Source organism: Nocardioides sp. SRI_004, assembly GCF_057586415.1.
The window spans coordinates 1-50,672 of the sequence record NZ_JBYCZV010000025.1 but is presented as its reverse complement, the minus strand read 5'-3'; the positions used below and the strand labels follow the sequence as shown (position 1 = coordinate 50,672).

The following is a 50,672-nucleotide window of genomic DNA, read 5'->3' as shown; positions in this document are numbered from 1 at the left end:
ATCAGCCCTGGAGGGCTGCGATCGCCTCGTGGATCGCGAGCGTGCGCTCGGCGGACTCCACGTGCAGGCTCTCGACCATCTTGCCGTTGTAGGTGACGACGCCGGAGCCCTTGCCGTCCTCCCAGGCCTGGATCAGGCCGCGGGCGTCCTCGACGGCCTGCTCGCTCGGGGCGAACCCGGTGTTGGCGCCCTCGACCTGGCCGGGGTGGATGAGGGTCTTGCCGTCGAAGCCCATCTGGCGGCCCTGCTCGACCTCGGCGAGGAAGCCGTCGATGTTCTTCACGTCGTTGTAGACGCCGTCGATGATCACGATGCCGGCGGCGCGGGCCGCGAGCAGGGCGAGGCCCAGGCCGGTGATCACGGGCTGCCGGCCGGGCACGTGCTCGGCGTACAGCTCCTTGACCAGGTCGTTGGTGCCCATCACGAAGCCGGTGAGGCGCTCGGAGGCGGTCGCGATCGACAGCGCGTTGAGCATGCCGATCGGGGTCTCGACCATCGCCCAGAGCTTGGTCTTCTCCGGCGCGCCGGCGGCGGCGAGCGCGTCGACGAGCTGGAGGACCTCCTCGGCGGAGTTCACCTTGGGCACGAGTACGACGTCCGGGCCCGCCTTGGCGGCCACCCGGATGTCCTCGTCGTGCCACTCGGTGCCGATGCCGTTGACCCGGATGATCAGGTGGCGGCGGCCGTACTCGCCGGAGGCGACGGCCGCGGCGGCGGCCTCGCGGGCGCCGGGCTTCGCGTCGGGGGCGACGGCGTCCTCGAGGTCGAAGATGATGGCGTCGGCGGGCAGCGTCTTCGCCTTCTCCAGCGCCCGCTCGTTGGAGCTGGGCATGTAGAGGACGGAGCGCAGCGGCTTGAACTCGGTCATGGGTCAGGCCTCCGGGGTCTCGATGGCGTCGTAGGTGGCCTTGAGGTCGGGGTCGATCTCGGCCAGCTTCTCGGCGAGCTCGACGAGGACCAGGCACTGCTTGAGGGAGGCGTCGTCCTCCATCTTGCCGTCGATCATGACCGCGCCGGTGCCGTCGCCCATGGCGGCGACGACGCGGCGGGCGTGCGCGATGTCCTCGACGCTCGGGGAGAAGACGCGGTTGGCGATCTTGATCTGGACCGGGTGCAGCGACCAGGTGCCGACGCAGCCGAGCAGGAACGCGTTGCGGAACTGGTCCTCGCACGCGACGGTGTCCTTGATGTCGCCGAACGGCCCGTAGTACGGGTAGATCCCGTGCGTCGCGCAGGCGTCGACCATCTTGGCGATCGTGTAGTGCCACAGGTCCTGCTGGAAGATCGCACGCTTCGCGTCGAGGTCCGGCAGGCCGTCCTCGCCGCGCGGGGCGTCCTCGCGCACGAGGTAGCCGGGGTGGCCGCCGCCGACGCGGGTGGTCTTCATCTTGCGGTCGGCCGCGAGGTCGGCCGGGCCGAGGGAGAGGCCCTGCATGCGCGGGGAGGCGCCGCAGATCTCCTCGACGTTGGCGACGCCGCGGGCGGTCTCAAGGATCGCGTGGATGAGGATCGGGCGGGTGATGCCGGCCTTGGCCTCGAGCTGGGCGAGGATCCGGTCGACGTAGTGGATGTCCTCGGCGCCCTGCACCTTCGGGACCATGATCACGTCGAGCTTGTCGCCGATCGCCGGCACCAGCGTGGTCAGGTCGTCGAGCACCCAGGGGCTGTCGAGCGCGTTGATGCGCGTCCACAGCTGGGTCGGACCGAAGTCGGTCGCCTGGGCGATCCGCACCAGGCCCTCGCGGGCGGCGACCTTGTTGTCGGCCTTGACGGCGTCCTCGAGGTTGCCGAGCAGCACGTCGACGGTGCCGACCATGTCGGGGATCTTCGCGGCCATCTTCTCGTTCGACGGGTCGAAGAAGTGGATGGCGCGGCTGGGCCGGGCGGGGATCTCGCGCAGCGGGGCCGGGGCACCCACGGCGAGCGGTCGGAAGAAGTCCTTGGCGCTCTTGTGACTCACGTTTGCTGAACCTACCCGTGAGTCACCCCGTCCGGGTATGACGGATGTCTCGCCGAGACGGTCCGGTCGTCGTACCGTGGCGCGATGACGCCGGAGGAGGTCGACGCGTTCGCCCGCTCGCTGCCCGGCTGCAAGCGCAAGGGCACCCCTCAGCACCCCGCCTGGTACGTCGACGACCGGCTCGTCGCTCGTCTCGTCGACCCGGGCGAGCTGGTGGTCCGCGCGGGATTCGAGGAGCGGGAGCGGATGGTCGCCGAGCACCCGGAGACCTTCGGCGTCCCGCCCCGCTACGAGCGCCACCTGAAGGTGCAGGCGCTGCTCAGCGGCGACGCCGCCGCGCTCCGCGCAGCCATCCGCGGCGCCTGGGAGCTGCAGCGTCGGTGACGGCGGCGAGGGCGGCGCGCTCGGCGCGCCGGGCGGTCTGGCGCTCGCGCCAGGCCTCGATCGTCGCCTCCACGTCACGGGGCATGGTGATCAGGGGCGGGCCGTCGACGGGGGTGTACCGGGCCCGGATGACCCGGGCGTTGAAGTCCTCGACGAACGCCCGCGCCTCGCGCTCCGAGCCGAGGGTGTCGAGGTGCGCGTCGAGCTCCGCGTCGTCCTTGCGCAGCTGCAGGGCCGGGGGCAGGACGGTGATCCGCTCGCGCTCGACGAGCCGCTTCACCCACCAGTCGGGGTCGTGGCTGGTGCCGAGGTCGGGGATCGGCTTGCCCGCGCCGGCGAGGTTGTCGAAGTCCCCGCGCTCCATCGCCTGCCGCACCTGCAGGTCGACCCAGGTCTGCTGCTGCTCGATCCGGGCGCGGGCGGCGGCCCTCTCCGCGCGCGGGTCCGCGGGCTGGTCGCGGTCCGGCTCCTCCTCCATGCACTCCAGCGTAGGCACGGCCGGCCACCCACCCTTGTGCCTGCGGCCGGAGCGGGCGCATGGTGGAGTCATGCACGCCAACGTGGGTGACCGGCTCGTCGTGGAGAGCCACTCCGACGCGCAGCACCGGCGCGAGGCCGAGGTGCTCGAGGTCCGCGGGAGCGACGGCGGGCCGCCGTACCTCGTGCGGTGGGACGACGGCCACGAATCGCTCGCCTTCCCCGGCCCGGACGCGCACGTCGTACCGGCCGGCTTCTGATCAGCCCTCCGGCCGCAAGAACCCCGCGATCAGCGGCGCCAGGGTGTCCGCGCTGGTGACCAGCCCGAGGTGGCCGTCCGGGTAGACGTGCAGGGTCGCGTGCGGCAGCAGCCGGGTCATGATCCGGGCGTTGACGAGCGGGATGATCGGGTCGTCGTCGCCGGCGAGCACCAGCGTGGGCTGCCGGATGAAGGGCAGCCCGGGCAGGCTCGACCAGCCCGCCCCCGCGAGCAGCTGGAGCAGGTAGCCGCGCCGCGAGCCGACGCGCGAGTGCGCGTGCATGAGGCGTCGTACGTCGTCGGGTCGGTCGCGCATCTGCCCGCCGTAGAGCTCGGCGGCGACCTGCACGGCGTAGTCGGCGTCGCGGTAACGCTGCGGGGTGACCATCTTGCGCAGCACGCTCGGCGGCGCGGGCACCATCAGCGACCCGGTGGCAGTGCTGACGAGCACGAGGCGCCGGACGCGGCGGGGCTGCTGGAAGGCCAGCTGCTGGGCGAGCCCGCCGCCCCACGAGATCCCGAGGACGTCGTACCGGTCGAAGCCGAGCTGGCTCATCATCTTCGCGACGCCCACGCCGAGCAGCGCGAAGTTGTAGGGCACCTTGGGGTCGGGCGACCCGCCCACGCCGGGCACGTCGAAGCGCACGACACCGATCCGGGGGTCGAGCGCGTCGACGAAGGGCTGCAGCAGGTCGAGGCTGGCACCGATCCCGTTGCAGAGCAGCAGCGGGGGACCGGGCTCGGTGCCGGGACGCACCGCGGCGCGGATCTCGTGCCCGAGCACGGTGAGCTGGCGCAGCTCGAGGGGGCGGTCCAACGCGGGAGACCTCACTTGTCGAAGACGTAGGTGCCGGGGGCGTCCGCGAGCGGCCTGAGGCGGGTCGAGCCCATCTCCTTGGGAGCGGGCTTGAGCTCGCCGGTGCGCTCGTCGAGCCACTGCGCGACATCGTTCCACCACGAGCCCTGGTGGGTCTCCGCGCCCTTGAGCCAGGTCGTGGCGTCGGCGCCGTGGTCGTCGTTGGTGTGGAAGGACGCCTTCGGGTTGTCCGGCGGGTTGACCAGGGCGGCGATGTGGCCGCTGGTCGACAGGATGAACCGGGTCGCGCCCCCGAGCAGCTGGGTGGTCCGGTAGCAGTTCTCCCAGGGCGTGATGTGGTCGGCGATGCCGGCGACGATGTAGCTGTCGACGGTGACCTTGCCGAGGTCGATCGGGACGCCGAGGACGCTCAGCGCGCCCGCTCGGATCAGCTGGTTCTCGACCGCCATGTCGACGAAGTCGGCGTGCAGGCCGGCTGACATCCGCGTGGTGTCGGCGTTCCAGAACAGGATGTCGAAGGCAGGCGGCTTCTTGCCGAGCAGGTAGTTGTTGACCCAGTAGTTCCAGATCAGGTCGCTGGGCCGCAGCCACGCGAACACCTCGGCGAGCGAGCGGCCGTCGAGGAAGCCCTTCTGGGCGGAGCGCGCCTTCGCGAGCGCGGCCATCCGTGGGTCGGTGAGCGCCGAGACGGTGCCCGAGTCGTGGTTGTCGATGACCGTGACGGCGAGCACGAGGCCGGCGAGCCGGTCCTGCCGGCCGATGCCCGCGAGGTACGCCGCCGTGATGCTCGCGAGGATCCCTCCCGAGCAGATCCCGGCCAGCATCGTCTGCGCGCTGCCGGTGATCTCCTCGACGGCGTCGAGCGCCTCGAGGATCGAGCCGACGTAGGTGTCGAAGTCCCAGTCCTTGTGGCGGGCGTCAGGGTTGCGCCACGAGATGACGAACATCTGCCGGTCGTTGCGGGTGCTGAACTCCACGAGGCTGCGCCCGGGGGAGAGGTCGACCGCGTAGAACTTGTTGATCGTCGGCGGGACGATCATCACCGGCACCTCGCGCACCTCGTCGCTCTGCGGGACGTACTGGATCAGCTCGAGCACGTCGTTGCGGAACACCACCGAGCCGGGCGTGGCCGCGATGTTGTCGCCGAGGGTGAAGCCCGAGGTGTCGACCATGTCGGGGATCCGCGGGGCCGAGGCGAGGTCCTTCACGAGCTGGGTGCCGCCGCGGACCAGGCTGAGGCCGGCGGTGTCGATGACGGCCTTCGCCGAGGCCGGGTTGACCAGCGGCACGTTGCTCGGCGACATCGCCTCGACGACATTCTCCACCAGGAAGCGCACCCGCTTGCGGTCCCGCGGGTCGAGGTCGGCCTCGTCGACCAGCTGGTCGACCGTGCGGCCGCCCGCGAGGTAGAGCTGCACGAGGCGGCGCAGCAACGGGTTCTCGGTCCAGCCGGCGTCGGTGAAGCGGCGGTCGCCACGCTTCGGCGTGACCTCGGACGTCCCGAGCACCACCTTGCCGGCCTCGGCGGCGAGTCCGCCCAGGCGCCGCGCGGTCAGCCGCGGCCGGCGCGCCATCGAGACCGCCCACCGCGCCGTCGACATGTCGGGCAGGAAGCGGCGGACCGGACCGAGCGCGGCGTCGACGAGCAGTACGTCGAGCGGGGCGGCGGTGTCGGCCAGGGTGGCGGGGTTCGTGCTCATCGGTGCTCCTCGGGGTCTCCGGGTTGACTGCACAAGCGTCCCGTCGCCGAGGGGTCGACCGCTTCGGCTGTGCGCACCGACTTTCCCGGTGATCATGTGTGCACCTGCACAACGCGGGCCCTACGCTCGGAACCGTGGATGGACCGGACGTGAACGCCGAGGTGCGCAAGCTCAGCGCCCGCCTGCTCCCCGAGTCGGACCAGCTCGGAGCGGCGATGGCCGAGCGGATCCGCGCCGAGATCCCCGTGTACGACGCCGGCGACACCGTGTCCCACGACGAGCTCGTCGCCTCGTGCGTGGTCAACACCCGCTACATCCTCGGCAACCTCGCCGGTGACGTCACCGCCACCGAGACGCCCACCGAGACCGGCACCGTCCGCGCCGAGCAGGGCGTGCCCTACGCGGTGGTCCTCCAGGCCTTCCGGGTCGGGTCCCGGTTCATCTGGGAGGTGCTCGTCGAGCGGGCCGACCCGGAGGACCGCGACCTCCTGCTCCTCGCCGCCGCCGACATCTGGGCGGTCAGCGACCAGCTCGCCGCCGACGTCACCGACGCCTACCGCCGCTCCATGGCCGACCGTGCCCGCCGCGACGGGCAGATGCGCGCCGTGCTCGTCGGCTCGCTCCTCGACGGCGACGCCGACGCGACCGCCTATGTCGGCGAGACCGCCGGCATGCTCGACCTCGGCCGCGCGAGTGAGTACGTCGTCGTGTCCGCCGAGTCGCCGGCGCCCGGCGCGGAGGGCCTGGCCGACGTCGAACGCGTCCTCCGTCGTACCAATGTCCGCTCGGCGTGGCGCCTCGACCACGACCACCAGGAGGGCGTCGTCGCGCTCCGCCTCGGCTTCGGCGTCGAGCACCTCGTCGAGTTGCTGCGCGGCCTGGCCCGCGCACGGGTCGGCGTCAGCGACGTCGTCTCCCGCCTCGACGAGGTCCAGGAGGCGCGGCGCCAGGCGAGGGTGGCCTGCGCGGCGGTCTCACCGGGCACGGTCGACGTCGGCCGGTTCGGCAGCGACCCGCTCGCCGTCCTCCTCGCCAGCAGCCCCGACCAGGCCCGCGCGCTGGTCGACGCCGTCCTCGCCCCGGTGCTGGCCCTGCCGCCCGACGACCGCGCCGTCGTCATCGACACGGCCCGCGCCTGGCTCGCTGCCGGCGGCTCCACCTCGACGGCGGCCCGCGAGCTCCACGTGCACCGCAACACCGTCCGCTACCGGGTGCGCCGCCTCGAGGAGGTCACCGGCCGCGACCTGGCCCGTCCCGTCGACGCCGCCGAGCTCTACGTCGCGCTGGAGTGCGTACGGATCCTCGGGCTGGCCTGAACCGCGGACAGCGGCGTCAGGCCAGCACGAAGTAGCGCAGGTAGACGTAGAGCCACGCCACGACGAGGGTCATCACGGTGGTCACGACGCCGTACCTCGTGAACTGCCAGAAGCTGATCGGCTCCCCGGACTTCGCCGCGATGCCGAGGACGACGACATTGGCACCGGCGGCGACGGCCGTGGCGTTGCCGCCGAGGTCGGCGCCGAAGACGAACGCCCACCACAGCGGACTGTCCGCGCCCGAGGACCCGGTCGCCGCGACCATGTCCTCGACGATCGGGACGGTCGCCGTCGTGTAGGGGATGTTGTCGACGAACGCGCCCACCACGCCGGAGCCGAAGAGCAGGGCGGTGGCGGCGAGCAGCTCGCGATCGCCCATCGCGTCGGCGGCGAGCTCGCCGATCCGCCCGATCACCCCCACCTGGACGAGCGAGCCGACGAGCACGAAGAGCGCCATGAAGAAGGCGAGCGTCCCCCACTCGACCTCCTCGAGGAACTCCTCGGGCTCGGTCCGCGACACCAGCACGGTCGCACCGGCACCCATCATCGCGACCATCGAGGGGTCGAGGTGGAGCACCGTGTGCAGGCTGAAGGCCACCATCACCAGCGCCAGCACGGCCAGGCACCGCACCAGCATCCGCATGTTGGTGATCGCGTCCCGCGGCTCCAGGTCGGCGAGGACGTGAGCGACGTCGACCGGCTCCCCGAACGACTTCCGGAACAGCCACCGGGCCATCACCACGAACAGGACCAGCAGGACCACCGTCAGCGGCAGCGAGTGGACGAGGAAGTCGTCGAAGGTCAGGCCGGCCCGGCTGCCGATGATGATGTTGGGCGGGTCGCCGATCAGCGTGGCCGTGCCGCCGATGTTGGAGGCGAGGATCAACGAGATGAGGTACGGCGCCGACGGCAGCCCGAGCTGACGGCAGACCGCGATCGTCACCGGTGCGACCAGCAGGACGCAGGTGACGTTGTCGAGGATCGGGGCGACCGTGGCGCTGATCAGCACCAGAAGCACGAGCAGTCGGTAGGGCCGGCCGCCGGACTTGCGCGCAGCCCACAGCGCGAGGAACTCGAAGAGGCCCGTCTGCTTGAGGACGCCGACGATGACCATCATCCCGAAGAGCAGGAAGATGACGTTCCAGTCGATCCCGGTCTCGTGGTGGAAGAAGGCCGAGTTGGCGTCGACCAGGCCGATCGCCGCCATCGCGGCCACCCCGCCGAGCGCGGCCGCGACGCGGTGGACCCGCTCGGTGGCGATGAGGGCGTAGGCGACGATGAAGATCGAGAGGGCGGCCGACGTGAGGATCACGCCGCGCCCCGTCGTACCGGCTCGAGCGTCTCGTACCAGCCGGCCAGCCGGCCGTGGCGACTGACCGCGCGCAGGCGTTCCTCGACCTCGGCCACCTGGCCCAGGGCGGCGACGGCGAGGACCTGGTCGCCGCGGCGCAGGACCGTCCGGTCGCCGGGCACGAGTACGGCGTCGCCGCGCGTGACCAGCGCGACGGCCGATCCCACCGGGAGCCTGAGCTCGCCGACCTCGACGCCGGCGAGCCGCGACTCCTCCTCGACCTCGAAGCGCAGCAGGACGGCGTCCATCCGGTCGAGGGTGGCGAACCCGATCGAGACCTTGTGCACGAAGCTGCCCTTCTCCGCCCACCGCGGCTGGCGGCCGCGGCCGATCGCGAGCCCCACCGCGAAGCCCACGGCGGCGCAGAGCATCCCGACGGAGACCGCCAGCTCGGCGGCTGCCGTCATCGCGGGACCCCCGTCCCATCGGCGCCGGAGGGGGAGGCCAGGAGGTGTTCGACCGACACGACGTCGAGGCGCAGGAGGCGCAGGTCCAGGTCGTCGAACACCTCGCCGACGGCGTGCTCCAGGGCGTCCCGGGCGTGGGGCAGGCCCTCGGGCAGGTCCGGCAGGTCGTGGGCGGCCAGCCATCGCCGTGCCGCGGCGAGCAGGAGCGCGCGCGTCACCCGCACCGGGTCGGCCGGCGCCGCCGGGCCCGCGGCGACCATCGCCTCCACGAGCAGCCGTACGTCGGCGCCGTCCGCGGTGGGACCGCGCACCGTCAGCGGCAGCGCGTGCTGGGTGCCGCCGCCCTCGCCCCGGGGGCGGGATCCGTCGTACCCGACGGCGAGCGAACGGCCGAGGGTGCGTCGGAGACGGGCGAGGGGCGGCGGCATGGCTCCAGCGAACCGCCGGAGCCGTCGCGGCGGTATGGGGTCCGCCCCCCATTTGCTCAGCCCCGTCCTTCGGGGAGGGTGGAGGCGTGCGGCCCGTCAACTCGTCCCTGTACTGGAAGGTGTGCCTGATCAACGGCGCGGTGCTGTGTGCGGCGGTGTCGGTCCTGCTGCTCTCGCCGGCCCGGGTCTCGCGGCAGGTCGTGGTCTCGGAGGCGTTGGTCCTCGTCGCCGGCCTCGGCCTGGTCCTGCTGGTGACGGCGGTCCTGCTGCGCAGTGCGCTGGCGCCGGTCGACAAGGTGATCCGGGAGATGGCGACCGTCCAGCTGGGCGGGGTGGGGCGCCGCCTGACCGCCGAGGGCGACGGTCCGGGCGCGCAGCTGGTCCGCAGCTACCACGCGATGCTGGAGCGCCTCGAGGGGGAGCGACGATCCAGCTCCGCCCGGGCGCTCGCCGCGCAGGAGGCGGAGCGCCACCGGATCGCGCGCGAGCTGCACGACCAGGTCGGCCAGAGCCTCACGGTGGTGCTGCTGGGGCTCAAGCAGGTGGAGGACCGCGCCCCGCACGACCTGCGCGCCGAGCTGGCGCTCCTGCGCGAGAGCGCCCGGTCCGGTCTGGACGACGTACGACGGGTGGCGCGCGAGCTGCGCCCCGGTGTGCTCGACGACCTCGGCCTGCAGGCCGCGCTCGCGGCGCTGGCCACCGATGTCGCCGCGCACGGCGGGCCGGCCGTCCGTCGTACCTTCGGACCCGGCCTGCCGGAGCTGGGCCACGATGCCGAGGTCGTGGTCTACCGCGTCGCCCAGGAGGCGCTCACCAACGTGGTCCGCCATGCCAGGGCCACGCGGGTCGAGCTGTCGCTGCTGCGCTTCGGCACGGGCGTCGCCCTGGAGGTCGCCGACGACGGCTGCGGGCTCGCCGCCGGGACGCCCGACGGCACCGGGCTGGCCGGGATGCGCGACCGCGCGGCACTGGTCGGCGGGACCCTCGAGGTGCGCTCGCGCGGTGCGGGTACGACGGTCCGGCTGCTCGTCCCGACCGGAGGTGTCGCGTGACGCCGATCCGGGTCCTCCTGGCCGACGACCACGCCCTCGTCCGTCGGGGGGTGCGCCTCATCCTCGAGCAGCAGCTCGACATCGAGGTCGTCGCCGAGGCGGCCGACGGGGCGGAGGCGGTGGCGCTGCTGCGGCAGACCGAGGTCGACCTGGTCGTCCTCGACATCGCGATGCCGACCATGACGGGGCTGCAGGCGGCGCGTGAGATCGCCCGGCGGCCCGACCCGCCGCGGGTGCTGATGCTGTCGATGCACGACAACGAGCAGTACTTCTTCTCGGCGCTGCGCCTGGGCGCCAGCGGCTACGTGCTGAAGTCCGTCGTCGACGAGGACCTCGTCGAGGCGTGCCGGGCGGCGATGCGCGGCGAGGCCTTCGTCTACCCGGGCGCCATGGGCGCGATCGTCCGCGACTACTTCGATCGGGTCGCCCGCGGCGAGCGGGTCCCCACCACCGTGCTCACGCCGCGCGAGGACGAGGTGCTCAAGCTGGTCGCGGAGGGACGAACGACACGCGAGATCGCGCGGATCCTCACGATCAGCGAGAAGACGGTCGACAAGCACCGCACCAACATCCTCGCCCGGCTGGGGATGAACGACCGCACCCAGCTGACCCGCTACGCGATCCGGGCGGGACTCGTGGAGCCCTGAGGTCTGTGCGTCGCGTGCGATAGTCCCTGACGAAAAGCACCGGAATCGGTCGCGTTGTGGTGCTTTTCGTCAGGGACTACCGCAGCGGGATCGGCCACCCGGAGCGTCCTGTCCTGTGGAGGAGCATCGTTGTCCACAGGGCCGGCCTACGACGGCGCGCGATGTCGTACGGCGGGCGCAACCTGCCGGCATGGTGCGATGGGAGGAGCCTCGTCCGGGCCTGGTGCGACCGGTCCGGCTGGATCCGACGGGTCGGGACGGACCGACGCGGGGACAGGCGCGCAACCGCGTGAGGTTCCGCCGTTCGAGCCTCGGGTTCTACGTCCCGGCCGAGATCGACGGGAGCAATGTCGAGCAGCGGATCCTCGAGGCCTCGGTCGTCCTCGGGCCGCCGCACGCGGTGACCGGTTGGGCCGCACTGCGGTGGCTGGGCGGCACGTGGTTCACGGGAACGGACGCGACTGGTGGCCGGCTCCCGGTCGACTTGTTGATCAGTACCTTCGACATTCGCCCGCAGCGGGGCTTCGTCGTGTGCGGGGAGGGCGCTGGCCAGCAGGCGATGCTGGCGGTCGACGGCGTTCGGGTCACGAATGCGGCGTGGTCGGTCTCCTTCGCCATGCGCTACGCGCCGTCCCTGCTGGCTGCGGTCCAGGTCCTCGACATGGCGGCCTACTCGGACCTTGCATCGGTTGCGGAGGTCGGCGAGGTCATCGGAGGACAGTCGTCGTGGACGGGGGTGCCGCAGGCGCGGCAGGCGTTGACCCTGGGTCAGGAGAACGCCTGGTCCCCGCAGGAGACCAGGCTCCGGCTGCTGTGGGCGGGTGCGGTCGAAGGAGCTCTGCTGAAGCCCAATGTCCCCCTGTTCGACAGGGACGGACGGCACATCGGGACCCCCGACGTCATCGACGTGGCGGCAGGGGTGGCAGCCGACTACGACGGCGTCGTCCACCTCGGCCGCGAGCAGCGTCGCAGCGACCGCGCCCGTGACGAGGTCTTCGCGTCCCACGGCGTGGAGATGGTGCGGTGGATGTCCGGAGACCGGCCCGGCGACTTCCTGGCTCGGCTCTGGCGCGCGTACCGATCAGCCGCACGTCGTACCGGCCCGCGTTCCTGGACCGCTGACCCGCCGACGTGGTGGACATCGACCTCGACCGTAGAGGCACGCCGGGCCCTCAGCGCTGACCAGGCCGACCGGTGGCTGCGCTACCGCACCGCGTGAGCGGCTGTGCTGCGGTAGTCCCTGACGAAAAGCACCGGAAACCAGGTCATCTCGGTGCTTTTCGTCAGGGACTACCGCCCAGCGCCGACCAGGTAGGGCCCCGCTACAACGAGACGTCCGCCCGCCGGCTGTCGCAGGCCGGCCGGCCGTGCGGCTCACGGGAGAACTGCTCGTCGTACAGGCGCTTGTAGAGGCCACCGGCGGCCATCAGCTCGTGGTGCGTGCCGCGCTCGACGAGGCGACCGTCCTCCAGACCGAAGATGACGTCGGCGGAGCGGATCGTCGAGAGGCGGTGGGCGATGGCGATGGTGGTGCGCGAGCGGGTGGCGCGCTCGAGGGCCTCCTGGACCAGTCGCTCGGTCTCGTTGTCGAGCGCGGAGGTGGCCTCGTCGAGGATCAGGATGGCGGGGTCCTTGAGCAGCACGCGGGCGATGGCGAGGCGCTGCTTCTCCCCGCCGGACAGGCGGTAGCCGCGCTCGCCGGTGATCGTCTCGTAGCCCTCGGGGAAGCCCATGATCCGGTCGTGGATGTTGGCGTCGCGCGCGGCCCGCTCGATCTCGTCGGCGGTGGCGTCGGGCTTCGCGTAGGCGATGTTGTCGCGGATGGTGCCGTGGAAGAGGTACGGCTCCTGGGTCACCATCCCGACGGCGTCGGCCAGCGAGGAGAGGGTGAGGTCGCGGACGTCGTGGCCGTCGATCAGCACCGCGCCCTCGGTGACGTCGTAGAACCGCGGGACGAGGTACGTCGCCGTCGTCTTCCCGCTGCCCGACGGACCCACGATCGCGGCGAGCTGCCCCGGCTCGACCACGAGCGAGACGTCGTCGAGCGCCCACCCGGAGGTCACCGGTGCGGCGCCGGGACCATCGGGGTCCGCCTCGATCCGCACCCCGCTCTCGCCGAAGCGGTCGCGGTTCGTCGTACCGGACAGGGAGCGGGGCTCGGGGTAGCGGAACCGGACGCCGCGCATCTCCACCCGGCCCCGGACGGCGTCGGGGTCGAGGGTGACGGCGCCGGGGCGCTCGGTGATGGCGGGCTCGAGGTCGAGGTACTCGAAGATCCGGCGGAACAGGGCGAGCGAGGTCTGCACGTCGAGGGTGACCCGCATCAGCTGCAGCAGCGGCATCTGCAGCCTGCCCTGCAGCGTGGTGAACGCGACGAGGGTGCCCGCGGTGAGCGCGCTCTCGCCCGCCCCGACGGGGGTGTCGCCGGTGATCAGCCAGCCGCTGAACAGGTAGATCAGCGCCGGCGTGATCGCGAAGAACGTCTGGACCACGGCGAAGAAGGTGCGCCCGGTCATCGCCTGCTCCACCTGCAGGCGGGTCTGGCGGCGGTTGGCCTCGCGGTAGCGGTCGACCTCGGAGTCGGCCCGGTTGAACACCTTCGCGAGCAGGATCCCGCTCACCGACAGGGCCTCCTCGGTGATCGCGGTCATCTCCGACAGCGACTCCTGGGTGCGTCGCGCGAGGCGCTGGCGGACGCGGCCGACCCGGAACTGCAGCACCACGAACAACGGCATCAGGAAGAGCGTGATCACGGTCAGCTGCCACGACAGGACCAGCATCGAGACCAGCGCCGCCGCGACCGTCACGGAGTTCTGCACGATCGTCGTCGCGGTGTCGGTGAGGACGGTGCGCACGCCCGCCACGTCGTTGGCCAGCCGGGACTGGATCGCCCCGGTCTTGGTCGCGGTGAAGAACGCGAGCTCCATCTTCTGCAGGTGCTCGAACAGGTCGCCGCGCAGGTCGGCCATCGCGGAGTTCCCGACGGTCGAGGTCAGCCACATCTGCCAGATGCCGATGAGCGCGACCGCGACCGGGATGGCGCACAGACCCGCGACCAGCCAGCCGAGCAGGCCGAGGTCGGGGCCGCCGCCGTCGAGTGGGAAGAGCGCGTCGTCGAAGACCGCCCGGGTCAGGAACGGCGCCAGCGCCTGCAGCGACGCCGCGCCGACGACCGCGACGAGCACCATCGCGATCTTGGCGCGGTAGGGCCGCAGCAGCCGCGCGATCCGCGGCAGCACCGGCTCCTTCTGGCGCAGGTCGTCGGCGGTGAGGTGGGTGACCACCGGGCTCGGCCTCATCCGGCGGCCTCCCCGTCGGCGTCAGTCGACCAGCCCGCGCCCCAGCGGCCGCGGTGGGCCACCTCCTGCCACGGTGTACGACGACGACGGCTCGCCGACCCCCGTGCACCCGCCGCCCGGTCGGCCGGCGGGGCCGGGTGCCCGATCGTGATCGCACCGATCGGGTGCGGCGCCTCCTCGTCGGCGGTGTCGACCAGGCCGAGCCGCTCCTTCACGGCCTCGACCCGGTCGGGGACCAGCCCGAAGAAGCAGGCGCCCAGGCCCGCGTCGGTCACGGACTGGAGCACCAGCAGCGAGGCCATCGCGGTGTCGAGGTGCCAGTAGGGCATCGCCCACCGGTCCTCGTCGCGCTCGTGGAGGCCGGCGCGCCGCTTGTCGGCCTCGGCGTAGCGGTCCAGGTAGGCCGACCGGCGGCTGCACGGGACCACGACCACCGGGGCCGTCATCATCCCGGCGAGCCAGCGGTCCGGGCTGCCCCCGTCGGCCGCCGCGTCGGTCTGTGCGCGCCAGAAGCCGCGCACCGCGTCCGGGGTGTCGAGCACGACGAAGGCCCAGCCTTGGGAGAAGCCGGCGCTCGGGGCGCGGGTGGCGGCCGCCAGGGCGGCCTCGACCACGGCGGGGTCGACGGGGTCGGGAGCGTAGGCGCGCGTCATCCGGCGTCGTCGTACGACCTCTGCGAACTCCACCCGACCTCCTCGGCAACTCACGAACTATCCCACCTCAGACCGACCCTCAGGCGGGTCCGACCCCCTCAGGTGAGGTTCGGAGCCGACAGATAGGGAGGTTGCCCGATGTGCGGGCCTACCTCAGGAGACGAGTCTCTACGTCATGAGCAACGACTTCTTCATCTCCGCAGAGAACGACTACCGCCGCCAGCGCGCCGTCAGGGGCGTCGCCGCCAGCCGTGCCGGACGCACCCGGTCGTCCTGGCTGCGTCGCGTGGCCGCCGCCGACCCGACCGTCGAGCGCCGGTCCCGCTGACCCGCCACCCTCACCACACCTTGACGACCACCCTGTCGGTGCCGGGGGCCATGATGGTCCCCGTGGCCGCACACAGCAGCCTGACGATGGTCGGGCGTGACTCCGAGCTCGCCGAGCTGAGCCGGCTGGTGGGCCTCGCGTCCGCGGGCCGCCGCTGGCAGGGACGACCGGGAGCGGTGCTGCTGTCGGGCGACGCCGGGGTCGGCAAGACCCGGCTGCTGATCGAGCTGCGTGATCGCGCCAAGGTCGAGGGATGGCGGGTCTACGCCGGCCACTGCCTCGACTTCGGCGAGAGCGCGCTGCCCTATCTCCCCTTCAGCGAGGTCGTCGGCCGCATCCTCGACGAGCTGCCCGAGGTCGCCCAGCAGGTGGCGTCCCACGGCGCGATCGAGCGGCTGCTCCCCGGGCGCCGCGTCCGCGTCGGGGGCGAGGCCCGTGAGGTCGGTCCGGCCGTCGAGGTCCCCGGCCACGACGGCGACCGGGCCGGCCTGTTCGAGGCCGTGCACGCCCTCCTGGAGGCCGCCGCGGCCGAGGCGCCGGTGCTGCTCGTCATCGAGGACACGCACTGGGCCGACCAGTCCACCCGCGACCTGATCGGCTTCCTCTTCACGCGCGCCTTCACCAACCCGGTGGCCGTGGTGGTGTCCTACCGCTCCGACGACCTGCACCGCCGCCACCCGCTGCGCCGCCAGGTCGCCGAGTGGTCGCGGATCCCCAATGTCGACCGGCTCGCCCTCTCGCCGCTGCCGGAGGACTCCGTGCGCGCCCTGGTCCGCGAGCTCGCGCCCGACGGCCTCGACGAGCGCGCCGTGGCCTCGATCATCGACCGCGCCGAGGGCAACGCCTTCTTCGTCGAGGAGCTGGTCGCCTCCAAGCAGGACCGCGACTGCGAGGACGTCCCGGGTGACCTCGCCGACGTGCTCCTCGTCCGGCTCGACCGACTCTCCGACGAGGCCCGCCAGGTCGTGCGCGTCGCCAGCGCCGCAGGTCGCCGGATCACCCACGACCTGCTCGCGGCGGCGACCGACCTGGCCCCGGCCGACTTCGACGCCGGCGTGCGCCAGGCGGTCGAGATGAACGTCCTCGAGGCCGGCGCGCGCCACTACACCTTCCGGCACGCCCTCCTCGGCGAGGCCGTGTACGACGACCTCCTCCCCGGCGAGCGCGTCCGGCTCCACGCGCGCTATGTCACCGCCCTCGGTGAGGCGGCCGGTCGCGGCACGGCGGCCGAGCTGGCCCGGCACGCCCGCCGCAGCAACGACCTCGACCGCGCCGTCGAGGCCAGCATCGAGGCGGGCGACGAGGCGATGGCGGTCGGCGGTCCCGACGAGGCGGCCGACCACTTCCAGCAGGCGCTCGAGCTGCTCGAGGACGCCGACCGCGCCGAGCGCCTCGGCATCGACTCCTCCAAGATCGCCGCGCGCACCTCCGACGCGCTCGTCGCCGGCGGCGACGCCCAGCGCGCCTGCCAGCTCCTGAAGGAGCACCTCGAGCGCACCCCCGCCGACACCGCGCCGCTCGCCCGCTGCCGCCTGCTCAGCCAGTACGCCGAGCTCCTCACCGTCACTGAGAACGACCTCGACGCGGCGGCCCTGTCGGCCGAGGCCCTCGCGCTCGCCCCCGAGGGCGAGAGCCCGATGCGGGCCAAGGTGCTCATCGCCCACGCCCGTGTGCTCGCCAACGTCGGCCGCGAGGACGAGGCGGAATCCTTCGCCACCGAGGCCCTCGGCCTGGCCGAGCGCCTGGCCATGCCGGTCCTCGCCTCCGAGGTCGTGACGACCCTGAGCGGGCTCCACGTCAAGACGGTCGTCGGCACGGAGCAGGAGGCGCTGCGCGCCGCGCTCGAGGCCGCGGTCGCCCGCGCCGAGCAGGCCGGTGCGCTCCAGGCCGAGCTGCGGGGCCGCTTCCTGCTCGGGCGGTCCTACCAGGACTCCGCCGAGTGGGAGGTCGCCGCCCGCTGGTTCGCCTCGGGCGTCGAGGCCGGCGCGCGGGCCGGCACGCCCTGGGCGCCCTATGTCATGGAGTCGCGCTGGCAGCTCGCGAGCATCCGGCTGATCACGGGCGCCTGGGACGAGGCGCTCGCGCTGACCGACGCCGTCGCCGACGGGGCCGGTCCGGTCATCCCGCTCGGCATCATCGCGCCGTCCCGGTTCTCGATCCTCGCCGCCCGCGGCGAGGACGTGCTCGACCGCGTCCGGAGCCTCCGCTCGCTGTGGGAGGACGAGGGCGGTGTCGGCGTGTTCAGCGCCGGTGTCGAGATCGACGTCAACGGCTGGCGCGGCGACGCCGCCTCAGCGATCGCGGCCTACGACGAGGTCGTGAGCGTCCTGGGCCGGATCTGGCAGGAGCACTTCGCGGCGCGGGTCCGGCTGTCCTCGCTGACGCTCGCGGCCATCGCGGCAGCCCTGCCCTCCGCCAGCGCCGCGGAGCGCCGCGCGCTGCTCCAGCGCGCCGACCAGCTCCTGGTCGACGGCCGCACCGTCGCCGAGCGGTTCCGGTCCGGGCCGGGGCGCTGGGGCGTCGAGGGCCAGATGTGGGAGGCCCGCCTGCGCGCCGAGCACCTGCGCGTGCGTTGGCTCGGCGGCGACGCGTCGTCCCGCGACGAGCTCGTGGGCGCATGGGTCGACGCGCTCGAGAGCGTCACCAAGCTGGGGCACGTCCCGGAGGAGGCGCGCGTGCGGGCGGCGTACTCCCAGATCCTGCGGCTGGTCGGCGAGACCGCTGCCGCGGCGGAGGAGGCCGAGGCGGCGCGCGCGATCGCCGACCGCCTCCGCGCGCCGCTGCTCGTGTCCGACCTCGGCGCGGCGCGGTCCGCGACGCCCGCCACCGACAGCCCCGCGGCGCGGCTGACCGCCCGCGAGGTGGAGATCCTGGCGCTCGTCGCCGAGGGCCGCTCCAACGGCGAGATCGGCAAGCAGCTGTTCATCAGCACCAAGACCGTCAGCGTCCACGTCTCCAACATCCTGGGCAAGCTCGGGGCGGCCAGCCGCACCGAGGCAGCGGCCATCGCCCGCCGCGACGATCTCCTCCCGTAGCAGGACGCCCGGCTCGCGAGCCGGGCGTAGCGTCGGCGGCGTGACGATCGAAGCCGAGCGCACCACCCCCGACACCCGCGACCTCACGCTGCGCCGGTTCCGGCACACCAGCGTCGTCGGCGGCAGCAACCTGCCGCCGGTCCCGATGGACGCGCTGCCGCCCGGTCCGCGCTGGCCCGCGATCGTGCAGACGGTGGCGCTGATGCGCTTCCGGCACCAGTTCCACCCGTGGCTGCACCGCAGGTACGGCGACGCCTACACCGTGAACCTGATCCCGGGCGGCCGGCCGCTGGTCCTCTTCACGCGGCCCGAGGTCACCAAGGAGATCTTCGCGGCCGACCCCGAGGTGTTCCACGCCGGCAAGGGCAACGCGATCCTCGGGCCGATCATGGGCGAGCACTCGCTGCTGCTCCAGGACGGCGGCGAGCACCATCGGGCCCGCAAGCTGCTGATGCCCGCCTTCCTCGGCCACGCGCTGCGCGGCTACCGCGGCATGGTCGCCGAGGTCGCGGCCGCCGAGGTCGACGGCTGGCGGGAGGGGGAGACCTTCCGGGCGCTCGAGCGGATGAACTCCCTGACCCTCGAGGTCATCCTGCGCGTGGTCTTCGGCGTCACCGACGAGAAGCGGCTCGCGCAGCTGCGGCCGGCGGTCAACCACACCGTCGAGATCAACCCCGCGATCCTGCTCGGCTGGGCCTACCCGCGCCTGCAGAAGCTCGGCCCGTGGCGTCGTACGGTCGAGAACCAGGTCGACCTCGACCGGCTGATGTACGCCGAGATCCGCGAGCGGCGCGGCGCGAGCGACCTCGGCGACCGCACCGACGTGCTCTCGCGGCTGCTCGCGGCGACCGACCCCGAGGACCCGACGAGCGGCCTCGACGACACCGAGCTGCGCGACCAGCTGGTGACCCTGCTGCTCGCGGGCCACGAGACGACGGCGTCGGCCCTGTCGTGGGCCCTGGTGGAGGTGGGCCGCAGCCCGGACCTCCTCGCCCGCACGCAGCGCGCGGCCGACGAGGGCGACGACGCGTGGCTGGAGGCGGTGCTGAAGGAGTCGATGCGCCTCCACCCGATCATCCCGATGGTCGTGCGCACCCTGATGAAGCCCGCCACGGTCGGCGGCTGGGACCTGCCGGCCGGTGCGACCGTCGGGCCGTCGATCATCATGAGCCACCAGCAGGAGTCGAACTTCGCCGACCCCGAGGCCTTCCGGCCCGAGCGCTTCCTCGGCAGCGACGCGCCCGCGCTCAACGTGTGGATCCCGTTCGGCGGCGGCGTCCGGCGCTGCATCGGCGCCGGCTTCTCGCTGATGGAGGGCGTGGAGGTGCTGCGCGAGGTCTTCCGCCGGTACGACGTCAGCGCGATCGGTCACGACGTGCCCAAGGTTCGCAACATCACCAGCGTGCCCCGGCGAGGCGCACGGATCCGGGTCCGCCGGCGCCGGTCGGTGTGAGGATGACCGTCGCCGCGACGTCCTCGAACACGTCGCAGTAGTCCGCGTAGTCGGCGCGGGACACCGTGCCGGCCACCACGACGGCCGTGTCGCCGACGATCCACGTCCACTGGTCGGTGACGACCTCGGTGGCCCCGACGGCGTGGCCCAGGCGCTCGTAGCCGACCCTGCGGCCACCCAGCTCGAACTCGTCGTCGTCCTCGACCTCGACCCCGGCCGGCGGTGCGGGCAGGTCGTCGAGCGGGACCGTGCGCACCACCAGCGCGGGCTCGAACCCGCTCGCCGGCACCACCGGTGAGCGTGCCTCGAGCACGATGCCCGGCGCGGGTCGCTCGCGCGTGGGCCAGTGGCGCGGCAGCGCCAGGGAGAGCTGGTGGTCGACGACGCGGTGGACACTCATGCAGGCAGCGTGGGCAGCCCGGCCTGTGGACGAAACCCGGCCTCCGTCAGCCTGTGGACGACCGCCTGCTCGACCTCCCCGCGCCCACGCCTGGCGGCGATGTCGGTGGTCGTGCCTAGCGTCGGGACATGCCCATCGCACGCAATCCCCAGTTCGTCCTCGACTGCCCCGACCCGATCCTCCTCGCGGAGTTCTACGGCGCGGTCCTCGGCTGGTCGCCCAAGATCGACCCCGACGGCGGCTGGGCCACGGTCTCCTCGGGGGACCACCACATCCACTTCCAGCGGGTCGACGACTTCCGACCACCTGCTTGGCCCGGCCAGGAGGTCCCGCAGCAGGTCCACCTCGACGTCGACGTCGACGACCTCGACGAGGGGGAGGCGGTCGTCGTCGGCCTCGGGGCGACCAAGCACGAGCACCAACCGGGGACGACCTTCCGGGTCTACCTCGACCCGGCCGGTCACCCGTTCTGTCTCTGTTTGGCGTGAGCGCGTCTCCGGCGTGATGACGGGAGGCAGCAAGCTGCCGTCGCACGCCTCCCGCCGCGCTGCCACGCGGTCTGTTTGGCGTGAGCGCGTCTGATCATTGGCGCGAGCGCGTCTCCGGCGCGAGGAGGGCAGCAAGCTGCCCGGCGGCGCCTCCCGCCGCGCTGCCGCGCATGGCTACGTGCGCTCAGCGGGTGAAGGACTCCCGGATCTCCGCCTCGGTCAGCCCGTAGTCCGCCAGGTCGTAGCTGTGCGACGGCCGGCGCGGGCCGCTGCGCGACTCCTCGTCGAGGCGGCGCACCTCCTGCTGCGCCGCGTCGCTCCAGGTCAGCCCGAAGGCGTCGTAGATGGCGCCCACGGTGCCCACGGGGTCCTGGACGAAGGCGCGGTAGTCGACGTCGAAGAACTGGCTCTCGTCGTACTTGCTGCGGGCCTGCCAGAAGGCGTGCCACTGGCGGGTCAGGTGGCCGAGCTGGTCGCGGCCGAGGGTCTCGCCGACGAAGGTCGTCGAGTGGCCGGCCGTGGCCTCCGCGGAGAGCGAGCAGGCCGACGCGACGGAGGTGACCGGCTCGCGCTGGGTCATCACGACGAGCGCGTCCGGGTAGACCTCCATCAGCGCGTCGAGCGCGATCAGGTGCGAGGGGTTCTTCAGCACCCAGCGCTTGTCCTGGTCGTTGAGCCCGATGAGCTGCAGGTTCTGCCGGTGCCGCTCGTAGGCGTCGGTCCAGTCCTGGGTCGCCAGCCACGACGAGTACGCCGGCACGTGGGCCAGCGACTCGAAGCCGATCGACTTCCCGGTCTGCCGCAGCACCCGCCAGCACTCCTCGGGCTCGGTGGCGTCGGAGTAGTGGATCCCCATGAACTCGGGGTTCGTGACGTGGTGCTCGCGGAAGGCCGCCTGCATCGCGTTGAAGATCGGGTCCGACTCCCACGTCTCGCGCGGGGGGCGCGGCTGGGGGAACTCCGTCAGCCACATCTCGAGGCCCTGGTGGGCCGGGTCGGCGCAGAGCAGCCGGCTGAGCGCCGTCGTGCCCGTGCGGGGGAGGCCCAGGACGAAGATCGGCCGCTCGATGACGACGTCGGCGTGCTGCGGGAACTCGGTGAACCGCGCCTGGGTGAGCAACCGGGCGACGAGGGCGCTCTTCACCTGCGAGCGCATGAAGTAGTTGCCGGTGCCGGTGAGCCCGGCCTCCGGGGAGCCCAGGTCCTCGACGAGGATCCGGAAGGCCTCCTCGTGGCCGGGCGCGTCGGCGAAGCCGAAGTCGGTCAGGCCGGTGGTGCGGGTGGCGGCGGCGCAGATGTCCTCGAAGGTGCCGACGTCGTCGCGCTGGCGCTCGCTCATGGCCTGGCTCATGCGTGGAACTCGCCGCAGTCGACGTTGAGCATCTGTCCGGTCACTGCGGAGGCGAGGTCGGAGGCGAGGAAGAGCGCGGCGCGCGCGACCTCGTCCGGGGTGGCGAGCCGCTTGAGGTCGGTCGGCTCCGCCTTCTCGGCGTACACCTCCTCGTGGGTCCGCCCGGACTCCTGCGCGATCCAGTCGAAGTAGGCCTTGTTGACGTCCTCGTAGATGTACGACGGCGCGACGCTGTTGACCCGGATCCCGCGCGGGCCGAGCTCGGTCGCCAGCGACTGCGCGAGGTGCTCGAGCGTGCCCTTGGACAGCTTGTAGCCGCTGTACTCCGGCTGGCTGCTGTAGATGACGCACGAGTTGACCATGATGATCGAGCCGCCGACCTTGTCCTCGGTCTGCGCCAGCGCGTCGGCGAAGAGGGCCGAGAGCCGCAGCGGCGCGAAGACGTTGGTCTCGTTGGCGTTGCGCAGGCCCTCGAGGTCGAGGGTGCTGATCGGGTCCATCGGTGGGATGCCGAACGCGTTGTTGATGAGGCAGTCGACCTTGCCGAACTCGTCGAGCGCCGCCTCCACCAGCTGCTTGCGCTGGTCCTCGTCCGTGATGTCCGTCGGTACGACGAGCGCGCGGCGTCCGTGCGCCCGCACCACCTCGGCCATCTTCTCCAGCCGCTTGGGCGTGCGCGAGGCGAGCACCAGGTCGGCGCCCATCCTCGCGGCCTCCTCGCCGAGCGAGCGACCCAGTCCCGGGCCGACACCGGACAGCACGACGACCTTGTCGGTCAGCAGATCCACCATGGGCACACACTAGAACGTGTTTCAGTTTTGGGGAAGAGGTCGTGGAGAGGCGTTGCCGGAATAGTCCGGCGCCCGACCGGTTGTCCCAGGCGTGAGCACTCCCCGGATCGAACTCAACGACCACACGTCCATCCCCCAGTTCGGCCTCGGCGTCTGGCAGGTGTCGCCGGACGACGTCGAGCGCGTCGTGTCCGACGCCTTCGAGATCGGCTACCGCCACGTCGACACCGCGCAGATGTACGGCAACGAGAAGGGCGTCGGCGCAGCCATCGCCGCCTCCGGACTCGCCCGGGACGACGTCTACGTCACCACCAAGGTCAACAACAACCGGCACCGGCCCGCCGACGCGAAGGACTCCGCGCGCGTCTCGCTGGAGAAGCTCGGCCTCGACCGGGTCGACCTGCTGCTCATCCACTGGCCCCTGCCCACGCAGTACGACGGCGACTTCGTCTCCACGTGGGAGGCCCTGCTCGAGCTGCGGGAGGAGGGCCTGGCCACCTCGGTCGGCGTCTCCAACTTCCAGCCCGACCACCTCGACCGGATCGTCGCGGCCACCGGTGTGGTCCCCGTGGTCAACCAGGTCGAGGCGCACCCGTACTTCGCCAACGAGGCCGCGCGGGCGGCCACGCTGCGGCACGGCGCGCACGTCGAGGCGTGGTCGCCGCTCGGCCAGGGTGGCGGCGAGCTGACCGACCCCGCGGTGCTCGCGGTCGCCGAGGCGCACGGGAAGACGCCCGCCCAGGTGCTCCTGCGCTGGGCGATCGACCGCGGCGACATCGTGTTCCCGAAGTCGCTCAGCAAGGCGCGCCTGGCGGAGAACTTCGACGTCTTCGACTTCGCCCTCACCGGTGACGAGCTCGCCGCGATCGCCGCGCTCGACAAGGGTGAGGCCGGTCGCCAGGGGCCGAACCCGGACACCTTCGACTGGATCCCCGCCTGAGCGGATCCGTCGCGGGGTCGTGTGCCTGAGGCATCGGGATCACGGGGTCCCAGGCACACGACCCACCCCCGCCGCCGCCCTAGGAGATCATCCGGCGCGCCACCGCCCGCTGCCGCGCGGCGATCCGGTCGGCGTACTCCTCGGGCGTGAGGCCGGCCAGGCTGGGGAGCCGCTTGGCGACCTCGGCCACGGGCACGACCTCCACCGTGGGGCCGTCGGTCGCCGACAGGGCACGGGTCAGCTGCTGCCAGCGCAGCATGATCGGGCCGGTGCGGTGGCCGGTGGTCTCGAGCCAGTTCGCCGCGGGCGCGGGGGTGCCGTCGAGCAGGGCCGGCGGCTGCTCCGAGATGACGAAGCGCATCACGCCGTCGTCGTCGGTGTGCGCCTGCGCCTTGGTCAGCGACGTCTGGTGCGTCTCGTAGTCGGTCGAGGCGTACCAGTCCGAGCCGATCTGGATCGCCTGGTAGGTGCAGTCGTCGCAGCGCGGGACGCTGACGACCATCGCCTCGTCCTCACCGAGCTCGTAGTGGCCGATCGAGGAGAACTGCGAGGACAGGCCGCCGGGCGTGGAGGCCGGTGCGGTGAGGGTGTTGACCGGCTCCTTGTACTGGAAGAAGTGGGGGAAGGCGAACCACGTCTGGATGGAGCTGGTGAGCGACCGCGCCGCCACCTCGTACTTCTTGCGCAGCAGGTCGGCGCTCAGCGCCCGCCGCGGCTGGCCGATGGTGTCGACCCGCTCGATGGTGAGGGTGCCGCGCGCCTCGTTGTCCCAGTCGTTGAAGACCTCGCGCACGATCAGCGTCTTGGCGCCCGGCTCGGCGGTGTAGGTGAACTCGAAGGACCCGTCCTCGGCGACGTCGAGCTCGCGGTCGTCGAAGGCCATCAGCGACGTGGCCGCCGAGTCCGCGCTGTAGCTGCCGCCCATGACCTGGAAGGACAGGTCGGCCGACGTGCCGCGCCTGCCCCGGATGACGTACGAGACGCCCTCGCGCAGGTAGGCGTTGAAGTACACGGCGTCCGGGTTGTCCAGGCCCTGGCGCGAGAACTGGTGGGTCGGGTTGATGAAGACCGGCTGCTCGAGGTCGTAGTCGAAGGCCGTCTGCATCGCCATCCGGATCCGGCCGGCGAGGTAGTCGTAGCCCTCGAGCCGGTCTGCCTCGGTCCGGATGAACGGGGCGTTGGCGATGAGCTCCTCGGCCTCCGCGATCGCGGCCTGCAGGGGAGCGGTCAGCCCGAGGGACGCCGACCCGGACATCAGCCGTTGGCCTTCGCGATGATGTTCTCGGCGTACTGCTCGAGGTGCTTGATCTTCGTCTCGAGCGGCTCGGTGTCGGGCCCCTTGATGTACGGGACCCGGAAGCCGACGATGCAGTCGGTGACGCCCTTGTCCTCGAGCCGCTTGACGCCGTCGAGGGTGTAGGCGTCGTACGAGATCACGTGCACCTCGAAGTCGTCGCGGGTGTCGCCCTCCTCCTTGCGGATCTCGGCGAGGCGGGTCAGCAGCCGGTCGAGCTCCTCGCCGTCGCCGCCGGCGTGCATCCACCCGTCGCCCTTGCGTACGGCGCGGCGCAGGGCCGCGTCCGAGTGGCCGCCCACGAGGAGCGGGATCCGCTCGGTCGGGGCGGGGCACTGCTGGAGCGGCTCGATGTCGAAGAACTCGCCGTCGTAGCCGAAGAAGGTCGGCTCGTCGCCGGGCTGGGTGAGCCCGCGCAGGATGTCGATGCACTCGTCCATCCGCTTGCCGCGCCGCTCCCACGGGACGCCGAGCGCGGCGAAGTCCTCGGGCCAGGGCGAGAGGCCGACGCCGAGACCGAGCCGGTTGCCCGACAGGAAGGCGAGCGACGAGGCCTGCTTGGCGACGAGCACCGGCGGGCGGATCGGGAGCTTGAGCACGAACGGCGTGAGCCGGATCTTCTCGGTCACCGCGAACAGGTGCGCGCAGAGGATGAAGGTCTCGATGAACTCCTTGCCGAGCAGGAACTCGCGGTCCCCGGTGTCGGTGTAGGGGTACTTCGAGTCGGACTCCTGCGGGTAGATCAGGCTGTCCGCGATCGTCATCGAGGTGTAGCCGGCGGCCTCGCAGGCCTGGGCGAGCGGGGCGTAGTAGCTGGCCTGGGTCATGCCCTCGGCGAAGGAGAAGCGCATGGGCCCACACTAGAACGTGTTCTAGATCTGTGCCAGAGTGAGTCCCATGGCAGCGACCAAGCCGAAGCCCGACGGCCTCGACAAGCCGATCGTCGCGAAGATCATCAAGTACGGCGCCCGGGCCAACGTCGCGGTCTACCGGCTCACCAACGGACGGATCGGCGCGAAGTGGCGGATCGGCGCGGGCTGGCGCAAGCCGGTCCCCGTCCTGCTGCTCGACCACGTGGGCCGCAGGAGCGGCACCCGGTTCACCACCCCGCTGCTCTACCTCGCCGACGGCGAGGACCTCGTGGTCGTCGCCTCGCAGGGCGGCCTGCCGAAGAACCCGCAGTGGTTCCACAACCTCGTCGCGAGCCCGGACACGACGGTCGCGGTGCCGCGCGAGCGCAGCCGGGCCGTGCGTGCGCGGGTCGCCGCGCCCGACGAGCGCGCCGCGCTGTGGCCCCGGCTCGTCGACCTCTACGCCGACTTCGACAACTACCAGGCGTGGACCGACCGGGAGATCCCGGTCGTCGTCCTCGAACCCCGCTAGGAGCCCCGTGGACCTGCAGGAGCTGAGCGACCGCGCGGAGATCGCCGACGCGATCACCCGCTACACCCTCGCCGTCGACGAGGGCGACTTCGACCGTCTCGACACCGTCTTCACTCCCGACGCGCACATCGACTACACCGAGAGCGGCGGCGTCGCCGACGCGTACCCGGTGGTGAAGGCGTGGCTCGCCGAGGCGCTCCCGGGCTTCTCGACGCACCGCATCCACATGCTCGGGCAGCTCGCCTTCGACTTCGCCGACTCGCGTGACGAGGCCGCCGTGACGGCGTACTTCCACAACCCGATGCGCATCGCCGACGGCCGCGGCGGCGAGCGCGTCGTCGAGGTCGGCGGCCTGTACCAGCACACGTTCGTGCGCACCGACGCCGGCTGGCGCTCGCGCAGGCTGCACGAGAAGGTCGTCTGGACGCGCGGCTTCTGAGGAATCCGGCGGCGACGTGCAACCAGATCGCCGCCGGCCGCCTCGTTCATAGTGGAAGGCAATCCACCGACGAGCGAGGACCGCGATGGCCGGGCACCGCAGGACACCGGAGTTCACGGCATGGGCCGAGCAGGCCCAGCCCCGGCTCCACCGCCAGGCGGTGCTGCTGACGGGTGACGTCGAGGCGGCGCGGGACCTGGTCCAGGGCACGCTGGTGCGGCTCTACCTGGCCTGGCCCCGCGTCGAGACCCCCGGTGCGTACGCACATCGCACGATGGTCCGGGCGTTCCTCGAGAGCCGCCGCAAGGTACGACGCGAGGCGGACCTGCACCGGATCCACGACCCCGGCACGGCCGAGCGTGACCCCGCGCAGGTGCTGACCGTCCGGGCCGCGCTGGCCGAGCTCCCGCCGCAGATGAGGGCGGCCGTCGTCCTCCGCTACTGGGAGGACCTCAGCGTCGAGCAGGCCGCTGCGGCGCTCGGATGCAGCCCGGGAACGGTGAAGTCCAACGCCAGCCGCGGCCTCGACAAGCTGCGCGCGGCGCTCGGTGATGCCTTCTCCGAACGAGTGACCACCCCTGCTGAGGAGCAACCATGAGCATCTCCGTCAACGACCTCCGCAGCCGCCTCGAGCGCGAGCTGGACGAGCTCGGGCCCGCCCCCGACGTGCTGCCGGTGGCGACCTCGCTCGGCGCGAGCCGGTTGCGCCGGCGCCGTGCCCTGGCGGGAACGACGCTCGGCCTGGCCGCGGTGGTCGGGGCCGTCGTCACCGTCGGCGTCCTCGGTGGCGCCGACCCGGCCGCCGAGCGCCGTGGCAGCGTCGCCACCGACCCGAGCTCCCCGGCCCGCGTGCCCGACCCGCTGGCCGACGGCAGGGTCACGCAGGCCGAGTGGGACGAGACCGTCCGCGCGACCCTCGCCTCGGTGCTGCCGGCACGGTACGGCGGCGTCAGCGTGCTGCCCCGGGCCGCGCAGGTCGTGCAGTACTGGGGCACCGACGGCGGCGACCCGCGGCTGCAGCTCGACGTCCATGTCTCCGGCTGGTCGCGTTCCGAGGACCCCGCGCGCCGTGAGCGGGAGAAGGGGTGCGCCGGACTGCAGCGTGCGCGGGAGCTGCACGACTGTGCGGAGGCCACCTTCGGTGACGGGTGGCTCGCGGTCGCCACCGTCGACCTCCTCCCGCCGGGCAACGGCGGGAGCCTCGCCGAGGGGGAGCGGCTCACCCTGCCGCCGCACGACCCGGAGAACCCGCCGGACGACTGGTCCTGGGGCACGGTGCTGACGGTCATGAACGACGGGGTCCAGGTCGAGGTCGGCGTCTCCGAGCTCGGCTGGGACGGCGTCGAGGACAACGACCCGCCCGGGATCAGCGTCGACGAGCTGGTCGCCCTCGCCCAGGAGCCGGCCTTCCAGGACCTGCTCGAGGCGGGGGTGCGGTGGTGGTACGACGAGCCCGCCCCCGAGCCGTACGTCGACCCGGCCACCGGCGAGGAGGTGCCGCCCCTCACCGGGGAGGACCAGCAGGTGCCGCCGTTCCTCCCGTGACGAGACCTCCGGCGATCGCCCGTGGGCACGCAGTTTGGCTCGGTTGTCGCCGTCACGGACAATGGGCCGCGTGAGCCAGCCGAACGAGCCCCACGCCGACCGCCCCGTGCTCAACGGGCTGGTGGCGCTGGTCGCCGTCGGCCTGGGCGTCGGCCTGATCCTCGCCCTGGCCGCCCTCGTCGGCACCAAGGTGCTCGGCTTCGGCGGCGGCGACAGCTCGGCGGGCGGCGGCTCGTCGGCCCACGACTCGATGTACCTGCCGACCCCGGCCGAGACCGACGGCGCCAGCGGGCCGCTCATCACGCTGCACACCGAGGACCCCGAGACGGAGTCGACCGCGACCTCCGACGCGACCGAGGAGCCGGAGGAGAGCGAGACCACCGAGGCCACGGACACCGCGTCCCCCGGAGCCGGCGAGATCTCGCTGCAGGCGGTCGACACCACGGTCAGCTCCGGCGAGCGGATCTACTTCAGCGGCGTCTACCCCGGCGGTGAGGGCGCCATCCTGTGGCTCCAGCGGTGGCAGGACGGCGCGTGGGCGGACTTCCCGGCCAGCGTCGGGGTCACCAACGGCACCTTCTCCAGCTACATCTTCACCGGCGTCAGCGGCCTCAACCGGTTCCGCGTCATCGACCGCGACGACGGCACCGTCAGCAACGAGATCCGCGTCACCGTCGGCTGAGCCCCGACCGGTGGATCGAGGCTGACCGGTCGACCGGCGTTTCCTCCGGTTGGCAGCTCGCCGGCCCGGCGGGGACGATGGACCATGGGCGAGCAGCCGGCGGTCTCCGACCTCGAGCTCGACCTGTGGGTGCGGATCCAGGCGGGCGACTTCGACGGCGCCTTCGCCCTCGCCACGCGCCTGCTCACGATCAGTACCGACCGGGTGCAGTGCGGCCGGGTCGAGGCCGCGATCGGGCTGATGATGCAGCGCACCGGGCTGATGGCCGACTCGCGCGACCAGTTCGTGCGGGCGCTCACCCTGGTCGGGCAGTCCGGTCCCGACCGCGCGCTCGTGCTGGCGGTCGCCTCGCTGTCGAGCGTCCTGTCCGGCTCGCTCGACCGGGCCGAGGCGGAGGCGAGCGAGGCCGTCGTACTCGCTGAGCAGCACGGGATCGACTTCGCCGTGCGCCAGTCCCGCACCACGCTCGCCGCGGTGCACCTGGGCCGCGGCCGGCTCGCGGAGGCGCTCGCGTGCGCCGAGGCCGCGGCGTCGTACGACGACGACGGGATCGGCCAGGCGGAGTACCGCTCCACGGCGCACGTCCTGCTGGCGATGGCGCTCGCGGAGCTCGACCGCATGGACGAGGCGCACGCCGCGATCGCGGAGGGCGTGCGGATCGCGCTCGAGGAGGGCGACACCGGCCAGCTCGCGTGGTACCTCGCGTCCCAGGCGATGCTCCACTTCATCGACGGCGGCTGGGAGGCCGCCCGCGACGAGGCGCGCCGCTCGCTCGAGCGCGCCGAGGCCACCGGCGCGCTCGCCGCCCGGCCGCTCGCGTGGGGGATCGCGGCCTGCATCGAGGGCCTGCGCGGCAACGTCGGCGACGCCCGGGTGCTGATCGCGCGCGCCCGCTCGCACCGGCTCGGCCCCGGCGGCGGCCTGGGGGAGGAGTGGGTCGCGCTGGCGGTCGCCGCGACGAGCGCGGACGACGACGAGCGCTACGACGCGTTGTGCGAGGCGTGGTTCCGGTTGCGGGGGATGCCCAGCTTCCTCGCCTGGAAGGTCTTCGCCCACCCGCTCGTCGCCCTCGCCGTGCAGCGCGGGGACCGGGCCCTGGCCGAGGCGGTGAGCGCCCGGGTCGGCGCGGTGGCGGAGGCCGCTGGCACGGCGAGCGCCCGGGCCACGGCCCTGTGCTGCGCGGCCGCGCTCTCCGGCTCGGCGGCCGGACTCGACGAGGGGCTGGCGCTGCTGCGGACCGCCGGCCGGCCGCTGCCGCTCGCCTTCGGGTGCGTCGCCGCGGCCCGCACCGCCCCCGACCCGGTACGACGGATGGCGGCCCTCCGGGAGGCGTCGGCCGTGTTCCACCGCTTGGGCGCCACCACGTGGAGCGCGGAGGTGGCTCGTGACCTGGTGCGGGTCTCCAGCGAGCCCGCGGCGGCACCGGCCCGGTCGGGTCCGTGGCACCTGCTGACGCCCGGCGAGCAGCGGGTGGTGCGCCTCGCGGTCGAGGGCCTGACCAACCAGCTGATCGCCGAGCGGCTGGGCGTCTCGCCGCGGACCGTGCAGGCCCAGCTCGCGTCCGCCTGCCGCAAGTGCGACGTCACCGGGCGGGTCCAGCTCGCGGGCCTGTTCGCGTAGGGCAGGCCGCGGCTCTCCCGCCCGGTGACGTGGACCGGGCCGAGGGGTGGTGGGTGACGCTCAGTGCAGCAGCTCCTGGACCGGGTGCTGGCCGGTGGCGGGGCCGGCGATCCACTCGAAGGCCGAGCGCAGCCGCGACGGCCGCGGCGCCGCGACCGGCGTCGGGACACCGTCCAGGATCTGCGCGACCTCGTGCGAGGCCGCCGCGCCCGACGTACCCGGGGTGGCGATGCCGACGGCGCACGCGAGCCGGAGGTACTCGCGCTCCACCAGTGCCGCACCGAGCGGGCCGCGGGTGGTGTGCAGGATCAGCGGGTAGAGCGCGGGCTCGCGCCGCATCGCCGCCCGGTGGGCCTCGCGCAGCGTCTCGACGCTGTCGTTCTCCTCGCCGACCTCGAGCGCGAAGTCCACGCACCCCCCGATGAGGGTCGTCCAGTGCTGCACCAGCGCCCGCACGAGGTCGTCGCGGTCGGGGAAGGCCGCGTGCAGCTCCGGGTCCCCCTCGTCGATCCGGCCGGTGTCGATGACCCGGCGCAGGACCGCGTGGCGGCGGTGGATCTCCTGCCAGCGCTGCTGGGTCCCGGAGTGGGTGACGGGGGAGGTGGATCGCTTCATCAGGAGCTCCTGCGGTGGTGTGGATGGACCCGAGAACCGATGCGAGGAGCGTCCCGCGCGCGGCCGGTCGCCGGCATCCGCCGACTGGCGGAGAAATCTCAGTCCAGGCCGTGCTGGTGCAGCAGCGCGGACAGCTGGACCCGCGAGGAGATCCGCAGCTTGGCGTAGATGTGCGACGTGTGGGTCTGCACGGTGCGCGGTGACACGAACAGCGCCGCGCCGATCTGGGGGTTCGACATCCCCTTCGCCACCAGCACCGCCACGTCGCGCTCCGTGGGGGTCAGCAGCTCCCAGCCGGGGGCGACGGCGGGGCGAGCCGGCGCCGGCGGCTCGCCGGCGAGCTGCGCCATCCGCTGACCGGCGTAGGCGAGCCAGGGCGTGGCCCGCAGGCCGTGGAACGCGTCGGCCGACTCGCGCAGCACGGCCCGGGCGTGGTCGTCGTACCCGGCGGCGTGGAGGAGCAGCGCCGCCTCGAGGCAGGCGGAGGCGAACGCGAACGGCCGTCCCGACGTCCGCAGCGCCTCGATCGCCGCCAGCGCCGCCTCGGCGTCACCGTCCACCGTCGCCCGGCAGCGCAGCGCCGCACCGCGCGCCGACGGCACGTCGCCGGCGAGCTCGGCCCCCGTCTCGGCGGCCCCCACCACGTCCGCCGCGAGCGCGCGGTCGCCGCGGCGCACGGCGTGGTGCACGACGGCCGGGGCGAGCGCCCGCCAACTCAGGAAGTACGGCGTCCGGCGGGTGTGCAGCCAGCCCTCGACCAGTGCCTCGTACGCCGCCGCCGCGTCCTCGGCCATCGCGGCCCGGGCCATGGCCAGCCACTCCTCGCCCGGCAGGCCGACCGCGATCAGGGTGCCCTCGTGGGGTGCCACGAGGTGCCCGGCGACGGCGACATTGCCGCGGATGGCCTCGACCAGGCCGACGATGCCGCGCGCGAGCGGCCGGGCGATGAGGGTGCCGGTGCGCTCGGCGGCCTCCAGCGCCGCGCGGGTGTCCGCCGTCGCCGCGTCCCACTCGCCGGAGAGGAAGCGGGCGAGCCCCCGCATGCAGTGGAACCAGGTGAGCTGGCCGGCCGCACCCGCGGCGGCGGCGCGGGTGAGCCCCTCGGTGAAGGCGGCCTCGGCCTCCGCGAAGCGGTCCAGCTCGACGAGCGCGACGCCGAGGTAGAGGTGGGACATCGGTGCGCCGCCGCTGCTCTCGCGCTCGCCCGCCTGCAGCCGCACGCCCTCGCGGGTCAGGCGCAGCGCGGTCGTCGTGCGGCCCTCGGCGAGGGCGACGGCCGCCAGGGTGTTGAGCGCCTCGCACGCCGCGAACCGGTTGGCGTGGCGCTCGCCGAGGCGCCGCGCGGACTCGGCCCCGCTCGCCGCGCCGGCCAGGTCGCCGAGCAGGAACCGCGAGCCGGCCTCGTCGGCGACGTACGACGCCTGCACGCGGGGCTCGCTCCGGGTGAGCTCGGCCGCGCGGGCGAAGCGGTCGCGCGACTCGGCGATGCGACCGACCCGCTGCAGCACCAGGCCGAGCGCCGCGTGCACCTCGGCCCGGTCGGCCGGGTCCTCGAGCGAGGAGAGCAGCAGCTGGGCGTCGGTGGCGGCGTTGAGCTCTCCCCGACTGATCCGGTCCCACATGGCATGGCTGCGGGACACCTGTTCCGGGCTCATGGCCGCCCCCCTCGCGAGGGTCAGGTGGCACCCCCGGCCCTCCGATCGTAGGTCGACCGGGTGGTGGCCGACATGATCAGAAAGGAGGGTCGGGCGGTCGTCGGAGAAAGTCGGCGGAGGCTGGAACAACCCGGCGTACCCCTCCGTTGTGCCCTGTGTCAGACTTGAGTCCATCCGGCTCAACTAACTTGAATCCCGAGCTGAACACCAGCACCACAGACAACGGAGGAAATACACATGGCACGAGCTGTCGGCATCGACCTCGGTACGACGAACAGCGTCGTCGCGGTCCTCGAGGGCGGCGAGCCCACGGTCATCGCCAACGCGGAGGGAGCGCGGACCACCCCGTCCGTCGTCGCCTTCGCGAAGAGCGGTGAGGTGCTCGTCGGCGAGGTCGCGAAGCGCCAGGCGGTCACCAACGTCGACCGCACCATCCGGTCCGTCAAGCGCCACATGGGCACCGACTGGACCCAGCACATCGGCGACCCGGTGGACAAGGACTTCACGCCGCAGCAGATCTCGGCGTTCATCCTGCAGAAGCTGAAGCGCGACGCGGAGGCCTACCTCGGCGAGACGGTCACCAACGCGGTGATCACCGTCCCGGCGTACTTCTCCGACGCCCAGCGCCAGGCCACCAAGGAGGCCGGCGAGATCGCGGGCCTCAAGGTCGACCGCATCGTCAACGAGCCCACCGCCGCCGCGCTGGCCTACGGCCTCGACAAGGGCGACGACCAGACGATCCTCGTCTACGACCTCGGTGGCGGCACGTTCGACGTGTCCCTCCTCGAGATCGGCGAGGGCGTCGTCGAAGTGAAGGCCACCAGCGGTGACAACCACCTCGGTGGTGACGACTGGGACAACGCGATCGTCGAGTGGATGGTCAAGAAGTTCAAGGACGCCAACGGCGTCGACCTCTCCCAGGACAAGATCGCCGCCCAGCGCCTCCAGGAGGCCGCGGAGAAGGCCAAGATCGAGCTGTCGTCGTCCAGCGACACCACGATCCACCTGCCCTACATCACCCACGGCGAGAACGGCCCGCTGCACTTCGAGGAGCGGCTGACCCGCTCCGAGTTCCAGCGGCTCACGGCCGACCTGCTCGAGCGCACCAAGGCGCCCTTCCAGAACGTCCTCAAGGACGGCGGCGTCGCGGTCTCCGCGATCGACCACGTCGTCCTCGTCGGCGGCTCGACCCGCATGCCCGCGGTGACCGACCTGGTCAAGGAGCTGCTCGGCGGCAAGGAGCCCAACAAGGGCGTCAACCCGGACGAGGTCGTCGCCGTCGGCGCCGCCCTGCAGGCCGGTGTCCTCGCCGGTGAGGTCAAGGACGTGCTGCTCCTCGACGTCACCCCGCTCAGCCTCGGCATCGAGACCAAGGGCGGCGTGATGACCACCCTCATCGAGCGCAACACCACCATCCCCACGAAGCGGTCCGAGATCTTCACGACCGCCGACGACAACCAGCCGTCGGTCGAGATCAAGGTCGCCCAGGGCGAGCGCCAGATGTGGTCGCAGAACCAGCCGCTCGGCAACTTCGAGCTGACCGGCCTCCCGCCGGCCCCGCGCGGCGTGCCGAAGATCGAGGTCACCTTCGACATCGACGCCAACGGCATCGTCCACGTCTCCGCCAAGGACCAGGCGTCCGGCCGCGAGCAGTCGATGACCATCTCCGGCGGCAGCGCGCTGTCGAAGGACGACATCGACCGCATGGTCAAGGAGGCCGAGCAGTACGCCGAGGAGGACGCCAAGCGTCGCGAGGCCGTCGAGGTCCGCAACCAGGGCGACCAGCTCGTCTACACGACCGAGAAGTTCCTCGCCGACAACGGCGACAAGATCCCGGACGACGTCAAGGCCGAGGTCACCACGGACGTCGAGGCGCTCAAGGGTGCCCTCGAGAACGCCGAGACCGACGCGGAGACGCTGAGCGCCGCCATCTCCAAGCTGGGTGAGTCCAGCCAGAAGATGGGTGCCGCGATGTACGCCGCCGCCGAGGCCGACTCGGCCGCCGCGGGTGGCACGACCGGCGCCACCGGCGAGGCCGACGACGACGTCGTCGAGGCCGAGATCGTCGACGAGGACACCGAGGGCGACGCCAAGTGACCGAGGAGAACCTCAACCCGGAGGAGGGGGAGCTGCAGGAGTCTGCAGCTCCCTCGCCCGAGGGCGACGAGGCCCCGGCGGCCGAGGCTGCCGAGGGCGCCGCGAGCCCCGAGGTCCCGGAGGCCGAGGCCGACGAGCTGACGGTCACGAAGATGGAGCTCGAGGAGCGGACCCTCGACCTGCAGCGCCTGCAGGCGGAGTTCCTCAACTACAAGCGCCGTGTCGACCGGGACCGTGAGCTGATCCGCGAGAACGCGACGTACGCCGCGCTCACGCCGATCATCGACGTCCTCGACACCATCGACCGGGCCCGCGAGCACGAGCCGCTCGAGGGCGGCTTCAAGGCCACGGCCGAGCAGCTCGAGCGCGTCGTCGCCGGGCTCGGCCTGGTCAAGTTCGGCGAGGTCGGCGACCCGTTCGACCCGACCGTCCACGAGGCGCTCTCGCACATCGGCACCGACGCCGAGGTCGAGGTGACCACCTGCAAGGTGATCGCCAAGGCCGGCTACAAGATCGGCGACCGGGTCGTGCGGGCAGCGCAGGTCCTGGTGGTCGACCCGGCTTGACGACCCACGACGACACGACTGAACGGAAGGGAGGTGCGCGATGAGTGACGACGGCATCCGGTCCGACTGGGCCACGAAGGACTTCTACAAGGAGCTCGGCGTCGCGAAGACCGCGTCGCAGGACGACATCAAGAAGGCCTACCGCAAGCTCGCGCGTGCCAACCACCCGGACTCGCACCCCGACGACACCGCCAAGCACGAGAAGTTCAAGGCGGTGGCGGAGGCCTACGACGTCATCGGCGACGCCGACAAGCGCAAGAAGTACGACGAGGCGCGCGAGCTCTTCAGCCGCGGCGGCTTCCCGGCGGGCGGCGGCTACGGCGGCGGGTTCGGTGGCAGCGTCAACGTCGAGGACCTGCTCCGCGACCGCGCCGGGGGCGGCGGTGGTGGCTTCGGCGACCTCTTCGGCGACCTGTTCGGCGGCGGCTTCTCCGCCGGCCGGCGGGCGCCGCGTCCCTCGCGCGGGGCCGACCTGGAGACGACCGCGACGATCGGCTTCACCGAGGCGCTCGAGGGCGTCACGGTGTCGCTGCGGATCAGCTCCGAGGGTGCCTGCCCGACCTGCCACGGCACCGGCGGCAAGCCCGGCACCAAGCCGCACGCCTGCCCGGTGTGCGAGGGCACCGGCTTCGTCACGGCCTCCGTCGGCGGCGCGTTCTCGATGAACGAGACCTGCCCCGCCTGCGGCGGACGCCAGCTCGTCTACGACGACCCGTGCCCGACCTGCCACGGCAGCGGCCTGGGCCAGGCGACCCGCACGATCCAGGCCCGGATCCCCGCCGGGGTGAAGGACGGCCAGCGGATCCGCCTGCGCGGCAAGGGCGCCCCCGGCGACAACGGTGGGCCGGCCGGTGACCTCTACGTCACCGTGAAGGTCACCCAGCACCGGGTCTTCGGGCGCAAGGGCGACCACCTGACCGTCGACGTACCCGTGTCCTTCGCCGAGCTCGCGCTCGGCGCGGAGATCAAGGTGCCGACGATGGGCGGTGCCCCGGTCACGCTGCGCATCCCGGCCGGCACCCCCAACGGGCGCACCTTCCGGGTGCGCGGCAAGGGTGCCGCGAAGGCCGACGGCTCGCGCGGCGACCTGCTCGCGACCGTCGAGGTCCAGGTGCCGGCGACGCTCGACGCCGACGCCAAGGCCGCCCTCGAGGCGTACGCCGCCGCCACGGCGTCGGCCAGCAGCTCGCTGCGGGCCGGCCTGTTCGAGTCCCGGGCCCAGGAGTCCTGATGGCCACGCGACGGCCGCCGCAGCCCACCCCGCCTGCTCCCGACGACGCTGTCTTCGTGATCAGCGTCGCCGCACAGCTCAGCGGGCTGCACCCGCAGACGCTGCGCACCTACGAGCGGGTCGGCCTGATCACCCCGGGCCGCACGGGCGGCGGCGGCCGGCGCTACTCCTACCGCGACATCGAGCGACTGCGCGAGATCGCGGAGCTGACCGCGGCCGGCATCGGCATCGAGGGCGTCAAGCGGATCCTCGACCTCGAGAACGCCGTCGCGGCGCTCCGCTCCCGCAACGCCGAGCTGGTCGCCGAGCTCGAGGCAGCTCACGAGGCGCTGCGCCAGGCGGTCGCCGCCCGCCCCGCCCCGCCCACCCGCCTGCCCGCCCTCCCGCAACCCCCCTCCGGCCAGTCGATCGTCGTCTGGCGCCGCGGCACCTGATCTCCCGCGAAGTGTGAGGTTTTCTCCGCCGAAGTGGCGCAAGTTCTCCATCGAGGTGTGACACCGTCTCCAGCGCGCAGCGGAGAGAGTCACACACCTCGGCGGAGAAACCCTCACACTTCGGCGGAGAAACCCTCACACTTCGCGCGCCTACGAGGCCAGCCCGCGGGCGGCTACTTCGGGTAGGTGCCCTGGCGGGCCTCGGTCCAGCAGGAGCGGTCGTCGATGCCGTCGGGGGTCGTGTTCGGGGTGCCGTTGGCGTTGAAGCCGATGTCGTCCTTGAACGGGTAGACCCGGATGGTGAGGTTCGGCAGGGTGATGTTGCCGGTGACCTGGGCCTGCCAGAGCTGACCGTAGACATGGGTGAGCGCGCCGCGGGTCGCGTCGATCCCGGTGAAGCCCTGGCCGTTGACGTGGCCGCCGTTGCCCGTGCCGGAGTAGGCCTGCGGGCCGGTCGTGCCGGGGCCGAAGAAGCCGCCGTCGTACGTCTGCGGGACGCCGAACGGGTTCGCCTCGTACGGCGCCGCGCCGGGCGTCGTCGTCAGGTCGGTCGTGGCCTGGCCGATCTGCGTGCTGCCCTGCAGGTTGATGCCCGCCCCGCGCAGCGAGGTGACGTCGAGCGCGGCGTTCGCCGCCTTCGTCTCCGGCCCGGCGCCGCCGTCGCCGGCGGTCAGCTTGACCGTGTACCTGATGTTGCCGACCACGGTCTCCGTCTTCGACACGCACAGCCCGTTGAGGCTGGCGGTCGCGAACCCGGCGCGCAGCAGGTTCTTCCACTGGCCGTTGCCGAGCCGGACCGGCGCCATCCCGAAGGCCGCGTCGTCGGCGGTCAGTTGTGACGTCGAGAAGGTCGCGTTGCCGTCCTGGATCACGAGGGTCGTGTCGAAGCCGAGCGCCTGCTGCCAGGTCAGTGTCGCGAGGGCGCCGAGCGCCGCGAGCCCGGTGCCGAGTACGACGGACATCCGCCCCCACCGCGTCCCTCCGTGGACGACGCCGGGCACTGTCGCCCCCATCAGCTCACCGAGATCGTGGTGTTCGGCAGCTGGATCGAGTTGAGCGGGTTGCCCGACCCGTCCACCGGCACCTGCGTGTAGGGGTCCGACGGGTTCTGCCGGTGCGTGACCAGGTAGTAGAAGTCGAGGTTCACCCCGAGCAGGGTGTAGTTCTCGCCGCCGCCGAGCCACTGCGCGAGGTCGCCGGCGAAGTCCGAGGCGCTGAGCTCGCAGGTGCCCCCGATGCCGAGGAAGCCGCCCCGCGCCGTACCGCCGACGAGACCGCAGGCCAGGTGGGTCGCCGTCGGCAGCTGCGCGACCGGCACCGTGAACGAGCTGTTCGCGGTCGCCAGGACCTCGGTCCACACGCCCGAGCCGCCGATCGTGATCGCCTGGTCGGGGTCGATGGTCAGCCGGTAGTTGCTGGCCGACTTCGGCGCGGGCGCGTCCCCGCTGTCGGCGTACAGCTGGATGTCGTTGGTGCCGGACGCCGGGCAGGCGGCGACGGGTGTCGTGTCGCCGGTGCAGAACTGCAGCCCGCTGAAGGCCACCTGGTAGAGGTCGGTGCGCGAGCCGGCGGCGGCGTAGTAGACGGTGTTCGGGAACTTCCGGCCGTACGCCGTGCGGATCTGCCCGATCGCGAGACCGGGGTCGGACGTGGTGACACTGCCCGACTGCAGGTGCCAGCGCACGCCCGCCAGGCAGGGGTGCATCCGGCCGGCCGCGTTGAAGTCGCCCGCGCCGTTGTCGAGCTGCACCTCCTGGCGCCGCTGCTGCGGGTCGGCGCTGCCCGGCTGGTCGCAGGCGAACGGCTGGTAGGCGCTGCTCCGGCCCTGCCCGAGCGCGCGGTCGCCGGTGCGCGGCAGCAGCACGGACGCGGTCGCGACCACGAGGATCGCGCCGAGGACGAGCCACCGCTGGCGGCGTACGGACAGGTTCACGACGCGCCGGGGGTGGCGACCGCGGCGGCGCGACGGCGTCCGCCACGGGAGCGTCGCGGTGCCTTCTCGCCCCACGCCCAGACCATCGAGCCGCCGAGGATCGCGAGCACCGAGCCGAGCAGGTAGCCGCCCAGGTTGGCCGCCACGAACGCCGCGAGCCCGAGCAGCACGGCGAGCACCCCGACGAGCGCGCGGTAGTGCGGCGCGAACCACGCGACCAGCCCGAAGAGCACCAGCGCGCCGCCGAGGATGTAGCCGGCGGAGTAGCTCCAGCCACCGCTCACCGCGAGGACGAACGTGAAGAACATCGAGCGCACGATCCACGCCCCGGCCGCGATGCACCACAGCCCGCCCCAGAACGGACGGGTACGACGGAAGGCCCGGAACCACGTCCGGGCCGACCGCAGGGCCTGCAGCGCGCCCATCAGCCGGCCGCCTGGCTCGGGCAGTCGGCCTGCGTCTTGTGGCCCTTGATGACCTTGATCTTCAGGTTCGGCAAGGTGATCGCCCCCTGCAGGTTGATGCCGTAGGTGTCGCCGCCGAGACCGCCGATGTTGATCCGGTCGACGGTCAGGCCGAAGTCGCCCGCCGCGGGCTGGGCCTGGCCGTTGGGCCACGCGATGCCGGCCGTGTCGTCGACGGTGTCGGCGCTCTGGCCGAGGTTCATGCCGCTGATGAGGTTGCCGAAGCCGTTGAGCGAGCGGGAGTTGAGGAACAGGTTGCTGGCGGTGATGTGGTTGCCGCCGGTGAGCAGCCCGTTGGCGTCGTAGGTCAGCGCGTTGCCGGCGCCGTCGGTCGTCGTGTTGGCGCCGTTGGTGAAGCTGCTGCGCACCGGCACGCCGGCGAGGATCATCAAGGTGACCTCCCCGACGACGGGGACGTCCTCGTGCGCGATCGCGCACAGGCCCGCCAGCTTGGCCGACCTGATCCCGAGCTCGGCGACGCCGTTGTCCTCGCCGGTCGAGCTGTCGTTGGTCGAGAGGAAGCCGGCGGCCTGCGCGCCCTGCAGGTAGTTCGAGTACAGCTGGAACTCCTGGTCGGCGGTCGTGAAGTTCACCGCCAGCACGCTGCTGCTGACCAGCTGGAACATCCCGATCAGTGCCGCGAGCCCGCCGGCGAGCGGCACCAGCGCTCGCCGGCGGGTGCCCTGCCGGACCTCGGCCCGCTCGACCATCGCCGACGAGCGCGCGGCCGCCGCCCGTCGTACCCGGTCGGGGAGGCGGTTGCGGCGGTCCGTCATCGCCGGGCCCGGCGCGCGTCGCGCTTCTCCTGGCGCCGCGCGTCACGCTCGGCGAAGCGCGCCAGCTGCTTGTCCGTGTACGGCGCCCACGCGAAGACGAGCCCCGCGCCGGTGATCCCGAGGACCATGCCGACCAGCCAGCCGCCGAGGTTGGCGAGGGGCAGCGAGGCGACGGCGAGCATCATCGCGACGATCGCCGGGAAGTGCCGCTGGGCCGGGACCACGAGCGCGATGCACGCGGCGGCGGCCATCCCGCCGGCGAGCAGCAGCGGGGTGATGCTGCGGACGCCGACGGTCGTGTAGAACTCGAAGGTCCCGCCGAGCAGCGGGCGGGCGATGAAGTAGGCGCCCGCGAGCAGGATCAGCGATCCCCAGAACGGGCGGGTACGACGGAAGCGGGTGAACCCGTGCCGCAGCCGGGTCGGCCGGCCGGCCGCGGGGGCCGGGGTGGTGACGTCGACGGCGACGTCGGAGGTGCCGGTGACGGCGGAGATGTCAGTCATGCGAGGGTCCTTGCGACAAGGCGGTGGCCTCGTGGGGGCGCGCCGGCGCGCCCCCACGAGGGAGTGCTGAGAGGACCGTCCGCTGATCAGGCGGTCGGTCGTGGCGTCGGCTGGATCAGGAGTTGATCAGTTGCCGAGCGCGACCGAGAGCGACAGGTTGTCGAGCGCGAGGCTCTCCAGCGTGATCGCGTAGGCGGTCGCGTTGACGTTCGGCAGGTCCGCCGAGGAGCTCGTCAGGGCGAAGCCGTCGGCGACGTAGCCGCTGTCGGTCGTGGTGTTGGCGAAGCCCGCCTCGGACTGCGCGACACCGATGGTGGTGCTGCCGAGCGTCGCACCGTTGGGGGTGTTCAGCGTCTTGGCGTTGAGGCCCACCGACCCGAGGGCGATGGTGGTGTCCGTCGAGGTGACCTCGAGGTGGGCACCGATGCCCAGCAGGGGCAGGGTCACGTCCGGGGTGACGACCTCGATGCCGCTGGCGTTGGTGTTCGACCCGGTCTCCGCGTAGAGCGTGGCCTGGTCGCCGCCTGCGACGTCGGCGGATCCCGTGCGGGCCTTGAGGCCGTCGCTGGTGATCCGGTCGCTGTTGAGCGTGAACCCGTCGGCCGACGACAGCACGGCGCCGACCATTCCCTGCAACATGGCGACGCCGAGGCCTGCGGTCAGCAGGGTGGCCGGCACCGTCACGGCTGCGAACCGACCCATGCGGGTGCGGCCCATACCGATTTCCTTCTTCACATTTCCCTCCCAAGGAAACACGTCCGCCGATCCCTCCCGAACCGGCGGTGGACGCTGGCCGCATCCCCATGTCCTTGGCCAAGCGTGACGGAGTGTGACACACAACACCGGTTGTGCGCGACAGTGAGTAACAGATTTTTCTCAGGTCTCGCCAGATCCTGCCGAGGGGGGCGCCGGCCACCCGGCCGATCACGTACCGTTCGCGCCGTGACTCATCGTGCCGAGGGCCGCAGGTGGCTGCGCACCGCGCTCGGCGTCGCCGCGCTGGTCGTCTTCTTCGCCGCGATGCTGGTCGTGATCGCGGTGCTCGCGTTCTCCGTGAAGGTGTCCGGGCACAGCATGGAGCCGACCCTCGCCGACGGCGACCGCCTCGTCGTGAACCCCTTCGGCAAGGACGACGTGGCTCGTTTCGACATCGTCGAGAGCACCCTCGGCGACCGCGAGATCCCTGTCGTGAAGCGGGTGATCGGCATGCCGGGCGACCAGGTCCAGGCGAGCGCCGCGGGCGACCCGCCCGTCGTACGGATCAAGCCGGCGGGGGAGGACACGGTGTACGTCGTCGACAACCCGGCCTGGTCCGGTCGCGTCGGCGAGAAGGTCGAGCCCTGCTGCGCCGACGACGGTACGACGCTGCCGCGCGGCAAGGAGCCGGCCTGGGTCACCGTGCCGGACGGGCAGTTCTGGCTGCTCGGCGACAACTGGGGCGGGTCGGACGACTCGCGCACCTTCGGCTTCGTCGAGCAGGACCAGGTCACCGCGCGGATCTCCTTCCGGGTCCAGCCCTTCGGCGACTTCGGCCCGGTGGCCGACGACGTGCGGCTCGTGGCCGAGGACTGAGCCGCCGAGCCGCTGGGCACACGGTGTCGCAGTTCCTGCGACACCGTGACCTGAGATCCCTGTGCCATTCGCCACAACAGGCACTAACCTCAGGCCGTCGAGACCGTTTGACGGAATGGGGCTCACCAGGCTCAGCGGGACTCGGAGGACGAGAGGTGCGCGTGGACGCAGTGCTGGACGGGCTTGCCGACTGGGCCCACCACGTCAACTGGATCTACTTCGTCTCGATCCCGATCTTCACCGGTGTCATCGGCTGGCTCATCAACTGGTCGGGCCTGTGGATGCTCTTCAAGCCGATCAACTTCCACGGCTTCCGGGTGCCCGGCCTCAGGGAGATCGCCGGCATCATGCCGCGCAAGGTCCAGGAGATCCCGGGCCTGATGGAGGGCGGCGTCGGCTGGCAGGGCATCGTCCCGGCGCGCGCCGCCAAGATGGGCAGCATCGCCGTCGACAAGGTGATCGCGAAGCTCGGCACGCCGGCGGAGTTCTACGCCCAGCTCGAGCCGGACCAGATCGCCGAGCACATCGTCAACGTGTTCCGTCCCGACCTGCCGCAGCTGGTCCACGACGTGATGATGCGCGAGCACCCGCGGCTGTGGCGGGACCTGCCGAAGCCCGTCCGCCAGGCCGTCATCGACCGGGTCCAGGCCCAGCTGCCGGGGGTGGTCAAGACGATCACCGACGAGATCGGCGTGCACATCAACCAGCTGCTCGACCCGAAGATCATGGTCATCGACCACTTCCGCAAGAACCCCGAGCTCGTCGTCCGGGTGTTCAAGGACGTCGGCCAGCGCGAGCTCAACCTGATGGTCGCCTTCGGCTTCATCTTCGGCTTCCTGCTGGGCATCCCGGTGGCGATCATCGACGTGACCTTCGAGATCTGGTGGCTGCTGCCGATCCTCGGCGTCTTCGTCGGGTGGACCACCAACCTGCTGGGCATGTGGCTGATCTTCGACCCGCCGGAGGAGAAGCGGATCCTCGGCATCAAGGTGCAGGGCCTGTTCCTGCGCCGCCAGGACGAGTGCGCCGAGGTCTACGCGCGGATCATCGCCGACGACGTCATCACGCTCGAGCGCATCGGCGACTTCCTCATGGACGGACCGCGGGGCGACCGGACCCGCCAGATGATCGCGACCGCCATGCGGCCCGCGATCGACAAGGCGGCCGGGCCGCTGCGCGGCGCGGTCAACGTCGCGATGGGCGGCCGGCGCTACGACAGCATCAAGGACTCCTTCGCGATGGAGGCGGTCGGGCGCACGATCACGCCGTTCCGCGACGCGGACTTCAGCAAGCAGCAGTCGGAGAAGATCCGGGTCCTGATCGCGCGGCGCACCAAGGAGCTCCCGCCGAAGGACTTCGTGGAGATGATGCGCTCGGCCATCAAGGAGGACGAGTGGATGCTCTACCTCCACGGCGCCGTGATGGGCGCCGCCGGCGGCTTCCTGCACGTCGGGCTGTTCGTCTGGCACTGGATCCCCGGCCTGCCGGGCCACTGATGCCGGCGGCGGGGGCAGTGTGACGAGCCAGACGCGGAGCGGACCGGCGGACCGGTCGTTGATGGAGGATGTGAGCGTGGCCAAGGACAACACCACCGACGCGGGCCTGGACGACGAGGGCCTGCCGCGGCTGCCCGCGCTGAGCGGTCCTGCCGTCGCGGAGTCGCTGCCGGGCCTGGCCCGCGTGGCCGGCTCAGCGGCGCTGCACACGGCCGGTTGGGGCGTGCGCCTGACGACCCGCAACTGGATGCGCGTCGGCAAGGCGGTGACCAGTCGCGACGAGGCGGCCTCGCTCATCCGCGACGTCGGCAACTACGTCAACGCCCTCGGCGAGGTCGCCCGCCAGGTCTCCGGCGGCGTGCCGGTGGCCACCGCGCTGACCCGGGCCGGCGAGTCGCTCGGCGGCGCCGGCTCCCGTCCGGCCGCCACGTCGTCGCCGGTCGTCGACGGCCATGTCGTCGCCAACCGGCCGCAGACCCTGCGCGAGCGCGGCAACGAGCTGCTCGAGAAGTCCCGTGACGTCTGGAGCCAGGACGACCGGCACCCCGCGTTCGACCGCATCCTCGACGAGCTCGCCCCCGACGAGGCGCGGATCCTGGTGATGCTCCTGCGCAACGGCCCGCAGCCGAGCGTCGACATCCGCACCGGCGGCCCGATCGGCATGGTCAGCAGCCAGCTCGTGGCGCCCGGGCTGAACATGGTCGGGCCCCGGGCCGGCCTGCGCTACCTGGAGCAGGTGCCGTCGTACCTGAACAACCTCTTCCGGCTCGGCCTGGTGTGGTTCTCCCGCGAGGCGGTGCACGACCACCTCGAGTACCAGGTGCTCGAGGCGCAGCCCGACGTGCTGGCCGCCCTGCACTCGGTCAAGTTCGCCAAGGTCGTGCGCCGCAGCATCCACCTGACCCCCTTCGGCGAGGAGTTCTGCAAGCTCGCGCTGGTCGACGAGGAGACGGCGTCGAGCGACGACCTGCCCGAGCACGAGGCACCGCCGGACGTCGACGCCTGATCCGAAATTCTCAAAGTTGAGTGGAACAGACTCAACTTTAGGGACGTTGGGCCTAGTGACCGGTCGGAGAAATCCGGCCACGATGGAGCCACTGACCCAAGGAGACGCCGTATGTCCCAGTTCGGGGCCGACAAGTTCACCACGCGTGCGCGCGAGGCGATCGAGGCCGCCCAGCTCGCCGCCACCACGGCGGGCAACACCACCGTCGAGCCGGTCCACCTGCTCGTCGCCCTGCTCCTCCAGGAGGAGGGCACCGCCGCCAACCTGATCGCCAAGGCCGGCGTCGATGTCACCGCGGTCGTCCACGCGGCGTCCGCCGCCCGCGACGCACTGCCGCGCGCCAGCGGCGCCACGGTGCAGCAGCCCGCGGGATCCGCGGCGCTGACCCGCGTGCTCGCGTCCGCGCTCGACCTCGCCGCGTCCATGAAGGACGACTACGTCGCGACCGAGCACCTGCTCATCGCGCTGGCGACCGTCGAGTCGTCGGCCCGTCAGGTGCTGACCGACGCCGGCCTGTCCGCCGACGCCCTGCGTGACGCCCTCACCGCCGTCCGCGGCAACCGTCGCGTCACCTCGCAGGACGCCGAGTCGACGTACGAGGCGCTCGAGAAGTACTCCGTCGACCTCACCGCCGCCGCGGAGGAGGGCAAGCTCGACCCGGTGATCGGTCGCGACCAGGAGATCCGTCGCGTCATCCAGGTGCTGAGCCGGCGGACCAAGAACAACCCCGTCCTCATCGGCGAGCCCGGCGTCGGCAAGACCGCCGTCGTCGAGGGCCTCGCGCAGCGCGTCGTCGCGGGCGACGTCCCCGACAGCCTCAAGCACAAGCGCGTGCTCAGCCTCGACCTCATGGGCATGGTCGCCGGCGCGAAGTACCGCGGCGAGTTCGAGGAGCGGCTCAAGGCCGTCCTCGACGAGATCCGCCAGTCCGAGGGCCAGGTCATCACGTTCATCGACGAGCTGCACACGGTCGTCGGCGCGGGCGCCGGCGGCGACAGCCAGATGGACGCCGGCAACATGCTCAAGCCGATGCTCGCCCGCGGTGAGCTGCACATGATCGGTGCCACCACGCTCGACGAGTACCGCGAGTCGATCGAGAAGGACCCCGCGCTGGAGCGCCGCTTCCAGCAGGTCTTCGTCGGCGAGCCGTCGGTCGAGGACACCATCCAGATCCTGCGCGGCATCCAGGAGAAGTACGAGGCGCACCACGGTGTACGCATCACCGACGCCGCGCTCGTCGCCGCCGCCACGCTCTCGGACCGCTACATCACCGGCCGGCAGCTGCCGGACAAGGCCATCGACCTCGTCGACGAGGCCGCGTCCCGGCTGCGGATGGAGATCGAGTCCTCCCCGGAGGAGATCGACCAGCTCCGTCGCCAGGTCGACCGGCTCAAGATGGAGGAGTTCGCGCTCGCCAAGGAGAGCGACGACGCGTCCCGCGAGCGGCTGGAGGCGCTGCGCGCCGACCTCGCCGACAAGGAGGAGGAGCTGCGCGGGCTCGAGGTCCGCTGGGAGCGCGAGAAGTCCGAGCTCGAGGGTGAGGGCGCCCTGCGCCGCCAGCTCGACCAGCTGCGGATCGAGGCCGACAAGCTGACCCGCGAGGGCAACCTCGCCGGCGCCAGCGAGATCCTCTACGGCCAGATCCCCGTGCTCGAGCAGCAGATCAAGGCCGTCGAGGCCGTCGAGGACGCCGAGACGCCGGACGAGAAGCTGGTCGGCGAGGAGGTCGGCGCGACCCAGATCGCGGAGGTCGTCGAGGCCTGGACCGGCATCCCCACCGGCCGGCTGCTGCAGGGCGAGACCGCCAAGCTGCTGGAAATGGAGCAGGTCATCGGGGCCCGCCTGATCGGGCAGCAGGAGGCCGTGCGCGCGGTGTCCGACGCCGTACGACGGGCGCGGGCCGGGATCTCCGACCCCAACCGGCCGACCGGCTCGTTCCTCTTCCTCGGCCCGACGGGTGTCGGCAAGACCGAGCTCGCCAAGTCGCTCGCGGACTTCCTCTTCGACGACGAGCGGGCGATCGTCCGCATCGACATGAGCGAGTACGCCGAGAAGCACTCCGTCGCGCGGCTCGTCGGTGCCCCTCCGGGCTATGTCGGGTACGACGAGGGCGGCCAGCTCACCGAGGCGGTCCGCCGCCGCCCGTACTCCGTCGTGCTGCTCGACGAGGTCGAGAAGGCGCACCCCGAGGTCTTCGACATCCTGCTGCAGGTGCTCGACGACGGCCGGCTGACCGACGGCCAGGGCCGCACGGTCGACTTCCGCAACACGATCCTGATCCTCACCTCCAACCTGGGCTCGCAGTTCCTGGTCGACCCGACCATGGACCCGGAGGTGCAGAAGGAGGCGGTGCTGGGCGTCGTGCGGCAGTCGTTCAAGCCCGAGTTCCTCAACCGGCTCGACGAGATCGTCACCTTCGACGCGCTGACCAGGGACGACCTGGGCCACATCGTCGAGCTGCTGCTCCGGTCCCTGGAGTCGCGGCTCGCGGCCCGGCGGATCTCGCTCGAGGTCTCGCCGGACGCACGGGCCTGGCTGGCCGACACCGGCTACGACCCGGCCTACGGTGCCCGACCGCTGCGCCGGCTGATCCAGACCGCGATCGGTGACCCGCTCGCCCGGCTGCTGATCTCCGGCGAGGTCACCGACGGGGGCTCCGTGAAGGTCGAGCGGGGCGAGGACGGGCTGGTGCTCGCCGGCTGAGGTGGCGGGTCGTGAGGTGCAGGAATCCCCGGTCGACCGGGGATTCCTGCACTTGTCGGCCGTTGCAACACCTGACAAGTGCATGAATTGCCTGTCCGCCCACCTGCCGTGTCGCCCCGGCGACCGGCGGCGCCGGGCCTAGCCTTTCCCCATGGCTGACCTGACCGAGCCGTGCCCGAACTGCAGCACGATGATGCGCTGGGAGACCTCCCACGAGCGGTGCGACGGATGCGGCTACATCCGCCCCTGCTGCGAGGGCGCTCCCTGCCACTGAGCTGCCCTCGAGCCGAGCCGGACCGGCCGCCCGGCGCCCCCGAGGCGTGGTGCGGTCTGGTGGAATGGGGTCATGAGCGAGAAGCAGCCCCGACCGCCCCAGGCGACCTTCGCCGGGGTGCTGATCATCGGTGGCTCGCTGCTGCTGATCGCAGCCGCGTGGCAGCGGGTCTCGACCCTGCACACGCTCGAGGCCCAGCGCAGCATCGAGACCTGGCTCTCCACCAACAACCTCGAGGGCATGACCGTCGACGGCCTGGTGACCACGTTGCGGGTGCTGTGCATCGTCGGCGGTGGCGCCGCCGCCGCGTCGACGATCCTCGGCTTCCAGGTCTTCCAGCGCTCGCTCAGCGCCCGCATCGCCCTCGCGGTGCTGGCGCCGCTTCTCTTCCTCGGTGCCCTGGCGAGCAATGTCGTCGTCGCCGCGATGGCGGTCTTCGGCATCGGCCTGCTCTGGGCCCAGCCCACCCGGGACTGGTACGCCGGGCGTCCGTGGCTGCAGCCCTACCAGAACCGCCGCGCGGCCCGGGTCGCGGCGATGCGCTCCGGCAGCCCCACCCTGCCCGGGCCACAGGCTCCTCCGGTCGCGCCGGCCGATCCGTCCCAGGGTCCGCCGCCGGCCCCGCCGGTGCCGGGCTACCGGCTCCCCGCCCACCGGCCTGACGTCGTACGACGTCCGGGGGCGCTGCTGGCCGCGTGCATCCTCACCTGGGTGCTGTCCGCGCTCACGGTCGTCCTGATGACGCTGCTGGCGCTGGTCGTCGCCGCGGAGGGTGAGGAGTTCTTCGCCGAGCTGAAGAAGCAGGAGCCCGACCTGGTCGCCTCGAGCGGCATCACCGAGCAGCAGTTCGTCGCGTCCTTCCTCGTCATCGCGGCCGGGCTCGTGCTGTGGGCGATGGCGGCGCTGGTGCTCGCCGTCCTGGCCTTCACCGGCCAGAACTGGGCGCGGATCGCGCTGGCCGTGTCCGGCGTGTGCGCCACGATGCTCACCCTGGTGATGACGCTCAGCGGTCCGCCCCTGGTGGTCGTCGCGGGCGTGCTCGGCGTCGGCACGTGGCTGCTGCTGCGGCCCGAGGTCGTGGGCTGGTACCGGCACCGCCGCTGAGGCCGAGCCGGTCCGTCGCCTCAGGACCTCACTGCAGCGCCCACCGCCCGTTGCTGAAGCGGTAGCGGAAGGTCGTCTCGCCGCTGCCGTACCTGGCGATGCCGCTGTCGTAGATGAATGCCTGCCTCGTCACGACCACGTCCCCGTCGAGACGGGCGCTCACGATCTGGCGTGGCTCGTCGGCCTCGTCGGAGCTCCACAGCGGTGTGCCCACCAGCACCGGGTCGGGCCGGGACAGGTCCAGCGCGACGATGTCGTAGAGGATCGAGGACCGGCCGGCGCAGCACAGTGCCTGCGGCGACCCCGAGCACTGGAGCTGGACGATGGCGTCCGCAGTGCCGTCACCGGTGACGTCGGTGGTGCCGAGGAGCTTCACCTCGAAGATCGATGCGCCGCCGGACGTCGGATCGGTGGGATCGACGAACGCCTCGCCGACGCCGTCGACCAGCTGGATCGGCCTGACCTGGTTCCACCCGGTCGAGCTGCCGTCGCCGCAGGAGCCCGCCGGGATGGCGAGGTTCGCGATCTCCTTCTGCGTCGGCGGCCCTGCCTCCGTCTCCTCGGGCGTGCCGGGCTCGCCGACGGAGATCACCTGTCCGACTCCGCGGGCGACCCGCGTCCCGCCCGCGCGGGGCGCGCCGATCCACAGGTCGTTGCCGCTGCCGGACTCCCACGCGCCGAGCGCCCGGCCGTCGTGGGCGGTCGCCCGCCACGCGATCCCGATGTCGCGGTCGTCCCGCTCCCAGGAGTGGCTGACGAGCGGGTCGGCCGGCGAGCCGAGGTCGCCGATCGTCGTACGGTAGTAGCGGCTGGGCCCCGCGTCTGCCGCACAGCTCCCGCCGGGGCCGTAGGCCGCCAGCAGCTCCTCGCCGTCGAAGGCGACCGCGTTCAGGTCGCCCGGTGCCCCGCGGTACTGGTCCTGGCCGTCGGGTCCGGTGAACCGGCTCATCGCGAAGGGCCCGTCCGTGCCCGTGCGCTCGAGGTCCACCACGGTGATCGAGCCGTCGAGGCACCCGTCGCCGGGGTACTCCTTGTACGCGACGTAGCGACCGCTCGCTGAGGTCGCCGGCAGACCCGCCGACCCGATCCCGGTGTCCTCCGACGCGGTGATCTCGCCGCTGTCGAGGTCGACCCTGCTGAGGATCGAGCGGAAGTAGCCGTCCGCCTCGTCCCCGTCGGCCGGGAGCGTGACGAGCGCAGCATCGTCCTGCACGGACAGGATCGCGTCGACGTAGTGGGACTGCTCGCTGAGCCCGACGCCCGGCGGGTCCTGGATCGGCGTGGACCCGGTCCGCCGGATCCGGCCGTCGGCGACACGGAAGCGGTCGATGGTCGAGTCGACCGTGAGCGTCACGAAGGTGCCGTCGGGGGCGGCGGCGAGCGCGGTGCACCTGCAGTCGATCGAGGACTGTGCCGCCGGGTCGCTGCCCGACACGGCCGCGATCCGCCGGCCGTCGATCGCGACGACGGCGCGACCCTCGGCGTCGCTGGCCAGGTGGACTCCCCACGCCGGTCCACCGGTGGTGTGGTTGTAGCTGATGTCGGCGATGCGGACGGTGTTGCCATCGTTGGTGACGACCGATGCCGTCAGGTCGTCGGCCGTGTCCGCCGGGTTGGTCGTGTACGCCGCCACCAGCGCCGGGACGTACGGCGGCGGGGCGGCCGCCGGCTCGTCGTCGTCGAGGAGGACGACCGTCGCGGCGCCCGCACCGATCGTGGCCACCGCCGCCGCGGCGGCGATCAC

General features: G+C 72.3%; 51 protein-coding genes. 27 read left to right on the top strand and 24 right to left on the bottom strand.

Translation table 11 applies throughout. The annotated features are described in order from the left end of the window. Position 1 precedes the first annotated feature (1 nt). Entirely contained in the window at positions 2-868 is an 867-nt protein-coding gene (locus tag AC2YHB_RS24180) for an HpcH/HpaI aldolase/citrate lyase family protein (protein ID WP_179648159.1), read from the bottom strand. Positions 869-871: 3 nt separating this feature from the next. Next, entirely contained in the window at positions 872-1,960 is a 1,089-nt protein-coding gene (locus tag AC2YHB_RS24175; protein WP_036548820.1) for an HpcH/HpaI aldolase/citrate lyase family protein, read from the bottom strand. A gap of 84 nt (positions 1,961-2,044) precedes the next feature. On the opposite strand from AC2YHB_RS24175, the gene AC2YHB_RS24170 reads away from it, so the two are divergent. Continuing rightward, on the top strand, positions 2,045-2,344 hold the full coding sequence (locus tag AC2YHB_RS24170; RefSeq protein ID WP_179648158.1) for a hypothetical protein: 300 nt from the start codon (positions 2,045-2,047) through the stop codon (positions 2,342-2,344). Here AC2YHB_RS24170 and AC2YHB_RS24165 read toward each other — a convergent pair. Beyond that, on the bottom strand, positions 2,280-2,822 hold the full coding sequence (locus tag AC2YHB_RS24165; protein WP_179648157.1) for a DnaJ family domain-containing protein: 543 nt from the start codon (positions 2,820-2,822) through the stop codon (positions 2,280-2,282). The two genes, AC2YHB_RS24170 and AC2YHB_RS24165, sit on opposite strands and share 65 nt — an antisense overlap. Before the next feature lie 70 nt (positions 2,823-2,892). Here AC2YHB_RS24165 and AC2YHB_RS24160 point away from each other — a divergent pair, with 70 nt between their 5' ends. Then, complete coding sequence (locus tag AC2YHB_RS24160; protein ID WP_179648156.1) at positions 2,893-3,081, top strand: DUF1918 domain-containing protein; 189 nt, start codon at positions 2,893-2,895, stop codon at positions 3,079-3,081. Here the strand turns inward: AC2YHB_RS24160 and phaZ are convergent, their stop codons facing one another. Together phaZ and AC2YHB_RS24150 are read right to left on the bottom strand one after the other, a co-directional pair. Continuing rightward, a complete protein-coding gene (gene phaZ / locus AC2YHB_RS24155; RefSeq protein WP_218864624.1) occupies positions 3,082-3,897 on the bottom strand; it encodes a poly(3-hydroxyalkanoate) depolymerase in 816 nt (271 codons plus the stop codon). It lies immediately after the preceding gene. 11 nt (positions 3,898-3,908) lie between these two features. After that, on the bottom strand, positions 3,909-5,597 hold the full coding sequence (locus AC2YHB_RS24150; protein ID WP_179648155.1) for a PHA/PHB synthase family protein: 1,689 nt from the start codon (positions 5,595-5,597) through the stop codon (positions 3,909-3,911). A gap of 134 nt (positions 5,598-5,731) precedes the next feature. Between AC2YHB_RS24150 and AC2YHB_RS24145 the strand changes: the two genes are divergently transcribed. Further along, on the top strand, positions 5,732-6,913 hold the full coding sequence (locus AC2YHB_RS24145) for a PucR family transcriptional regulator (protein WP_179648154.1): 1,182 nt from the start codon (positions 5,732-5,734) through the stop codon (positions 6,911-6,913). Between the two features lie 16 nt (positions 6,914-6,929). On the opposite strand, the gene AC2YHB_RS24140 is transcribed toward AC2YHB_RS24145, so the two are convergent. From AC2YHB_RS24140 to AC2YHB_RS24130, 3 genes are read right to left on the bottom strand one after another with little or no spacing between them, the layout of a single operon-like run. Further along, complete coding sequence (locus AC2YHB_RS24140) at positions 6,930-8,225, bottom strand: ArsB/NhaD family transporter (protein WP_308645502.1); 1,296 nt, start codon at positions 8,223-8,225, stop codon at positions 6,930-6,932. Further along, positions 8,222-8,671 (bottom strand): TrkA C-terminal domain-containing protein, encoded by a 450-nt coding sequence (locus tag AC2YHB_RS24135; protein WP_218864623.1) that lies wholly within the window; start codon positions 8,669-8,671, stop codon positions 8,222-8,224. Before AC2YHB_RS24135 ends, AC2YHB_RS24140 begins: the two co-directional genes overlap by 4 nt. Continuing rightward, on the bottom strand, positions 8,668-9,099 hold the full coding sequence (locus tag AC2YHB_RS24130; RefSeq protein WP_218864622.1) for a hypothetical protein: 432 nt from the start codon (positions 9,097-9,099) through the stop codon (positions 8,668-8,670). The genes AC2YHB_RS24135 and AC2YHB_RS24130 overlap by 4 nt, the downstream gene beginning before the upstream one ends. A gap of 86 nt (positions 9,100-9,185) precedes the next feature. Here AC2YHB_RS24130 and AC2YHB_RS24125 point away from each other — a divergent pair, with 86 nt between their 5' ends. From AC2YHB_RS24125 to AC2YHB_RS24115, 3 genes are all read left to right on the top strand, one after another. Continuing rightward, entirely contained in the window at positions 9,186-10,151 is a 966-nt protein-coding gene (locus AC2YHB_RS24125; RefSeq protein ID WP_179648152.1) for a sensor histidine kinase, read from the top strand. Then, positions 10,148-10,798: a response regulator gene (locus AC2YHB_RS24120; RefSeq protein ID WP_487354761.1), complete on the top strand. Its 651-nt coding sequence runs from the start codon at positions 10,148-10,150 to the stop codon at positions 10,796-10,798. The genes AC2YHB_RS24125 and AC2YHB_RS24120 overlap by 4 nt, the downstream gene beginning before the upstream one ends. Positions 10,799-11,087: 289 nt before the next feature. Next, the gene (locus AC2YHB_RS24115; RefSeq protein ID WP_487354760.1) at positions 11,088-12,017 is read left to right on the top strand and encodes a hypothetical protein; all 930 of its coding nucleotides are present in this window, start codon (positions 11,088-11,090) and stop codon (positions 12,015-12,017) included. A gap of 103 nt (positions 12,018-12,120) precedes the next feature. Here the strand turns inward: AC2YHB_RS24115 and AC2YHB_RS24110 are convergent, their stop codons facing one another. Both AC2YHB_RS24110 and AC2YHB_RS24105 read right to left on the bottom strand, forming a co-directional pair. Further along, positions 12,121-14,097 carry an ABC transporter ATP-binding protein gene (locus AC2YHB_RS24110; protein ID WP_179648150.1) on the bottom strand — a complete coding sequence of 659 codons (1,977 nt, stop codon included), beginning with the start codon at positions 14,095-14,097 and terminating at the stop codon, positions 12,121-12,123. Next, positions 14,094-14,783 carry a nitroreductase family protein gene (locus AC2YHB_RS24105; RefSeq protein ID WP_179648149.1) on the bottom strand — a complete coding sequence of 230 codons (690 nt, stop codon included), beginning with the start codon at positions 14,781-14,783 and terminating at the stop codon, positions 14,094-14,096. Before AC2YHB_RS24105 ends, AC2YHB_RS24110 begins: the two co-directional genes overlap by 4 nt. Positions 14,784-14,925: 142 nt before the next feature. Here AC2YHB_RS24105 and AC2YHB_RS24100 point away from each other — a divergent pair, with 142 nt between their 5' ends. From AC2YHB_RS24100 to AC2YHB_RS24090, 3 genes are all read left to right on the top strand, one after another. After that, on the top strand, positions 14,926-15,078 hold the full coding sequence (locus tag AC2YHB_RS24100; protein ID WP_179648148.1) for a hypothetical protein: 153 nt from the start codon (positions 14,926-14,928) through the stop codon (positions 15,076-15,078). A 62-nt stretch (positions 15,079-15,140) separates the two neighbouring features. After that, on the top strand, positions 15,141-18,113 hold the full coding sequence (locus tag AC2YHB_RS24095) for a helix-turn-helix transcriptional regulator (RefSeq protein ID WP_487354759.1): 2,973 nt from the start codon (positions 15,141-15,143) through the stop codon (positions 18,111-18,113). A gap of 40 nt (positions 18,114-18,153) precedes the next feature. After that, complete coding sequence (locus AC2YHB_RS24090; RefSeq protein WP_487354758.1) at positions 18,154-19,566, top strand: cytochrome P450; 1,413 nt, start codon at positions 18,154-18,156, stop codon at positions 19,564-19,566. Here the strand turns inward: AC2YHB_RS24090 and AC2YHB_RS24085 are convergent. Beyond that, a complete protein-coding gene (locus AC2YHB_RS24085) occupies positions 19,508-19,966 on the bottom strand; it encodes a hypothetical protein (RefSeq protein ID WP_487354757.1) in 459 nt (152 codons plus the stop codon). The genes AC2YHB_RS24090 and AC2YHB_RS24085 overlap by 59 nt on opposite strands. Positions 19,967-20,094: 128 nt before the next feature. On the opposite strand from AC2YHB_RS24085, the gene AC2YHB_RS24080 reads away from it, so the two are divergent. Next, entirely contained in the window at positions 20,095-20,454 is a 360-nt protein-coding gene (locus AC2YHB_RS24080; protein WP_179648145.1) for a VOC family protein, read from the top strand. Positions 20,455-20,638: 184 nt separating this feature from the next. Here AC2YHB_RS24080 and AC2YHB_RS24075 read toward each other — a convergent pair whose 3' ends face one another. Beyond that, positions 20,639-21,793: a sulfotransferase family protein gene (locus tag AC2YHB_RS24075; protein WP_487354756.1), complete on the bottom strand. Its 1,155-nt coding sequence runs from the start codon at positions 21,791-21,793 to the stop codon at positions 20,639-20,641. A gap of 8 nt (positions 21,794-21,801) precedes the next feature. Then, complete coding sequence (locus AC2YHB_RS24070) at positions 21,802-22,596, bottom strand: SDR family oxidoreductase (RefSeq protein ID WP_036548776.1); 795 nt, start codon at positions 22,594-22,596, stop codon at positions 21,802-21,804. Between the two features lie 91 nt (positions 22,597-22,687). Here AC2YHB_RS24070 and AC2YHB_RS24065 point away from each other — a divergent pair, with 91 nt between their 5' ends. Next, positions 22,688-23,536, top strand: coding sequence for an aldo/keto reductase (locus tag AC2YHB_RS24065; protein WP_487354755.1), 849 nt, complete (start codon positions 22,688-22,690; stop codon positions 23,534-23,536). 79 nt (positions 23,537-23,615) lie between these two features. Here AC2YHB_RS24065 and AC2YHB_RS24060 read toward each other — a convergent pair whose 3' ends face one another. Together AC2YHB_RS24060 and AC2YHB_RS24055 are read right to left on the bottom strand one after the other, a co-directional pair. Further along, a complete protein-coding gene (locus AC2YHB_RS24060; RefSeq protein WP_487354754.1) occupies positions 23,616-24,791 on the bottom strand; it encodes a hypothetical protein in 1,176 nt (391 codons plus the stop codon). Continuing rightward, the gene (locus AC2YHB_RS24055) at positions 24,791-25,681 is read right to left on the bottom strand and encodes a TIGR03619 family F420-dependent LLM class oxidoreductase (RefSeq protein WP_487354753.1); all 891 of its coding nucleotides are present in this window, start codon (positions 25,679-25,681) and stop codon (positions 24,791-24,793) included. Before AC2YHB_RS24055 ends, AC2YHB_RS24060 begins: the two co-directional genes overlap by 1 nt. Positions 25,682-25,727: 46 nt before the next feature. On the opposite strand from AC2YHB_RS24055, the gene AC2YHB_RS24050 reads away from it, so the two are divergent. The 6 genes from AC2YHB_RS24050 to AC2YHB_RS24025 all read left to right on the top strand — a co-directional run bounded on the left by AC2YHB_RS24050 (position 25,728) and on the right by AC2YHB_RS24025 (position 30,499). Continuing rightward, positions 25,728-26,213 (top strand): nitroreductase family deazaflavin-dependent oxidoreductase, encoded by a 486-nt coding sequence (locus tag AC2YHB_RS24050; RefSeq protein WP_036548765.1) that lies wholly within the window; start codon positions 25,728-25,730, stop codon positions 26,211-26,213. 7 nt (positions 26,214-26,220) lie between these two features. Continuing rightward, the gene (locus tag AC2YHB_RS24045) at positions 26,221-26,652 is read left to right on the top strand and encodes a nuclear transport factor 2 family protein (RefSeq protein ID WP_036548763.1); all 432 of its coding nucleotides are present in this window, start codon (positions 26,221-26,223) and stop codon (positions 26,650-26,652) included. A gap of 85 nt (positions 26,653-26,737) precedes the next feature. Continuing rightward, the gene (locus tag AC2YHB_RS24040) at positions 26,738-27,250 is read left to right on the top strand and encodes a SigE family RNA polymerase sigma factor (RefSeq protein WP_487354752.1); all 513 of its coding nucleotides are present in this window, start codon (positions 26,738-26,740) and stop codon (positions 27,248-27,250) included. Continuing rightward, positions 27,247-28,197, top strand: a complete 951-nt coding sequence (locus AC2YHB_RS24035; protein ID WP_487354751.1) for a hypothetical protein — start codon at positions 27,247-27,249, stop codon at positions 28,195-28,197. Before AC2YHB_RS24040 ends, AC2YHB_RS24035 begins: the two co-directional genes overlap by 4 nt. A gap of 70 nt (positions 28,198-28,267) precedes the next feature. After that, a complete protein-coding gene (locus AC2YHB_RS24030) occupies positions 28,268-28,879 on the top strand; it encodes a hypothetical protein (RefSeq protein ID WP_487354750.1) in 612 nt (203 codons plus the stop codon). An 84-nt stretch (positions 28,880-28,963) separates the two neighbouring features. Then, positions 28,964-30,499: a LuxR C-terminal-related transcriptional regulator gene (locus AC2YHB_RS24025; protein ID WP_487354749.1), complete on the top strand. Its 1,536-nt coding sequence runs from the start codon at positions 28,964-28,966 to the stop codon at positions 30,497-30,499. 60 nt (positions 30,500-30,559) lie between these two features. Here the strand turns inward: AC2YHB_RS24025 and AC2YHB_RS24020 are convergent, their stop codons facing one another. Together AC2YHB_RS24020 and AC2YHB_RS24015 are read right to left on the bottom strand one after the other, a co-directional pair. Continuing rightward, positions 30,560-31,114, bottom strand: coding sequence for a hypothetical protein (locus AC2YHB_RS24020; RefSeq protein WP_036548750.1), 555 nt, complete (start codon positions 31,112-31,114; stop codon positions 30,560-30,562). A 98-nt stretch (positions 31,115-31,212) separates the two neighbouring features. Then, positions 31,213-32,769, bottom strand: a complete 1,557-nt coding sequence (locus AC2YHB_RS24015; protein ID WP_487354748.1) for a LuxR C-terminal-related transcriptional regulator — start codon at positions 32,767-32,769, stop codon at positions 31,213-31,215. Between the two features lie 237 nt (positions 32,770-33,006). Here AC2YHB_RS24015 and dnaK point away from each other — a divergent pair, with 237 nt between their 5' ends. From dnaK to AC2YHB_RS23995, 4 genes are read left to right on the top strand one after another with little or no spacing between them, the layout of a single operon-like run. After that, on the top strand, positions 33,007-34,866 hold the full coding sequence (gene dnaK / locus AC2YHB_RS24010) for a molecular chaperone DnaK (protein ID WP_487354747.1): 1,860 nt from the start codon (positions 33,007-33,009) through the stop codon (positions 34,864-34,866). Next, positions 34,863-35,432, top strand: a complete 570-nt coding sequence (gene grpE / locus AC2YHB_RS24005; protein WP_487354746.1) for a nucleotide exchange factor GrpE — start codon at positions 34,863-34,865, stop codon at positions 35,430-35,432. The genes dnaK and grpE overlap by 4 nt, the downstream gene beginning before the upstream one ends. Positions 35,433-35,472: 40 nt before the next feature. Beyond that, the gene (dnaJ, locus tag AC2YHB_RS24000) at positions 35,473-36,663 is read left to right on the top strand and encodes a molecular chaperone DnaJ (RefSeq protein WP_036548741.1); all 1,191 of its coding nucleotides are present in this window, start codon (positions 35,473-35,475) and stop codon (positions 36,661-36,663) included. Further along, entirely contained in the window at positions 36,663-37,097 is a 435-nt protein-coding gene (locus tag AC2YHB_RS23995) for a heat shock protein transcriptional repressor HspR (protein ID WP_179648136.1), read from the top strand. The genes dnaJ and AC2YHB_RS23995 overlap by 1 nt, the downstream gene beginning before the upstream one ends. Before the next feature lie 173 nt (positions 37,098-37,270). On the opposite strand, the gene AC2YHB_RS23990 is transcribed toward AC2YHB_RS23995, so the two are convergent. The 6 genes from AC2YHB_RS23990 to AC2YHB_RS23965 form a co-directional block, all read right to left on the bottom strand. After that, positions 37,271-38,059, bottom strand: a complete 789-nt coding sequence (locus AC2YHB_RS23990; protein WP_179648135.1) for a DUF6230 family protein — start codon at positions 38,057-38,059, stop codon at positions 37,271-37,273. Positions 38,060-38,109: 50 nt separating this feature from the next. Then, positions 38,110-39,030 carry a hypothetical protein gene (locus AC2YHB_RS23985; protein ID WP_179648134.1) on the bottom strand — a complete coding sequence of 307 codons (921 nt, stop codon included), beginning with the start codon at positions 39,028-39,030 and terminating at the stop codon, positions 38,110-38,112. Further along, positions 39,027-39,455, bottom strand: coding sequence for a DUF6114 domain-containing protein (locus AC2YHB_RS23980; RefSeq protein WP_179648133.1), 429 nt, complete (start codon positions 39,453-39,455; stop codon positions 39,027-39,029). The genes AC2YHB_RS23985 and AC2YHB_RS23980 overlap by 4 nt, the downstream gene beginning before the upstream one ends. Further along, positions 39,455-40,270 carry a DUF6230 family protein gene (locus AC2YHB_RS23975; RefSeq protein WP_179648132.1) on the bottom strand — a complete coding sequence of 272 codons (816 nt, stop codon included), beginning with the start codon at positions 40,268-40,270 and terminating at the stop codon, positions 39,455-39,457. Before AC2YHB_RS23975 ends, AC2YHB_RS23980 begins: the two co-directional genes overlap by 1 nt. Further along, positions 40,267-40,773: a DUF6114 domain-containing protein gene (locus tag AC2YHB_RS23970; RefSeq protein WP_179648131.1), complete on the bottom strand. Its 507-nt coding sequence runs from the start codon at positions 40,771-40,773 to the stop codon at positions 40,267-40,269. The genes AC2YHB_RS23975 and AC2YHB_RS23970 overlap by 4 nt, the downstream gene beginning before the upstream one ends. Before the next feature lie 126 nt (positions 40,774-40,899). Continuing rightward, positions 40,900-41,490 (bottom strand): DUF6230 family protein, encoded by a 591-nt coding sequence (locus tag AC2YHB_RS23965; RefSeq protein ID WP_036548727.1) that lies wholly within the window; start codon positions 41,488-41,490, stop codon positions 40,900-40,902. 225 nt (positions 41,491-41,715) lie between these two features. On the opposite strand from AC2YHB_RS23965, the gene lepB reads away from it, so the two are divergent. The 6 genes from lepB to AC2YHB_RS23935 all read left to right on the top strand — a co-directional run bounded on the left by lepB (position 41,716) and on the right by AC2YHB_RS23935 (position 48,928). Next, positions 41,716-42,345: a signal peptidase I gene (gene lepB / locus AC2YHB_RS23960; RefSeq protein WP_487354745.1), complete on the top strand. Its 630-nt coding sequence runs from the start codon at positions 41,716-41,718 to the stop codon at positions 42,343-42,345. Between the two features lie 161 nt (positions 42,346-42,506). Further along, a complete protein-coding gene (locus AC2YHB_RS23955) occupies positions 42,507-43,841 on the top strand; it encodes a DUF445 domain-containing protein (RefSeq protein ID WP_308645500.1) in 1,335 nt (444 codons plus the stop codon). A 76-nt stretch (positions 43,842-43,917) separates the two neighbouring features. After that, a complete protein-coding gene (locus tag AC2YHB_RS23950) occupies positions 43,918-44,847 on the top strand; it encodes an Abi-alpha family protein (protein ID WP_487354744.1) in 930 nt (309 codons plus the stop codon). A gap of 111 nt (positions 44,848-44,958) precedes the next feature. Continuing rightward, positions 44,959-47,550, top strand: coding sequence for an ATP-dependent chaperone ClpB (clpB, locus tag AC2YHB_RS23945; RefSeq protein ID WP_487354743.1), 2,592 nt, complete (start codon positions 44,959-44,961; stop codon positions 47,548-47,550). Between the two features lie 151 nt (positions 47,551-47,701). Further along, positions 47,702-47,824 carry a hypothetical protein gene (locus AC2YHB_RS23940; RefSeq protein ID WP_257026825.1) on the top strand — a complete coding sequence of 41 codons (123 nt, stop codon included), beginning with the start codon at positions 47,702-47,704 and terminating at the stop codon, positions 47,822-47,824. 72 nt (positions 47,825-47,896) lie between these two features. Next, on the top strand, positions 47,897-48,928 hold the full coding sequence (locus tag AC2YHB_RS23935; protein WP_487354742.1) for a hypothetical protein: 1,032 nt from the start codon (positions 47,897-47,899) through the stop codon (positions 48,926-48,928). A 28-nt stretch (positions 48,929-48,956) separates the two neighbouring features. Here AC2YHB_RS23935 and AC2YHB_RS23930 read toward each other — a convergent pair. After that, on the bottom strand, positions 48,957-50,672 hold a 1,716-nt coding region (locus AC2YHB_RS23930; protein WP_487354741.1), incomplete at its 5' end, for a hypothetical protein.

Coding starts and splice junctions, on each gene's coding strand:
- AC2YHB_RS24135 (WP_218864623.1), bottom strand. CDS start 8,671: ATGACGGCAGCCGCCGAGCTGGCGGTCTCCGTCGGGATGCTCTGCGCC.
- AC2YHB_RS24070 (WP_036548776.1), bottom strand. CDS start 22,596: ATGGTGGATCTGCTGACCGACAAGGTCGTCGTGCTGTCCGGTGTCGGC.
- AC2YHB_RS24015 (WP_487354748.1), bottom strand. CDS start 32,769: ATGAGCCCGGAACAGGTGTCCCGCAGCCATGCCATGTGGGACCGGATC.
- AC2YHB_RS23940 (WP_257026825.1), top strand. CDS start 47,702: ATGGCTGACCTGACCGAGCCGTGCCCGAACTGCAGCACGATGATGCGC.
- AC2YHB_RS24180 (WP_179648159.1), bottom strand. CDS start 868: ATGACCGAGTTCAAGCCGCTGCGCTCCGTCCTCTACATGCCCAGCTCC.
- AC2YHB_RS24150 (WP_179648155.1), bottom strand. CDS start 5,597: ATGAGCACGAACCCCGCCACCCTGGCCGACACCGCCGCCCCGCTCGAC.
- AC2YHB_RS23975 (WP_179648132.1), bottom strand. CDS start 40,270: ATGACGGACCGCCGCAACCGCCTCCCCGACCGGGTACGACGGGCGGCG.
- AC2YHB_RS23995 (WP_179648136.1), top strand. CDS start 36,663: ATGGCCACGCGACGGCCGCCGCAGCCCACCCCGCCTGCTCCCGACGAC.
- AC2YHB_RS23965 (WP_036548727.1), bottom strand. CDS start 41,490: ATGGGCCGCACCCGCATGGGTCGGTTCGCAGCCGTGACGGTGCCGGCC.
- clpB (WP_487354743.1), top strand. CDS start 44,959: ATGTCCCAGTTCGGGGCCGACAAGTTCACCACGCGTGCGCGCGAGGCG.
- AC2YHB_RS24160 (WP_179648156.1), top strand. CDS start 2,893: ATGCACGCCAACGTGGGTGACCGGCTCGTCGTGGAGAGCCACTCCGAC.
- AC2YHB_RS23935 (WP_487354742.1), top strand. CDS start 47,897: ATGAGCGAGAAGCAGCCCCGACCGCCCCAGGCGACCTTCGCCGGGGTG.
- AC2YHB_RS24040 (WP_487354752.1), top strand. CDS start 26,738: ATGGCCGGGCACCGCAGGACACCGGAGTTCACGGCATGGGCCGAGCAG.
- dnaK (WP_487354747.1), top strand. CDS start 33,007: ATGGCACGAGCTGTCGGCATCGACCTCGGTACGACGAACAGCGTCGTC.
- AC2YHB_RS24020 (WP_036548750.1), bottom strand. CDS start 31,114: ATGAAGCGATCCACCTCCCCCGTCACCCACTCCGGGACCCAGCAGCGC.
- AC2YHB_RS24075 (WP_487354756.1), bottom strand. CDS start 21,793: ATGAGCGAGCGCCAGCGCGACGACGTCGGCACCTTCGAGGACATCTGC.
- AC2YHB_RS24100 (WP_179648148.1), top strand. CDS start 14,926: ATGAGCAACGACTTCTTCATCTCCGCAGAGAACGACTACCGCCGCCAG.
- AC2YHB_RS24130 (WP_218864622.1), bottom strand. CDS start 9,099: ATGCCGCCGCCCCTCGCCCGTCTCCGACGCACCCTCGGCCGTTCGCTC.
- AC2YHB_RS23980 (WP_179648133.1), bottom strand. CDS start 39,455: ATGGGCGCGCTGCAGGCCCTGCGGTCGGCCCGGACGTGGTTCCGGGCC.
- AC2YHB_RS24170 (WP_179648158.1), top strand. CDS start 2,045: ATGACGCCGGAGGAGGTCGACGCGTTCGCCCGCTCGCTGCCCGGCTGC.
- AC2YHB_RS24035 (WP_487354751.1), top strand. CDS start 27,247: ATGAGCATCTCCGTCAACGACCTCCGCAGCCGCCTCGAGCGCGAGCTG.
- AC2YHB_RS24165 (WP_179648157.1), bottom strand. CDS start 2,822: ATGGAGGAGGAGCCGGACCGCGACCAGCCCGCGGACCCGCGCGCGGAG.
- AC2YHB_RS24080 (WP_179648145.1), top strand. CDS start 20,095: ATGCCCATCGCACGCAATCCCCAGTTCGTCCTCGACTGCCCCGACCCG.
- dnaJ (WP_036548741.1), top strand. CDS start 35,473: ATGAGTGACGACGGCATCCGGTCCGACTGGGCCACGAAGGACTTCTAC.
- AC2YHB_RS24050 (WP_036548765.1), top strand. CDS start 25,728: ATGGCAGCGACCAAGCCGAAGCCCGACGGCCTCGACAAGCCGATCGTC.
- AC2YHB_RS24060 (WP_487354754.1), bottom strand. CDS start 24,791: ATGTCCGGGTCGGCGTCCCTCGGGCTGACCGCTCCCCTGCAGGCCGCG.
- AC2YHB_RS23970 (WP_179648131.1), bottom strand. CDS start 40,773: ATGACTGACATCTCCGCCGTCACCGGCACCTCCGACGTCGCCGTCGAC.
- AC2YHB_RS24110 (WP_179648150.1), bottom strand. CDS start 14,097: ATGAGGCCGAGCCCGGTGGTCACCCACCTCACCGCCGACGACCTGCGC.
- AC2YHB_RS24025 (WP_487354749.1), top strand. CDS start 28,964: ATGGGCGAGCAGCCGGCGGTCTCCGACCTCGAGCTCGACCTGTGGGTG.
- AC2YHB_RS24055 (WP_487354753.1), bottom strand. CDS start 25,681: ATGCGCTTCTCCTTCGCCGAGGGCATGACCCAGGCCAGCTACTACGCC.
- AC2YHB_RS23990 (WP_179648135.1), bottom strand. CDS start 38,059: ATGTCCGTCGTACTCGGCACCGGGCTCGCGGCGCTCGGCGCCCTCGCG.
- AC2YHB_RS24085 (WP_487354757.1), bottom strand. CDS start 19,966: ATGAGTGTCCACCGCGTCGTCGACCACCAGCTCTCCCTGGCGCTGCCG.